The organism is Pseudomonas sp. YNh (assembly GCF_037993085.1).
Classification (GTDB): Bacteria; Pseudomonadota; Gammaproteobacteria; order Pseudomonadales; family Pseudomonadaceae; genus Aquipseudomonas; species Aquipseudomonas putida.
On record NZ_JBBMRJ010000038.1, the window covers coordinates 1 to 47,103 of the forward strand.

The following is a 47,103-nucleotide window of genomic DNA, read 5'->3' on the forward strand; positions in this document are numbered from 1 at the left end:
TGTGAACAGTCAGAATCGGGCATTTAGTCCCACCACCCCTTCAAGTCTAACCATACAAGCGGGTTTACCCGCGAAGGGGCCGGTCCCCTCGCAATGCGGGACGCGCACAGCTCAATGCCTCATGCGCTGGCTGACACTGGTCGCGGTGTACGCACACCCCACAGCCAGTAGCCCAAAGACAGAAGGACCAACCAGCCAACCCCGACATACATGGCGGTGCGGCTGGCCGGGAACCAACCGAGCACGCCAAAGATGAACACCATGAACGCAATCGCGCAAGCTGGCCCTACCGGCCACAGCGGTACCCGATAATCCAGTGCCGCAGCCTCCTCCTTGCTCATGCCTCGCCGCATGGCCACTTGCGACAGCAGGATCATCAACCAGACCCAGACAATGGAGAAAGTGACCACCGCGGCAAGCACCAGGAACAAGTCTTCTGGCACCAGGTAATTCAATACCACGCCCAACAGCAGAGCGACGCCCATCACTGCAACCGTCATCCACGGCACACCGAAACGCGACAGCGATGCAAAGCCGGAAGGCGCTTGGCCGTTTTGAGCCATGCCGTACATCATTCGCCCGGCGCTGAAAATGTCGCTATTGATGGCTGATACCGCAGCGGAAATTACCACGATGTTCAACACGGTTGCCGCTGAGCTGATGCCAAGGCCACTGAAGATCTGAACGAATGGGCTACCGTGGCTGCCAATGCTGGTCCAGGGATAAATGGCCATGAGCACGAACAGGGTAAGGATATAGAACAGCAGAATGCGCAGAGGCACCGAGTTGATGGCCTTAGGCAGCACGCGCTTCGGGTCCTTTGCCTCGCCTGCGGTAATGCCGATCATTTCGACCCCGCCAAAAGCGAACATCACAACGGTGAACGAAGCAATCATCCCACCGATGCCGTTAGGGAAGAACCCGCCGTGGCTCCACAGGTTCGAGATGCCGGCAACAGTGCCTGCCTCGTCGTTCAGCTGGATGCCCAACAGCAGCACGGCCCCGCCTGCCACAATCATGGCAACGATAGCGGTCACCTTCAGCAACGACAGCCAGAACTCCATCTCGCCGAACACTTTCACGCTACACAGGTTCAGCGCCCCGATGAAGAACACTATTCCAAGCACCCAGATCCAGGCGGGTGTTTCAGGGAACCACAGCCCCATGTAGACGCCAAACGCCGTCACGTCTGCCAGGCACACCACCAACATGGAGAACGCGTAGCTCCAACCAGTCAGAAAGCCAAAATAGCGGCCCAGGTATTGACTGGCATAGTGGCCGAACGAGCCTGACACCGGGTTATGAACTGCCATTTCGCCAAGGGCGCGCATCATCATGTAAATGGCTGCACCCCCTATCAAATAGGCGAGCAACACTGATGGCCCTGCCAGTTTTATTGCCGATGCCGAGCCATAGAACAGCCCCGTACCGATAGCAGAACCTAATGCCATGAAGCGAATATGCCGGGTAGAGAGACCCCGCTTCAGCTGTTGTGAAGATTGAGCGCTCATAGATACCTTCTTGATTTTATTATCAGGTCCGCACAACGCAGATGCTGTGCGTTTTAATCAGGCACGCATTTATTCAATCATCAAGCTCTTGGCCACAGCACCGGGAACAACTCATGGTTCATCTGGGCACCGCTGGCCAATTGTTTTTCCAGCCCGGGAAACTGTGGTGAAGTTTTCCACTGGCGCGGTGCGTGAGTAATGTCGTCGCCCAGGAAACGCACCGAGAAGGCACGGCGCCGGCGGTTGCCCCCGACACCTCCAGAAGCGTGCAAGGTCAGCATGTGGAAGAACACGGCGTCGCCTGGGGAAAGCTCCCAGCCGAGGATGTTCCAGGCGCTGCGGTCGGCCTCGATATCCGGCAAGTCGGCCAGGCTGCCTTCCGGGAACCATTGCGCCTGGCTGTCGAGGAAGCTGCGCGGCATCAGCCACGGTCCCAGGTGCGAGCCGCCTACAAACTCCAGGGTGGACTCCCTTGCGACGGGGTCGATAGGCATCCACATGCTGCAGTTCTGGCGCCCATCGATGTTGTAATACGGCTGGTCCTGGTGCCAGGGCGTGCGCTGGCGCGTGTTGGGCTCCTTGACCAGCAGATGATCGTGATAAAGCCGGGCTGTTTCGCTGTTCATGAGTTGAGCGGCAACGCTACCCACCCGGCTCTCGAAGATGAACTGGCGATAGGCCGCGATATCGCCCCAGTTGCAGAAGTCTTCGAAGAACCAACCCGGGTCGTCGGGGCGGCTCGCCACTTTGGCGCGCTCGCTGGGGGTTTTCAGATTCTGTTCGATGCCGGTTTCGAGCAGTGCAACTTCCTCCGGCGTGAACAGATTACGTACGCAGACAGCACCATCACGCTGGAAAGCTTCGATGGTTTCTTCGCTGAGTTGAAATTCGGCGGACTGTTTCATAAAGCACCCTTTGGTCTTTTTATTGGGCAACAGCACCACTGCCAGAAGTTAAGCGGGCCAAGCAGGGTGCACGGCGAGTATTGCGTTTCGGCACCAATAGGAAAAGAATATATTTCCTAATCCGGAGTATAGGAAAAAATGATAGGTTTCTCGTTCCGGCAGTTAGAGTACTTCGTCGCCGTGGCCGAACACGGCAGCATCAGCGCTGCTGCAAGAGCCCGCCACGTATCACAGCCGTCGGTATCGGTCGCTATTGCCCAACTTGAAGAGGCGCTGAATGAGCGGCTATTCCGGCGCCAGGTCAGCCGAGGGCTGGAGCTGACGTCAGCGGGCACGCGATTGCTCGCACAAGCCCGCGATATCATTGGCATGGCCATCGCCATGAATCAGAACGCCGATACAGCGCAAGGCTCGCTTCGCGGCAACCTGTCGCTTATCTGCTTTCAAGACTTAGGCCCTTACTTCGCACCCCGGCTGCTATCGAGCTTTCGCAAGCAGTATCCCGATGTCGAGGTAACGCTGTTCGAAACGGACCTGGCAGGCGTGCACCGCCACCTGAGCGCCGGTAAAGCAGAGCTTGCGCTTACTTACGACATAGGCCTTGATCCCTCGCTGCCGCGCCAGGTACTGGCGGAGTTGAAACCCTACGCGCTCATCGCTACGGACCATCGCCTGGCCCACCTGCCAGCGATACCGCTGCATGAACTGGCCCAGGAATGCCTGATTCTTGAGGACATCGCACAAACGCGTGAATACTTCCTTTCACTATTTTGGGCGCATAACCTGCAACCACGCACGCAGCAATACACCCAAACCTTCGAGATGCAACGTGGCCTGGTCGCGCATGGCTATGGGGTTGCCCTGTCGTGCACCCGCCCCGCCGGCGACCACTGCTATGACGGTACACCGCTGCTGTGCCGGCCATTACTGGAAGAGGTGTCACCACAAAAAGTGGTGCTGGCTCAGTCAGGCGCCATGCACCCGTCGCCGGTAGCGGAGGCGTTCAAGGGTTGGGTTGCGCGGGAGGTTGCAACCGGGGCCAACTGAGCTGGCAAGGCCAGGTTCCACAAGAAGACAGGTGCTCCCACAGGTTTTTATGCTTGTTTCAGCTAGGGCACAATCCTGTGGGGCTATTAATCATGACCTCTGTCCCGATATGTGCCCAGGATCAGCTCCATCGATTGCGACATCAACGCTGAACCCTCGCGCAAAGGCTCCGGTATGCCAACAGGGTGAAAACCGCTTGCCTTGTACAAGCGCATCGCCGGGCTATCGGCGAGTGTCACACCCAAGCGTACACGTTGCGCCCCCTGACCAATAGCCCAGGTCACAGCACGCTCAAGCAAGGCCCGCCCTACTCCAAAGCCGCGCACATCAGGCGCTACCCACATCTGGAAAAGTTCGACCACGTCCACTTCAATGCCCGAGGACTTGCACCACACCAGGCCGCAAACCTCATTGTGCTGCGACGCAAAGAACGCTTGGGCACTGCTGGACGAAGCCATGGCTGAGACGCGGGCCTCCCACTCGCCCTCTTCCCTGGCTGACTCGTGCTCATAGGTACTTGCAAAGGCATCCTGCGACTCACGCAGGGCCCTGAGGCGTAACTCCCTGTATGCTCGCCAATCACTTGTTGTTACAGAATGAACAATCGCCATGGCACTTCCATTTGCGTTGTCTCAGCGCGAGACTAAAGATATCAGCCTAGCAAACCTGCAGAAGAAAATGGAGCACTCTCTCGATAGCCCTTATGCCGGGCGCGAAAATCGTAATGTTAATGCTCGAACGTACGCGGCCAGACTACAAGGCTACGGAGACGCTAAAATCATCACCCCCCAAGTGCCGAACGCTCACTTGATTGCTGACATCCCGCCCATTACCCGTTACAAACTTGTAATGGGACAATAGAAAATCTTCACGATGAACAATGCCTTCATTACGCTGTTTCCCGCCCCAAGCAATCATCAATCCGCCAGCAATTGAAATGAGCCCAGGGTTCAATTGTACGTGTTGGATCAGGGTAAGGCCCGAGAACCGGTCATAATAAATAACTTCAGGACCGAAGATGGCGATACCCATACCCAGCGCCGCAACTACGGAACCAATGAATATGAGCAACCTACCATAAAAAACTTGATCCCCAGCTCGCCCCTCAAGATGAGTCGCGTAAGCCTCGGAAAAACCGGGGACACTGTAGCTCTGCTCAGCCATCTTCAAATCTATCTGCCCTATCAGGCACCCTTCCGCCCCCCTTTGCATGCTCAACTCCCCGAAAAGAGTCGATACTAAGCGAACAATGCTAGCTAAAGTGCAGCTCGATCCAACTTCAGAAATGTCTTACAGCCAAAGTTAACGCGTCCTAAATCATTATATTTGTAACGATTAAGACCTCTTTCAAACATTCTCTCACTCAATGCATAGTCGCCTTGTGAAGGCGATTCAGCGCCTACCGGCAGGCCCTGCCCACGAATCAAAACACCGACCACCCGATCCGCGAACTCAGCAACTCCAGCGCCGCCATGCCCGCGAGGGAGTTGCCCGCAGCATTCAACTCGGGAGACCAGACGCATACGGTAAATTGCCCCGGCACGATTGCCACGATGCCGCCACCCACGCCACTCTTGCCTGGCAACCCCACTCGGTAGGCGAAATTACCGGCTTCGTCATACAACCCGCTGGTGGCCATGATCGAGTTCACCTGTTGGGCCTGGCGACGGGTGAGAATTTGCTCTTCGCTGTGCTTGCAAAACCCGTCGTTGGCCAGGAAGCAGAATGCGCGGGCCAGGTCCAGGCAGTTCATTTGCAGCGCGCAGTAACTGAAGTAACTGCGCAGCACCGGCTCGACCTCGTTATGGAAGTTACCAAAAGACTGCATCAGGTAAGCCATGGCAGCGTTGCGCGCGCGGAACTGATATTCCGAATCGGCGACACGGGCATCGATCGAAATGTGAGGGTTGCCCGAAAGCCGTCGAACAAAATCACGCATCGACAAGGTGGGTGCTGCGAAGCGTGACTGGTTGATATCGCAGATCACCAACGCCCCCGCATTGATAAACGGGTTGCGCGGGCGCCCGCGCTCGAACTCCAGCTGCACCAGCGAATTGAACGGCTGGCCTGAAGGCTCATGGCCAAGCCGCTCCCAAATGGCTTCACCTGAGTGGCCTATTGCCTGAACCAGGCTGAACACCTTGGAAATACTTTGCACCGAAAAAGGCACGCTTGCGTCGCCTGCGCAGTAATGGCTGCCATCGTTGCTATAAACCGCAATGCCCAACTGCTGCGCCGGTACGTCGGCCAGCGCAGGGATGTAGTCAGCCACTTTGCCCTTGCCGATCAAGGGGCGTACTTCTTCAAGAATCTCGTTCAACAGCGTTTGCATGAAAGGCCCTGGCTCAATCCCCTTCAGACGTCGGTAAGGGGTCGCATGCTTGACGAAGACTGGGCGGTATAGATCACACATTTGGCAAGAAACGCATGTGCGCCACACAGCACACTGTGTGAGCAGCGTCACGTTCCGCAAGCCGCTAGCACATGCGTACTATTCTCAGCGCGGCAAGGGCTTGCCGATACTCCCAGCGTTAATCCGTTGCACATATGGAACGCCATTGCCCTCAGGGCTGGCAGCCACTTGCGTGGCATCTAATGGAGTATCTGGAGTCGCTATGAATCCCCTTTTCCGACTATCCCCGCTGACGTTCGCGATCAGCCTCGCCCTGCTGCCCAGCGCTCAAGCAGCTGACTACATCCTCGACAGTGGCGAGGACACCTTCAGCAGTGACCGCGCCTACGATGGCACGGTGTCGCTGCGCCCCGGCAACGGCCTGCCCGCCAGCCTGACCATCAACAATGGCGCCGAACTCACCAGCAAGGGCGGGCGGATCGGTGGCTCGCTCACCAACAACGAAGCCAGTGCGGCCATGGCGACCGTCACGGTCCAGGGCCCTGGTACGCGCTGGGTGGTGCCCCGTACCACTGCCGTGCTGGGTAATACCATCGTGGTCGGCGGCGCCGGCCAGGGCACGCTCAACGTGCTCGACGGCGGCCAGGTATCGGTGCGCGACCTGCAGCTCAGCGACAACGGCAACGCCGGCAATGCGCTGTCCCGGGCGAACCTGCTGGTCAGTGGCCAGGGTGCGAAGGTGGATGCGGTCAACGTGACTTCTGGCGGCGTATTCCTTTACGACTCGCGCATTACCCTGCGCGATGGTGGGCAGCTTGCCAGCGAACGTGTGGCCATCAACTCGATCAGCGACCTGTCCGGCGCCAACACTCGCTGGGACAATACCGGCACCTTCAGGAACCGCAACGACCTCAGCCTGAGCAACGGTGCGGTGCTGACCAGTGACTCGATGGAGCTGGGCTCGGCCAACCTCAACCGCAACACCGTGGTGAGCGTGTCCGGCGAAGGCACGCGCCTGGCCACCCGCGCACTGACCTTGGGCACCACCACCTCCAGCACCAACCTGGTGCTGGCCAACGGCGCCGAGCTGAGCAGCACCGAGGGCATCGACATCAGCGTGCTGACCAGCATCAACTCGGCCGCACGCGGTACCCTCAGCATCGGGGGCGGGGTTGTACGGGACGACAGCCGCACCGATATCGACGCCCTCACGGCCATCGCCGCACAGGCCGCCGGCCGCCTCGACCCGCAAACGGCAATCCGCTTCGGCGCCGGTAGCGGAGCGCTGGCGTTCAACCACACCGACAGCGACTTGCAACTGAGCAACAACATCAGCGGTGCGGGCCGCGTTTACGCCTTCAGCGGCAACACCACCTTGAGTGGCGACCTGACCGGGATGTCCGGCAGCACGGTGGTGCGTGGCGGGCGCCTTGTGCTGGCCGGTGATGTCGACCAGACCAACCCGCGCGGCACCTCGCTGCTGAGCGTCGGCAACGGCACCCTGGTGGTCAACGGCACCGTGGGCCACACCGACGCCTCGGGCAACTACAGCAACCGCGCCCAGGTGCTGGCCGGTGGCGTGCTGGCCGGTAGCGGCCAGGTCGGCACTACCCAAGTCGCTTCGGGCGGTACCCTTTCGCCGGGTGAAGGTGCGCTGGGCACCCTGTCGATCAACGGCGACCTGGACATGGCCGACGGCTCGCGCTACGCCGCAGACATCGCCGGCAATGGCGGCGCCGACCGCGTCAACGTCAGCGGCACCGCGACCCTGCGTGGCACGCGGGTCGATGTCACAACCCTCAACGACGCGCAAAGCTACCAGACCGGGCAAACCTACACGCTGCTGGCCGCCCAGGGGGGTGTCGTGGACGGTGCAGCCGCCGGCACGGCCTATGCCCAGGCGTTCACCAACTCGGCGTTTCTCAACGTCAGCCTGCAACGCACGGCCAACGAACTGAACCTGACCATCGCGCAGAAGACCACTCCCCCTGTTGAGCCACCGGTTGAACCACCTGTTGAACCCCCCGTGGAGCCGCCTGTAGAACCACCGGTGACGCCTCCGGTGGAACCGCCCGTCGAGCCGCCAGTACAACCACCGGTACAGCCCCCGGTCGAGCCGCCCGTACAGCCGCCTGTACAGCCCCCCGTACACCCCCCGGTGCAGCCGCCAGAAACGGGCGGTCCTGGCACCCCCGGCATCTTCCAGACCGTGGCGCAAACCGAAAACCAGTGGCACACCGCAGGCGCACTGAGCGTGCTGCAGCAAAGCGGCGACCCGCTGCGCCTGTACAACAACCTGCTGGTGCTGGATGCCGACAGCGCGCGCAATGCCATCGACCAGCTCTCCGGCGACTACCACGCCAGCACCGGCACCGCGCTTATCGCCAACAGCCAGGTGGTTTCCGGCGTGCTGGGCACCCGCCTGCGCAGCCTGTTCGACAGCACGAGCGTGCGCATGCCGCTGAGTGCATCGAACCTCATGCCAACCACCCCTGAAGCGCAGGGCGGCGCCTGGGCGCAAACCTTCGGCAACTGGTCGAAGCTGGACGGCAACAACGGCGCTGGCGGCCTGCACCAGAGAACCGGCGGTGTGCTGATTGGCGCCGACGGCAGCATCAACCCGGACTGGCGCGCCGGTGTTTACGGTGGCTACAGCCGCACCAAGTTCGATGCCGACGACCGCGATGCCAAGGGCCACAGCGACAACTACCACCTGGGCCTGTACACCGGCGCCCAACTCGATGCCCTGCGCCTGAGCGCAGACGTCGGCTACACCTGGCACAAGCTGGATAGCAAACGCAACGTGGCCTTCGCCGGGTTCAACGACCACCTGAAGGGCGAGCGCGACGCCAACACGTTGCAGGCCAGTGGCGAAGCGGCTTACCGCATCGGCCTGGGTGCGGTGGCGCTGGAGCCGTTCGTGGGCGTGGCCTACGTGAAGTACGACGCCGACAGCTTCCACGAAAAAGGCGGTGCGGCTGCCCTGGACGTGGCCAGTGAAAAGCAGGACACCTGGTTCTCGACCGTGGGCATGCGCGCTTCAACCCGCACCCGCGTGGCTGACCACGACACCCGGTTCTACGGTTCGCTGGGCTGGCGCCGCGCCTACGGCGACCTGGACCCAAGCAGCACCCAGGCCTTTGCCGGTGGCCCGGACTTCGCGGTGCAGGGCATCGCCCAGACGCGCAACGTGGCAATGACCGAAGTGGGTGCGAAAGTGCAGCTGAATCGCCAGACCGAGGTGGGGCTGTCGTATCAGGGGCAATTCGGTTCGGATGCCCGCTTCCACTCAGTGAATGCGGGGGTTACGGTTCGGTTCTGATGCGTAATGGCACGCCTGTAGATTTACAGCGCCTGTCAGATCCGGCGGCGCGCTGTCGCGGGGGACAAAGACTGAGCGCGCGCCGCCAACCCAGTGGGAGCGGGTTCACCCGCGAAGAATCCGACACGGTGTATGGCACCGGCTACGCCGGTGTTCGCGGGTAAACCCGCTCCCACAGGGTGTGGCGGTATGCTCGCGGTCTTTGTACTGAGGTACGAAGACGCTTCATCTACCGGGCATATTTCTTTGCCCCGGCCACACAGATCACAGCCCCCAGCGTCACCACAAGCATCATCCAGCTGACGTGCTCATGCAAAAGCAACGCAGCCAGCCCAAGCCCCATGAACGGCTGAACCAGTTGCAGTTGGCCCACCGCCGCAATGCCACCCTGAACCAGCCCTCGATACCAGAACACAAACCCGATCAGCATGCTGAACAGCGAGACGTAGCCGAAGCTGAACCACGCAGGAGCGCTGACCTTGGCGAAGGCATCAGGCGCGGGGAAATTAGCGATCGTCAGCAACAGCATGAACGGCAACGCCACCAGCAATGCCCAACTGATCACCTGCCAACCACCCAACGTGCGCGACAGACGCGCCCCTTCCGCATACCCCAACCCACACACAACGACCGCAGCCATCATCAGCAGGTCGCCCACCGCCGTCGCCTCTCCCCCATTTATCAACGCATAGCCAACCACCAGCCCCGCACCTGCCATCGAAAACAACCAGAACAGTGGCCGAGGCCGTTCACCGCCCCGCAGCACGGCAAACCCTGCGGTGCAGAGCGGCAGCAGCCCGACAAAAACAATGGAATGAGCAGAGGTGACATGCTGCAGGGCCAGTGCCGTCAGCAGCGGGAAGCCGATAACAACCCCCAGCGCTGTCAAAGCCAATGACGACAAATCACCCCGTGATGGTCGAGGCTGGCGTAGCACGATCAAAAAAAGCGCACCCAACAACGCGGCGATGGTCGCCCTGGCACAGGTCAGAAACGTAGGTTCGAAGGCCGCCACTGCCACACGGGTTGCCGGCAAAGAGCCCGCAAAGATTGCGACGCCTATGAAGCCGTTGATCCACCCGCTTGTTGATTTTTCCATCGGTAAGCCCTCGACAATTCAGGGCTCAGTACATCACTGACAGGCTCACCAAGGCCACGTACAATCCAATACAATTTAACCGAACTGTTATGCATATGAATCCAGCACAGTTGAGGGTGCAATGAAACGCGACGGCACGCGAATTCACACTGTCATGGGTGAAATCCAGTCCAGGATAGCCGCTCGAACCTACCCACCAGGGGCCAGAATTCCTTCGGTCCGCGCAATGGCGCAGACCATGCAAGTTTCGGTTTCTACCGTGCTTGAGGCCTATGAACGGTTAATGGCAGAAGGTGTGCTCAGCTCTCGCCCTGGCTCCGGCTTTTACGTAGCCGGGCCAGCGGCGCCACTGGCACTGACCGAACTCGGCCCCAAACTGGATCGTGTTGTCGACCCGCTGTGGATCTCCCGCCAGTCGCTTGAAACCGCCAGCGATGCCTTGAAACCAGGGTGCGGGTGGCTCCCACCCTCCTGGATGTACGAAGCTGGCATGCGTAAAGCGCTCCGAGTCGTTGCCCGTTCTGACACAGAGAAACTGGCGGAGTACGCATCACCGCTTGGCAGCCCGCCCCTTCGGCAATTCTTGTCGCGGCGGCTGGCTGGCACCGGCACCGAAGCCGCTCTTGAACAGATCATGCTCACCGAATCCAGCACGCACGCCATCGACCTGATTTGCCGATTTCTGCTGGAACCGGGCGACACTGTCCTGGTGGACGACCCCTGCTATTTCAACTTTCACGCATTATTGAAAGCACACAGGGTGAAGATTGTAGGCGTACCCTACACGGCGACGGGCCCGGATATCGATGCCTTCGGCGCTGCCCTGCTCGAACATGCGCCCCGGTTGTACATAACAAATTCCGGCATCCACAACCCCACCGGGGCCACCCTGTCGCCGGTCACAGCGCACAGGCTGCTAAAACTGGCCGACACCTCTAGCCTGGTGATCGTCGAGGACGACATCTTCGGGGATTTCGAGACTAATCCCGCGCCACGGCTGTCTGCCTTCGATGGCCTCTCTCGTGTCATTCAGATAGGCAGCTTTTCCAAAACCATCTCAGCTTCGGTGCGATGCGGCTACATCGCTGCCCGTGGTGAATGGATCGAGAGCCTGGTAGACCTCAAGATTGCCACCACATTCGGGGGTGGACGCCTGGCTGCGGACATTATCCACCACGCTATTACCGATAGCGGCTACCGAAAGCACATGGAGAGTGTGCGCCTTCGGTTAGCCGAGGCAATGGACAAGACGGCAACCAAGCTTCAAGCCATCGGTATCAAGCCCTGGATAATGCCCCAGGCAGGCCTGTACCTCTGGTGCCAGCTGCCTGAAGGCAAGGATGCAGCAACGCTGGCCAGGGCCTGTTTGAATGAAGGTGTAGTGCTGGCGCCCGGGAATGCCTTTAGCCAGTCCATGACTGCGGGGGATTTTCTCCGTTTCAACGTGGGGCAATCAGGTGATCCCAGAATCTATGAAGTGTTGAAACGGGCCCTGGGTGGTTAGTCGCGAGACTAAGTAACGTGCGTCCCGGGCCCGGTAACAGCCTGCGCTACGATCACATCTTTTCCATTGAACGTGAGCGCACGCATGCCATGCTGACGACCTGATCACAACAGCCCCCGTGGTACTGGCAGGGCGTTGTAGCCCGCCGCTCAGTGCGCATGCGCCGGGCTCGCCGATTCGTTGGCCGCGCCCCCGGCGCCTTTGCCATGTTGTTCGATAAAGTCCAGCCCACCGGGTATACCTGCCTCGAAAATCTCGACCAGGCGCATCATCCCGCCGTCCTCATGGGGCAGGATGTGGCAATGCAAGACGAATCGCCCAACGTAGCGCTCATAGTGCGAACGCACTACAACTTCGACGCCGGGCTCCACGATGATCGTGTCCTTGTACACGTCCTTCATACCAAAATACTGCGAAGTCGCATTCCCCGTCATATCCACGCCATCGGCCAACCGCGTTACACGTACCACCTGGAATGGGTTGATATGGATATGGAAGGGGTGGGCGACATCGGCGGTGCGCAGGCGCCACTCATCCGTGTTGCCAAGTTGCAGCGCGATCAGTTCTTCCGCTCGTTCGCTGAAACGGACATCTTCGATCTTTCCCCAAGATGCTTGCGGGGCGGGGTCAGACGCTGCCTCAAAGTTGGCACGTGAAAGCCGAGCATGCCCCAACCCCGCGCCCGAGGGTGCAGAGGCCACGCCTTTCTGCACTGACTTCAGGTTGAAGCGAAGCAGGCGGACGTTGTCCACCCGCAACCAGGCATCTTCCTGCTCCCGCAAGGTTTGCCCTGTCAGCCTGTCGTGTGGAGAGAAATGCTCAAGCTTCAGGCCAGCGTCGAGGTCGGCCAGAATCGCCGGCAGTTTCGAGGTGTCGAGCCCCTGCTTTTGGCGGTCTGCGGCCAGCCGCTTGGCAGCGCTGACCAGCGTGTCATGAATGACCACCTTAGCGTCTGCAATCTGCTGCTGGGCATCGTTGCGCTCGACCCTGACGGTGAAGAGCAGGCGCCGGCTGTCCACCGACCCTTCCACACTGGCCTGCGCCGATAGAGGGGCATCGATGACGCAGTAGTCCTGATGGCGCAGATCGCCGGCAGGCTGAGGGAAGGACACCAGAATGTCACTGCGGTAACCCGGCTGCAGCACACGGCTATCAGCCTCCAAGGCCTGGTATCTGGTCAGCCCATCGGCAGCGATCTCGAACACTTTGAGTGGCGGGCCATCGACCTCGCACTCACGTGCAATGACACGGTCATTGTCAGCGGCGGACGTGTTGCTGAACACCGCCTTCAGCAACGTTGTTTCAGCCTGTGCCGGGCGTGGCTTTGCAGGGAAGATCTGAACCTTGATGCTGTCATTGAAGCCCGCATGGATAAGGCGCCAGCGCTCAGGCTGCCCGGCAATGACCTTTTCCTGGCCAGGTTCGCTGCCAATGCCGAGCATGTCGGTGACGCGGCCGTTGACCGTAGTGAAGCGCCCCGAGGCGGTCCAGTTGGCCGGGCCGCCCAGATCGTTGTAGTCCACGATGGCGCCGATATCGCCTGCGGCGCAATTCCATTTGTCCGCTTTCGGCGTACCGTCCGGCGCAAAGCATTTGTACTGGATCTGCTGCAACATGAAGACCCGGTCGGGGATCGGCTTGCCATCGGGCCTGCTCAACAGCACATCGATGTCGCCACTGCGCAAGCCTTGACCATTCACGCCTGGGACCGGCCACCGATCGCCGTTCACGATCAGCGGCCCGGCCACGCCGCTGGCGACCTGCAAGGCGGTGGAGCCGTGGACGTGTGGGTGATACCAGAAGGTGCCGGCAGGATGATCGGCAGGGATGTTGTATTCGTATTCGTGCGCCACACCCGCACTTGGGTACAGGGTGCGCAGCACGTTGTCGCTGTTGCCCGCCGGGTTCACCCAACTGCCGTGGAAGTGGTTATTGGTGGTATTGAAACAACCCGGGCGGCTGTTGGGAATATTCATCGTGGCAGGGTCATGGGCTGCAGGGTCGCACTGCTGCTGCGGGATCAGCTTTTCGTATACCTCCTTGCCAAGATTCGCCTGGGTATAGCCCTGGCGCAGGCCCGCTGGCAGTTGGTCCCAGGGCAGCAGGTGATTGTAGATATCGAAGCGTACCGTCTGGCCCGGGAACGCCTTGATCAGCGGGGCCGCGACCAGGCCATCGGCGCTGGTGGCGTTGAGGTCGGCATAACCGCGCAACCAGACCTTGTCGTTGCTGCCCTTTTTCGGGTCGTGGATTTCGGCTTGTTTCAGGCGCAGTTCCAGTTGCGCACCGGGGTCTTTCTGGCGGATGACCGTGCGCGAAGTAACGCCGCTGGCTTCAAGCATGGCGTTAGCCGTTGCGGCCCCAGCCCGGTCGATGCCCATGGTCAATGCCGGTGGATTACTGATGCCCTCCTCCTGAGCGGAAAAAGCGCTAGCGACCCAAAAAAGCGATGCCAATGACGCGCCGCATCGAGCCAATCCTTTTGACTGCATGTCAGGTTCCTTCCCAAAAAATTGCCACTGGCTGGCAACAGATACTCAACTGGAAAAGTAGTTTGAGACGATGAAAACGCAAGGAGCTGGCAATGTGGCAATCCCGCCTATACTGAGGCCGGACAGTTTTCTGGAGTGAGAGTTCAACGGGTCTGCAGGCGCGGCCGCCTGCAACTGTCATCAAGGAGAAGATGCTAATGGCAAGGGAAAGACAAGACGTCGCCACACTGGGCTCTGGTTGGGACAACAAGACGCTGCTGCATTACGCCTTGGCGGTTCGCGAACTGGACAAATTACCCATCACCGACCACAACAGCTGGAAATTTCTGGGTGCCATCCACGGTTTCGATCAGGAGTTGTGGATTCAGCGTGAGCTGATCAACCACGACGACCCGGTTCCACAGGCGCTGCTCGACAACACCTATGGCAATCAATGTCAGCACGGCAGCTGGTATTTCGTTTCATGGCACAGAGGCTACCTGTTCTCATTCGAAGCCATCGTAGCTGCGAAGGTGAAGGAGTTGACCGGTGAAGACTGGGCGCTGCCGTACTGGAACTACTTCAACCCCGATGACCCGCAGGCACTCAACCTGCCGGCCGCGTTCCTGCTGGACACCCTGCCGGACGGCTCACCCAACCCGTTGAAAAAATACCCACGCCGGCCCGGCCTGACCAAACTGGAGCCTGGCCCGGCCGATGCGTTCAGCCTGGATGCCATGAAAGAAACCGACTTCACCGTAGACGGCGGCATCGGGTTCGGTGGCGGGGTCTCGGGGGATTTCGTTCAGTTTGGCGGCTGGACAGGCGACCTGGAACGCAACCCGCACAACACCGTGCACCGCCTGATCGGCGGTAACTACGGATTCATGGCTGACCCGCTGCTGGCTGGCCTGGACCCGATCTTCTGGCTGCACCATTGCAATATCGACCGCCTTTGGGAAGCCTGGATGAGCACAGCGGGCAAGCACATGGTACGTGACCCTCAGTGGCTGAACGGCCCGCTCGACCGGGTTTTCATCGTGCCGCAAACAGGCAGCGCTGCATCCGGCATTACATTCACCAGCCGCGATACACTCCCAGAGGGCAGCCTGCACCGCCCCTACGACAACTTGAGCATCGGCACCGGCGTAACACCAGGAGTGCTAGGCGTGGCGCGAGTCAGCATGGGTTCACCCGACCAGCAAAGCGTTGTACCTATTGGCGCCAACGCCTCGGTGGTGACTGTAGGCGCTGCCCCGGTCGTCACCCATGTTGATCTCGACCCCGCAAGCACTCGCGCGGGCGTGGCAGCACTTGGCGCCAGCGTTGCGGGTGAGCAAGTTACCCGGTTGTATCTGCGACTTGAATCAGTACGTGGCAAAGCGCCCTCACCGCTGCTTGATGTGTATGTCAACCTTCCCGCCGGCGCGCCCCCCGAAAACCACCCTGAGCTTCACGCCGGTAGCCTCACGCTGTTCGGCTTGAACGTGGCGTCCAAAACCGACTCTGGCCATGGCGGTAACGGCCTTGGCTATACGCTCGACATTACCGACCTGGCCCAGCGACTGATGGCCAGCGGCACCTTCGACCCGGCACACCTGCAGGTAACCCTGGTACCAGGCGAGCAGATTTCGGCAAACACACCGGTGACGGTCGAGCGGATCAGCGTGGTCAAACGCACGGGCATCGTGAGCTGATCGCGGGCATGGCCAAACCGGGTTCGATACTGCGCGGTTTCACTCGGGCACCCTGGCCGTTGCTGTTCGCAACGGCCGGGGTCGGCCTGGTGTTGTGCATCTACAACAATGGGCATGCTGCTTACGCGGCGTTTTGCATCAGCGCAGAGGGCCTGGACGTAGCGGCGCTGTGGTTCAGCGCCATACGGGCCGAGCTGGTCATGACCCCATTGCATGAGGTGCTGAGCAGTTGGGCACTGATGCTGGTTGCGATGATGCCGCCCCTGCTGGCAATGCCACTCATGCATGTTTGGCGCTCCAGCCTGCCACGTCGGCGTGTGCGCGCGCTGGTTGGTTTTTTGCTGGGCTACAGCACCCTGTGGATGGCCGCCGGGCTGTTGCTCAGCGCAATTGCGCTGCTGCTGTCGCTGGTCTTCCCTGACAGCGCCCTCGGCCTGAGCGTACTGCTGGCCGTACTTTGGTCTGCCAGCCCGTGGCACCGGGCAGCGCTCAACCGGGGGCACCGGCTGCAGCGTATCGGCCTGTTCGGGTGGAAGGCAGACCGGGACTGCCTGGGTTTCGGCCTGAGCCACGGGGTGTGGTGCATCGGCGCATGCTGGGCCTGGATGCTGGTACCGCTGCTGGTCCACCATGGGCACATTCCCGTCATGCTGCTGGCCGGGGCAATCATGCTGGCCGAACGCTTGGCTGCGGGTGACCGGCCAAGCTGGCGTGTGCCGCTGATCGCCAAGGCGCTGGGTATTTGCAGGCTTTCGACCTATGCCGTAGAAGCCCTCAGCAGTAAGCGCCACTGAAACCTGGTAGGTCACCTCAGCTTTTTTCAGGTCATCGCGTCGCATATTTTTCTGTCGCGCCGCCTTCGTGGCCTTGTTTCGGCTATGGATTAGGTATTCTGTGCGGCAACACCGCCCGAGGGGCCGCCCACAATAATAAAACCTGCCGAGCCCAAGGGAGTGCAGCATGGAATTCTGGCCATTACGCGCATCCAAGACCGACTTTCGCCTAAGCATCGAGCAAACAGCCACCCTGCTATCACGCGTAGGGCAAGGCCACGACAAGATGCTAGCGGCCGACATGCTGAAACTGGTCAGCGCCCAAGTCCCCTTGGCCCAATGCACCATCTTCGCCTACAGCCCCAACCGCAGCCCGCAAGTCATCTCGTTCGCCGACCGCGCACGCATGATCGAGCTACCCAGAATCTCCAGCAACTACGCCGAACGCTTCTACAGCATGGATGGCAACCAACAGGCAATGACCGCGCGCCCTGCCCTGTCGACCGCCGACCGCATCATGGTGCAACGCCAGGCCATCGAAGACATCGCCCACCGCGACTACCGACGCATCTGTTACGAGCTACCGCAAATCTCCGAACGCGTCGCCCTGCTGACCCATTGCGAGGGCAACCGCTGGCTGTCGATAAACTTCTACCGAGGCCGCGAGCACGGCCGCTTCTCACCCAACGAGATCAACGTCATCGAAACAGCCGCCCCGCTGATCGTACAAATCTCGCGCCTTCATTACCGGGCCTATCTCGAAGCCAATGAAATGCCGGCACTGCTCAGTGAACGGGTTGTCAGCTTGTACCCGGAACTGACCCGGCGTGACCAGGAGCTGCTGCAACTGATGCTGGCTGGGTGTGAGGTTGAGGACATTAGCGTGAGCATGGGTATTCAGCGTTCGAGTGCGGCTACGTATATCAAGCGGCTGTACCGCAAGCTGGGTATTTCGGGGCAGCGTGAGTTGCTTGCGCTGGCTACCCAGCGCAAGTGGCCTGGCCAGGTTCATTAACGCTAGCCAGCGGCCTTGCAGGCACGCGGCTGAATACCTGATGAAGCTGGCAAGGCAGCCCCGCTTCGGCCACAATCGGTCGCTTGGTACACGCTGGAAAGCACTGCATGCTCACTACCCTCGCCATCGGCAACTACCGCTCGATCAACCACCTGGTACTGCCGCTGGGCCAACTCAACCTGGTGACTGGTGCCAACGGCAGCGGCAAATCCAACCTGTACAAGGCCCTGCGCCTGCTGGCCGAAACCGCCCAGGGCGGCGTGATCGAAGCCCTCGCCCGTGAAGGCGGGCTGGATTCGACCTGGTGGGCCGGCCCGGCAACCAGCGCACGGATGAAGCGCGGCGAAGTGCCCATCCAAGGCCAGCACCCGAGCGAAGCCAGGCGCCTGCGCCTGGGCTTTGCCACCGAGGACTTCGGTTTTGCCATCTCCCTCGGCCTGCCGATTCCCCTGCCGTATCCAACCGCGTTCATGCTCGACCCTGAGATAAAGTGCGAGGCCATCTGGGGCGCTGGTGCCTATCGGCCCGCCTCCTTGCTGGTCGAGCGCAAGAACGCCATGGTGCGGGCCCGCGAAGGCAACGGCTGGGCAGTGCTGGATCAGCATGCTGACAGCGGCGAGAGCTTCTTCAACATCGTCGGCCGGCCCCGCCAGGCGCCGGAGATTGGTGAGCTGCGCGCGTTCATCAACAGCTGGCGGTTCTACGACCACTTTCGCATCGACCGCGACGCGCCTTGTCGACAGCCACAGCTGGGTACCCGGTCGCCAGTGTTGCATCACGACGGCCGCAACCTCGCTTCGGCGCTGCAGACCATTATCGAGATAGGTGATGTCGAAGACCTGGTAGCGGCGCTGGACGACGCGTTTCCCGGCAGCCGCCTGGCGATTGATGCACCGCCGGGCGGGCTGTTCAGCGTGCGGCTACACCAACATGGGCTGCTGCGCCCGTTAGGGGGTGCTGAATTGTCCGATGGCACCTTGAGGTACCTGTTGCTGATGGCAGCGCTGCTGACACCCCGCCCGCCGTCACTGATGGTGCTGAACGAACCGGAAACCAGCCTGCATGCCGACCTGCTACCTGCGCTGGCCCGCCTGATCATCCGCGCCTCGCAACGTAGCCAGGTGTGGGTGGTGTCGCACAGCAAGCCGCTGATCGACGCATTGACCGCGTGCGACGGGTGCAATGTGCTGGAGCTTGAGAAGCACCACGGGCAAACGCAGTTGCGAGGGGTAGGTTTGCTGGACGAGCCACTGTGGCGATGGGTTGACTGACCACGGCTGACCAAGCCTCAGGCCCTAATGCCAAGCCATGCACCGCACCTGTAGGAGCTGGCTTGCCTGCGATGGGCCGCACAGCGGCCCCATTGGCCATAGCTGTCCGACCTCAGGCCCAGCCCCACCCCGGCCCACTTCGGAAATACCCTTAAGGCCTCATCAGCGGCTCAATCCCGATCCATTTCTTCACAGGGTGATAACAGAGCCTCAACGGCGGAATCTCCACCTTGCGGCCCAGCACATCCAGTGCCCCCAGATGAATCGTCCATTTGGAGTCCGCATCAAACTTGTCCGTCTGGAAGATCACATACGCCGAGCCATAGCGCTTGTTGTTGGTCATCCTGGGAATCATCCGGTGCACTTCATCGCTGTTGATGTCGTACGGCGATCGCCGAGCGGTCTTCTCATTCACCAACGGAAAGTCGTAAGTCTCGTTGACGCCCACGTACACCTCGGGCCGTGCATTCAGGCGCGAACCGTCTTCTAAGGTAATGTAAGCCTGACGGCTGTCGTACAGCACCGGTATCGGCGGCTCACCACGCTTGGAATCAGTCGATGGGCGCTGACGGTCTTTGTTGTAGGCGACCATTTGCACATAAAATTCCTGCCGCGAGTACTTCTCGCCCGGGTACTGCACGTACAGGGCTTGCTCGTAGGCCTTTTCGCCCCATAGAGCAGCGTGGTCATAGAGGTAGGTTTCCAGGTAGAGCGTGGTCTCACCCTGCGGCCCTGGCACCTTGAACTGGAACTCGGACTCGCAAAGGTCCGCGTAGGCGGCGCGTTCGCGTTTCCAAGGGACGCAGGCGGTTAACGAGGCTACTGCCAGCAGTAGCATGAGAAAGGTGGTCCGTTTCAGGTTATTCATGACCTGCCCTGGTCGAGATGAGAGTGGATCAGTTTCGAGGGCCGAATGGCGGAAGTCCATGCTGCCCCTTTGCCATTATCGCGCTACAGACAGCAGACCGCGCAGCCGCTGTGGATGTGACCACAAAGCCGCAAACGGATTTGCTAAGATCGCGTCATTTCCGCTGGGTGACCTGCATCCTCACCCAAGCCATTTGCAGCTTGCTGGAAGACCCGATGAACAAATTGATACTGCCTTTCGCCATTTTCGTTAGCGTCATCCTCACTGGGAAAATCGCCGAGCATTACGGCCTGGAGGGCAGCTGGAAAATCGGCCTGCTGTGCCTCGTGGCAGCTGCCGTCCAGATCGCTGTTACCCGTTTTCAGCGCTACCAGCGGCAGAAAGCCCAGCTGTAAAGGGCGCGAGGCCCCGCTAACGTTTCTGGTTGATCACATTCTGGGGATTTTTCTTTCACCCAATTTTCACAGTGGCTTGGGCAGTATCAAGCTATCCCTACGTGATAGTACTTAGCCCGCCTCGGCGGGCTTTCTTTTGCCCGCATGTTTCCTGTCGACGTCTTGAGGAACGGCAGCGGGTCGAAAAATCAGAAATAACCCCTTCCTTGTAGGCCATTTCCCAAAGATACTCCTCGCGCCTGTTTTTCGTTGCACATGGAAATAGTCAGCCCTAGTCTCGATCCGTCGCTGCCAATTCGGCGACCGGTTTTGACGGACCGATGACGCTGTCCTCATGTGCACACTTTTATGGTGGCTGTACGTGCGGGCACCCTGTGGTGCGCCGAGTGCCAACGTCTCGGTCCGTCAACCCGCGTACAGCTACCACCCATTGCTTGACGGCATGGCCGTGGTAGCTCCTCCCTATACGTTGGAGCTTCACCATGCTCAAGATCGTTCCAGATCCACCCCACAAAACTCTCTGCCTCGAAGACACCCTCATCGAAGCCTCGGACTACGCGCTTTGCGCTACGACTGTCGTGCATCAGGCGATGCTGCTACAGCCTAAGTCGCCAGCATCGATTTTGATGATGACCTCGATGCATGAACTGGAGACGCTGCGGGCTTTACTGGAGTCCGCAATAGCCCAGGTGCAGATGCCTACTGAGCCTGGGACTTCGCACTGAAGCCAAATTGATGTGTCGCCCAGGCCCCCAAACGCCTGCAAGCCGAGCCTCCACATGGATCTGAGCCATGTCGCAGATCTTGAAGCCTATGCAGCACTTGTGGGAGCTGGCTTGCCGGCGAGAGGCCAGCCCAGGCACTAGAGATTTCGGGGAGATTGACCAATGTCCACAGAAGAAACCAAATTCACCGTCGGTAAAACCACCTTCTATCAGGGTGAAAACCAGACCCATCCGCTGTTTCGTATTGAAGCCGGTATCCCTTGCCAGAGCGCGCGAGAACAGGCATCGGAGCTGATGGGGTATGCACGGGATATGACCTTGGACGGGTTGATGGAAGACAAGCCACAGCTAATTTGGGCTTCGCACTATCTCTGCGCTTTAGCCAAGGCGCTGATGGATGATGCTGAGCTGGGAATGATGAAGAACCCTTGATGAAGTTTTAGGGCAGGCCCCTTGTGTATGAGTAGGCCTGCCCACGAAGGTCTTCAAACCGGCCCAATCGGTCCAAACATCAGACGGACTGCTTCACCTGATTTCCCGAAATTAAGCGAGCTCTATCTCAAGTGCTCGCGAAAGCTGGCCCTGAAATCCAACGGTTTCAAGTACAGCTGACTCGACAAATCACCACGCAAAATGAAGAGTTTCGGCTCGCCGCTTAGCTGGAAAACCCGGTAAAGATAAAACTGGTCCCCAGCTTCCGCAGAGAACTCCAGCTCGTTGTGGCTAACAACAAACGAGGACGCGATCCCCCCATTCGTCGCCTTTACCTCGATATATCGGTGGAGAACATCGCTTTCGAACGAGAGTATGTCGTAACCAGCACCATCACCTTGAGTATCGGAGATCCACTCCAAATGCTGAAACAGCTCAGGATGGCCCATCTCCGTCAGGCGATGCTGCTCATAGCCAATCACCCAATCCTCTCCCAATCGGCCAAGCTTGCGATTCGCTTCGTCCCGGGCGGCGTAGTCGAGCTTGCGCGGCAGGCGTTGTCGTAAACGGGTCGGTGCAACCAGCTTTTGCCGCTCTTCCATAACCGGAGATTCGACCAGCACTGCCGCGTAGGACTTCTGCGCTGGAGTCTTCACCTCCTCCATCCCATCGACGATCTTACCCACGTCCGTCGAATGCCCAAACACATACTCCTGGACAGCTTTGCGCAATAATAATTGGCTGTTGCCGCGCGGTTTGTAGCCTTGGATAAAGGGTAAGCCCATACCTGCAAGCACAGCACTGATGTTCTGATGCTTAAGCTCTACGGACGCTTTGCTTCGCCCCCTCAGCTGCTTGCGCAAGACCTCGTTGTGCCCCGACTTGTTGAAGGCCACGCCATCTGCTTCCAAGCGGAGCATTTCGAAATAGTCAGCGACCGTGGCTTGGACCTCATCGTCGGTCCAATCCTCCCCAATACGGATAACCTCAAAACCCAAAGCCTGAAGCAGCGGAACCACGGTCATTTCACCGCCAGAGAAATCCTCGGCCCTAAGCACCCCTTGCATTGGAAACTGCTTACCAAAAGCAACACCCACAATCGCCTTGGAATCGTATGGCTCCCCTGTTCGAGGGTTGCGGACCATGTAGTCCCTTGATTTACCGAAGCCATAGCGTTTGAGAAACGCAACCCGCCCCAGATGCGAAAATTCGTCCATTGCCGCCTGTACGGCTGCGGGGCTTTTCAGGAGGGAAAGCTGTGTCACTGACTATGCGTCCTTGCGGTAGTTTTCGACGCAACTTTCAGCTTTTTCCTACACAAAATCAAGCCACACAAGACATGTCAGCCTACTAATGAAGGAGTTTCCGTGTCTCGGGGGCGCTCGTCCCAAACCATCAGGAGCACCCAGGAATCTTCCTACACTCCTTCTCATTTAGTCTGTAGGAAGTATGGAGTCCAGCATCTGCAATGAAGGCGAAACGATGGCTCAAAACCGCTCGGTTCGCCCGCCACCACAGGATGCTCACGTGACTACCCCTGCCGATGCGACCCAACTCGTCGACACCAACCGTCTGGCCGACGCCCTTGAGTAATTCGCCACGGATCGCAACTTGGGCCAGTTCCATTCACCCAAAAGATTGGTCATGGCGCTGCGGGGCGAAGTGGGTGAACTCATAGAGATCTTCCAATGGCTCAGCGAAGACGCTTCCAAGTCCGCTGCTTACCACCCGGAAACGGCACAATCCGTCGAAGAAGAGTTAGCCGACATGCTCATGTATCTGATGCGTCTTGCCTCACTACTGGGCGTTGATCAGCGCGTCACCCTAAGTGCATTGGCAGTAGAGAAGCGATCCGAGCATTCGCTGATGCACAAGGAGCACAAGTTGAGGAACACACTCTCGCCTCCCAGCTTTGCTGCAATGGCTCGGAAAGTTATTTGACCTGGCTGGACGACGTCCTGCAAGTATGTCCGACTGACAAGCGGTACCTGGACATCAGCCTCTATGAGTGCACGGTTTTCAATACTACCGAAGAGCTTAATTCTCAAACACTCAAGCCAGCACCCTAAAGAGCATTTAGATAAAATGCAAAATCAAAACAAGCATAAGAACTCTAGAAACATAAAAGGTGGCAGTTGAAAGCTGCCACCATGATGGAAAGCCAAGACTATCTTTTTTCAACTACCAGGGACTTACGCATCAAGGAAGGGATATTAACAGCAAACCATGCAACGCCCTTAATATCTGCTTTATCCTTCTCCCTTTGCACTACACCAAGATCAAAAAATCTCAACTGCAAAGTAATTCTATCCTTGAAGCAGTAGGCACGATCATTTTTTACATCCGCACTTTGACTGAAGTATTGATTAATAGGAGAGTATCTATCAATACCCTGCGCTACATTCCTTACCCGTCTTGAACGATACCCGCTTTCCAGTTTATTCATCATGAAAATGTCAACTTTTAACGAATCATCTTCAGCCAAGAGTTTTGAAAGCGCGATCAACATTGCACTGTGCTGCTCTGCATCCTTGGCGTCACGAACCTGGACAGACAAAAGAAAATCTTCAAGCACAGAATACAATGGCACAGCCTCAATCACATTATGTGGAGAGGTTAAAACACCCATCACTTCAGCTGCACTTTGAATACCTCCGTGAGCAGCAGCCCACTTATCTACAGTGGTATGCAGCAATATCCTATTAGATTCGATAGCGGTGGCATCTCGATGCATGACCTTGGGAACTAGCCATCCGTCTACTGGAATCTTTCGAATCCCTAAACCAATGACATTAGCGCGCGTAGGCTTAAGCAGCTGAGTTAAAATAAAATCGCGACGCCACTGAGACAAAGGTTTACCACGATTTGAAATTAGAGCTTCACGAACACATTCTTCATGCTCTATATATTCAGAAAACGCATCTTTAACAGAAGACTGGAGAAACACCCGACACTGATTCAGATAGGGTAGCTTATACCCAAAAAAGCGCGCTCTTTGCTGCAAATTATCGGCTGCAGGTGCTGTTCCCAATGGCCGCGGCATGTAGGTGATGCAAAGGCCCTCAACAGTATAACCTCGATCAAGTTTAGCACCACCTACCAGAATCCAATAAGGGGAGGACCTCCAAGATACCTTTTCTTCGGCATCTTTCGTACCATTAATCTCTACAACATTTAGTTCAACAAAAACCTCTTCTGCAATTTCAACTAGAAGATCTTCCAACGGCGACAAATCGTGGCAAGTGGCTTTTAACGAGTCATACTCCTCTTGAAACAGATTGACAATTGCGGCTTGCGGCTTCACCCCGTTTAAGGGCATCATGCCCCTTAAGGTTCTGAGTGAGTTATCAATCCAACCTTTGTATAGCTTATGCGAACTCGTTGAAATGGCAGGATGCACCATCATAGAGCGATTACGATCCTTCGCTCCTCTTCCTTTTGCTCGTGTTAACGAATGATGCGACGCCACTAACAAAAATGTTCTTAGTGCCTTCAACAAGCTTTTCGGCGGTGCTTTCAGCACATTGTTTTTGGACGGAATTTCCTGAGAAGGAATAATCTCAACCAAACCCTTCTGCTCTATGAAAAATGACTTCCCCCCTGTATAGGCATCACCCGGAGTAACTAGCTCAGCAAAATTTGGATTAAGAAAATCTGTTTGAGCTAGAAGCAGGTTCGCTTGCGGGGTAGCGGTATACTGTAGATACGAGTGATGCGGAAGCACATCTCTAAGTTTCAGAATAGATTTATAAGTCGTACTAACATCAGTTACCGCTGCTAAGCCAGCCTGTATTCTGGCAGCCTTCGTATTTAAGCTTGCCTGATCGCTCTCATCATCAATAATCAAACACGGAACACTAACAAGATCCAACTTTGAAAAAACTGTCGCTAACTTTTCTAAATGCCCACCATGTTTCAACACGGTTATTAACAGTGATTTTTTTGAAGGCCTTCTCTTCCAGGCGTCAAGACGACTCTCAATCTGATCCTTGACGGACATAGATGGGTTTGATAAATGATACCAGTCTTCACTACCCTCTATCTCAAAATCTTTCTTAAGCCTATCTTCGGATTGATCTCTCAAATTATTTTTTGTGCCCGCCAGCACTATTATTACGCCATAACCATTATCACGCGCCAGCGCAATAACTGTTTCAAAGGATAATGTTTTGCCACTTTGGACATAACCAACTACTAGCCCAGTTTCTGGAGCAGCCGATAATGAAGGTGGCAGACAACGACCGAGAATACGCCTAGCTTCTTGCAGAATCGAATACTCACCTTGAGTAAGATCCTCGAAACTCGGGCCGTTAGCATCTTTAGATTTACCATCCAAAAATTGCGTCGTAAAATCGCCTAGCTCCGGCTCCCATTTGAGCGGAGGGGAAATTAAAGAATCTTTATTATTCAACTGCAAGCTCTCCATTGCTCAATACACCACGCAACAATTTGTTAAGGTGGTACAGGGTCGTTTCCGGAGGATTACCCGTCACATCTTCCGCAAGCACTAACGCAATACTAACCACAACTGCAAAACGCAATAGCAACTCTATATTTTCATTATTAACGCCCAAGAACTCAGACGTAAATGGATGAACCAGCGATAATTCCACGGTTAATTTTCTACAAGTATCTCCGGAAATTCTCAAATCCTGAGACTTAGCAACGGAAACCCAGTCTTCACGCGAATAGTCAACAGAGGTCCTTAAATTAATTAACCACTGCCATACACCGTCATCTACCAATATGATCTTTTCGGATGCCTGTAACTTACTTACTTCCAATTCTTCCGGAATGGCATCTCCGAAATGGGAAGCCGGATCAGAGCTTATCTCTTTTAAAACAGGCACCAAGTTACTTTCGACATACTCACCAACCAATCTAGTAGCATGTTCTGCTTTCGCCTGAATAGATTTCTTGCTCGGCAGCGCGCGATAGTTATCAGCCTGGGCAAGAATATTTTTATCGCCAGATTCTAGTTCTTGTTTTAGGCAATCGAGAAACTCTTCTTCAAACTCCTCCCAGCGGAACCCATTCTTGGTGTGACTTACCTCAAAACCCTCAGCATGCAGTTCGCCAAACAGGCGTTGATAACGATAACTGTTTGTTTGCTTAAATATGAAGTCAGGCCTATAAGTCTCATCGTGACTTCCCTCGATCAGCCTATTCCTTCGAAAAATCGAAAAGCCAGCCAAATTAGTTGATCCAACTTCTCTCAAAGCAGCAAATCCGGTAATGCGCTGCCCCTGCCCGAAGTCAAAGTCTATTGACTTTTTCCAAAGTACCAATTGGCTCTCTCCAGCTTCAACTGGAACGCCAGGTGCCTTATACTCTAAGCTGCGAAGAATAGGCACCTCAGAATACCTCAGCAACTCATCCCCAAAAAATAATTGCATCTGGCCGTCGCGTATGAATACCCTATATATGCTAGCGAGATGCTCTTTAATTTTTCCTACAGTACGCCCTTGGGGTACGTGATGAAGTCCATTCAACACAACAACCGTATAGCTACCTTTAGTTGAACCTGAGTCTCTTTCACTTACATCGAGGGACTCTACATTATTTTCTACGATATCTTTAATATCGAACTCAATTTTGCGCTCGACACTACTATCAACTGCTTTTGTTCGGACACTCCAATTTCCCGAGAACCAACAGGCAGCACTTTTCATACCCATCCCGAATTCAGACAGCCCGGCTCTATCTGTAGGAACCTGTGCAGCCCTGAATGCTCGAGGAAAATCATCTACCGAAATACCAGCTGCATTATCAGAGATAACAATTCGGCCAGGTGGACTTGTTTCGATTTTTACACTCACTCGAAACTTATAGTTCTCACCATTAACAGCATGCAGCTGCTCCCGATTCGCCAAATAACTCTGCAGAGAATTGTCGATAAACTCAGCCAGAGCGAACCAGGGTTTGTAATTAAGGTGACGCAAAACAGACAACATTGTAACTTGCGGACGAATTCCTACTGGCTTAGACGATCCATGTTTTGGCTCCTGCGGCATAAGCACTTCCTAAAAACTGCCCATCAGACATTCAGTCGACTTTAACGAATCAACTTTCTCGCAACCATCTCGACTACACTTGAGTTCACCGCGTTACCAAGTGCGGAGAACGCGTGTGTGGTAAACTTTGGAAGTTCCTTCAAACCTTCCAAACTCTGAAGGCGGGCACACTCACGAGGAGTCATATACCTTTTTTGCCAACCGATGATCGGAACTTGCGTATCGGTCATCGCAATTAAACTAGGCGCCGTAGTCGGCCGTTTAACCCTGACTCCCGAAGCCCTGAACTGCAAGACGTACTCCCATATATTCCGATCACCACCTTTCACATTCCACTCAAGTTTTTGCAGACTAGATGGAAACTCTAAAACCCTCGGAAGCCACGGATCTATCCACTCTTTATTTGACTGATAAAACTCGCGATTCTTCCTAATGAAATTTTGCTTCCACTTTGGGAAAAGCATTTGTGGTGTTCTTGCATGGCTGGGCAAAGCCTCCCAACGGTGCTCAACTAGCGCCATAGATGTCAAATCTACTCCATGACTCCCCTTATACCCTTTGAGAGCCTTTTCACCATTCATAGTCTTATCTGCGAACGGTGTCTCATCTTCATAAGGATAAGTGGCCCCCCACTCCATGGACCACAATGGAAACCAAGGAAGCTCTACATTTTCAGGGCATCGCTCAATAAAGTCCTGCCAAACTTCGAGACAATCTGAAGCCCGCCTCGATAGCTGTTTCGCATCCGACGGCGAATCTTCAAGTATAGAATTAATTGAAGTCTCTTGTGAGCTTATAGCCGGCCATTCAAAATTTTCTAAACTTTCGATTGACCCTACGATATATATCCGCTCTCTGATCTGAGGAATACCGAAATTATGCGGAGAAAGCTTTGCCGTTTTAACTTCGTAACCTAGCCCTCCATCACCTAGTTCGTCCAAAATCCTCTTCCATGTCCTACCCTGATCATGCTTAAGCAAATTTGGAACATTCTCAAGGATAAAATAGCGGGGTTTTTTTATAGATAGAATATTGAGCACTTCAAAGAACAACCCACCCTGCTCTGTGCACTCAAAACCCAACTGTTCCCCAGCTTTTGAAAAAGGTTGGCACGGAAAGCCAGCCGTCAGAACATCGTGATCAGGAACATCGTTAGGAAGGACGCTTCTAATGTCACCAGCAGGAAGCAACCCAAAGTTTGCTTGATATAAGTTGCGGAGGTGCTCTTTCCACTCTGCGGCGAAAACGCAAGAGCCGCCCATCCTTGCGAGCGCGAGATGAAAGCCTCCCAAGCCTGCGAAAAGATCGACAAACTTAAAACTATCTTCATTTTCCCTAATAATATCTGGCCCCGAGTTGCTAGGCTCCTCAGCCACCCCTTCCCCAAACGACATAATTAACCCATCAACAATTGAAAGAACCAGTGAGCACTGAACTGCCAAGTCACTGAACAAATATCCAGTACTATACCTCTCTCGCAGTACAGGTGGAAGCGCCAACCGATATCAGGACAACCATTACATAGCATCATTAAGCCATTATACGACCCCATAAATCAAGCACGCAAAAAAGCCAGATCATTTCTGATCTGGCTTTTAAAAATGGTCGGGACGGAGTGATTCGAACACTCGACCCCTTGCACCCCATGCAAGTGCGCTACCGGGCTGCGCTACGCCCCGACTGGGCTTGAAGCATGTTCTCAATCTTGCCGAGAACGTTGAAGAATGTACCCTAACCCTCTGATAAATGAAAGCTTTTTCTCAAAAAAATTTCCACCCATCAGAAAAATCCCAGCTCACTTCTTCAAAACCACCAGCACATCCTCCAACTCAACAATCATCTGCCGAATCAGCTGCTTGTACTGGCTGGATTCATCCTTAGCCTCATCACTGGAAAGCCTCAATCGAGCCCCGCCAATGGTGAACCCCTGGTCATAAAGCAGCGCACGAATCTGGCGGATCATCAGCACATCCTGCCGCTGGTAATACCGCCGGTTCCCCCGCCGCTTCACAGGGTTAAGCTGGTCGAACTCCTGCTCCCAATACCGCAGCACGTGCGGCTTTACGGCACACAACTCACTCACTTCACCAATGGTGAAGTAGCGTTTGCCCGGTATGGGGGGCAGTTCGTCGTTATGGCTTGGTTCCAGCATAGGCCTCAACCCGGGCCTTCAACTTCTGCCCTGGACGAAAGGTGACGACGCGCCGTGCGGTGATCGGGATCTCTTCCCCTGTCTTGGGGTTGCGGCCCGGCCGCTGGCGTTTGTCGCGAAGGTCGAAGTTGCCGAAACCGGACAGCTTGACCTGCTCGTTCTCTTCAAGTGCGTGCCGAATTTCTTCGAAAAACAGCTCGACCAGCTCCTTGGCCTCACGCTTGTTAAGCCCCAGCTCCTCGTACAGCCTTTCGGCCATCTCAGCTTTCGTCAGAGCACCCATGCCGTTATTTCCTTAACGTGGTGTTCAACCTTTGTTCGAGCGAGGTGAGGATGTTTTGCAGGGTAGTGTTCACCTCATCGTCGTTAAGAGTGCGCGATGGATGCTGCCAGGTCAAGCCAACGGCAAGGCTTTTTCTATCAGGATCAATGCCTTTACCTTGGTAGACATCAAACAGCCTGAGGTCTGTGAGCCATTCGCCTGCATTGTCACGAATTAATTCAAGCACCGCGCTAGAAGCTACATCACGTCCTGCAATCAAAGCCAGGTCACGACGGGTTTCCGGGAACTTGGACAGCTCGCTGAATTTCGGCAGGCGGCCTTCGACCACGTCGCCCAGCACCAGCTCGAACAGGAACACCGGGCGGTCCAGGCCCAGGGCTTTGGCAAGCTCTGGGTGGATGGCGCCGAGGTAGCCGACCAGTTTGCCGTCGCGCTCGATGGCGGCGGTCTGGCCTGGGTGCAGGGCTGGGTGCTTGCCGGCGCTGAAGGTGAAGTCGCTCAGGGCGCCGGAGTAGCCCAGCAGGGCTTCGACGTCGGCTTTCACGTCGAAGAAGTCGACGCCGTCGCGGCCGTTGGCCCAGCCTTCTGGCAGGCGGCTGCCGGTGATAACGCCGGCAATCATTGGCTGCTGCTGCAGGTCACCCAGTTGGCCGACGAAGCGCAGGCCGCTTTCGAACAGGCGCACGCGGTCTTGCTGGCGGTTCAGGTTGTGCTGCAGTGCCTTGACCAGGCCCGGCCACAGCGAGGCGCGCATGGCGGCCATGTCGCTAGAGATGGGGTTGGCCAGCAACAGCGGCTCTACGCCCGGGCTGAACAGTTCGAACAGTTTTGGGTCGATGAAGCTGTAGGTGATGGCTTCCTGGTAGCCGCGGGCAACCAGCAGGCGGCGCAGGGTTGGCAGGTCACCGCGGGTTTCCGGCTTGCCCTGTGGGGCCAGGCGGGCTTGCGGGTAGCGAACCGGCAGGTTGTTGTAGCCGTACAGGCGGGCCAGCTCTTCGATCAGGTCCACTTCCAGGCTGATGTCGAAGCGGTGGCTTGGGACGGTTACGGTCCACTGCCCTTCCCCATCACGGGTCGTGGTCAGCTCCAGGGCGTTGAGCAGTTGCTCTACCTGGGCTGGGTCCATCTGCATGCCGAGCATCTGGGTGATGCGTTCGTCACGCAGGGTGACCGGGGCCACGTTCGGCAGGTGCTGTTCGCTGACGGCTTCAACCACCGGGCCGGCTTCGCCGCCGACGATGTCCAGCAGCAGCTGGGTGGCGCGCTCGATGGCTTCGCGGGCCAGCTGCGAGTCGACGCCCCGCTCGTAGCGGTGCGAGGCATCGGTGTGCAGGCCGTAGGAACGGGCTTTACCGGCAACGGAAATCGGCTCGAAGAAGGCGCTTTCCAGGAACAGGTCGCGGGTTTTTTCGGTGTTCACACCGCTGTGCTCGCCACCCATCACGCCGGCGATGGCCAGGGCGCGGGTGTGGTCGGCGATGACCAGGGTGTCGGCGCGCAGGGCAACTTCCTGGCCGTCGAGCAGGACGAGCTTTTCGCCCTCTTCGGCCATGCGTACGCGGATGCCGCCGTTGATTTCTGCCAGGTCGAAGGCGTGCATCGGCTGGCCGAGTTCGAGCATCACATAGTTGGTGATGTCGACGGCGGCGTCGATGCTGCGCACGTCGCTGCGGCGCAGGCGTTCGACCATCCACAGTGGGGTCGGCTTGCTGAGGTCGACGTTACGGATAACGCGGCCCAGGTAGCGTGGGCAGGCCGCGGGGGCGCTGACTTCGACCGGGCGCACTTCGTCGTGGGCAGGCGCTACGGCAGGCACCACCGGGCGGGTGACCGGGGTGTCGTACAGGGCGCTGACGTCACGGGCCAGGCCGGCGATGGACAGGCAGTCACCGCGGTTCGGCGTCAGGCCGATTTCGATGCTGGCGTCGTCCAGGCTCAGGTAGGTGCGAATGTTTTCGCCAACCGGGGCATCAGCCGCCAGTTCCAGCAGGCCGTCGTTCTCTTCGCTGATTTCCAGCTCGGCCGCCGAGCACAGCATGCCGAAGGACTCGACGCCGCGCAGCTTGGCCTTTTTGATCTTGAAGTCGCCAGACAGCTCGGCACCGATCATGGCGAACGGGACCTTGATGCCTGGGCGGGCATTAGGCGCGCCGCACACGACCTGGAAGGTTTCCTGGCCGTTGGTCACCTGGCATACGCGCAGCTTGTCGGCGTCCGGGTGTTGTTCGGTGGCGAGGATTTCGCCCACGACAATGCCGCTGAACTGGCCGGCAGCGGGGGTAACGCTGTCGACTTCGAGGCCGGCCATGGACAGGCGGGCGACCAGTTCGTCACGGGAGACTTGCGGGTTTACCCAACCGCGCAGCCACTGTTCACTGAATTTCATGCTGTTCTCCTAGAATGTGCGTCGATTGGGCCTAGCGGAATTGGGCAAGGAACCGCAGGTCGTTATCGAAGAACAGACGCAAATCGTTGACGCCATAGCGCAGCATGGCCAGGCGCTCGGCGCCCATGCCGAAGGCGAAGCCCTGGAACTCTTCAGGGTCGATGCCGGACATGCGCAGCACGCTTGGGTGCACCATGCCGCAGCCCATCACTTCCAGCCAGCCGGTCTGCTTGCACACGCGGCAGCCGTTGCCGGAACACATCACGCACTGGATGTCGACTTCGGCGGACGGCTCGGTGAAGGGGAAGAACGATGGGCGGAAACGCACCGCCAGTTCTTTCTCGAAGAATACGCGCAGGAATTCTTCGATGGTGCCCTTGAGGTCGGCGAAGTTGATATCGCGATCGATCAGCAGGCCTTCGACCTGGTGGAACATCGGCGAGTGGGTGATATCCGAGTCGCAGCGATATACGCGGCCCGGGCACACAATGCGAATGGGCGGCTGGGTGGACTCCATGGTCCGCACCTGCACCGGCGAGGTGTGGGTACGCAGCAGCATGTTGGCATTGAAGTAGAAGGTGTCGTGCATCGCCCGGGCCGGGTGGTGGCCGGGGATGTTGAGCGCTTCGAAGTTGTGGTAGTCGTCTTCGACCTCTGGGCCTTCGGCAATGCCGTAGCCGATGTGGGTGAAGAACTGCTCGATGCGCTCGAGTGTACGGGTGATCGGGTGCAAGCCACCGGTGGCCTGGCCGCGGCCTGGCAGGGTGACGTCAATGCATTCGGCAGCCAGGCGAGCGCTGAGCTCGGCTTCTTCAAAGGCGGCCTTGCGGGCATTGAGCACAACGGTGACGCGCTCTTTGGCGTCGTTGATCAGCGCGCCGACTTTCGGCCGCTCTTCGGCTGGCAGGTTGCCCAGGGTCTTCATCACCTGGGTCAGCTCGCCCTTCTTGCCGAGATAATTAACCCGGATCTGTTCCAGGGCATTGATGTCTTCAGCGCGCTCCACGGCCTCTAGGGCTTGGGAGACCAGCGCATCCAGGTTTTCCATGTACAGACTCCAGATACGAAAATAGGGGAAGAGCTTTGAAGGCTCTTCCCCTATCGATGACGTTCAATGCCCGACGGCGCTAGCGCCGCCGGGTGATTGTCGCGGGTACTTAAGCCAGAACGGCTTTAGCTTTCTCGACAATCGCAGCAAACGCCGCTTTTTCGTTCACTGCCAGATCGGCCAGAACCTTACGGTCGATTTCGATCGAAGCCTTTTTCAGGCCAGCAATCAGACGGCTGTAGGACAGACCGTTGTTGCGAGCACCGGCGTTGATACGAGCGATCCACAGTGCGCGGAACTGACGCTTCTTCTGGCGACGGTCGCGGTAGGCGTATTGGCCTGCCTTGATGACCGCTTGCTTGGCTACGCGGAATACGCGCGAGCGTGCACCGTAGTAACCTTTAGCCAGTTTCAGAATTTTCTTGTGACGCTTACGAGCGATGACGCCACGCTTAACACGAGCCATGAGTAACTTCCTCTATCTTAACCAGAATTAACGAACGCGCAGCATGCGCTCGACTTTTGCCACGTCAGACGGGTGCAGCAAGCTGGCACCGCGCAGTTGACGCTTACGCTTGGTCGACATTTTGGTCAGGATGTGGCTCTTGAAAGCGTGCTTGTGCTTGAAGCCCGAAGCTGTCTTCAGGAAGCGCTTCGCAGCACCGCTCTTGGTTTTCATTTTTGGCATGTTGAACTCCGCATTCGAAAAAAATTACACAATAATCATCAGGCCTGCCGTGCCCGGGAGATTACTTCTTCTTTTTGGGGGCGATGACCATCATAAGCTGGCGTCCTTCCATCTTCGGATGCTGCTCAACGGTGCCGTATTCAAGCAGGTCAGCTTCAACCCGCTTCAACAGCTCCATGCCCAGCTCCTGGTGGGCCATCTCACGACCACGGAATCTCAGAGAGATCTTGGCCTTGTCCCCATCGGTAAGGAAACGTACCAGGTTGCGTAGTTTTACCTGGTAATCCCCATCCTCCGTCCCTGGACGAAACTTGATTTCTTTGATCTGGATCTGCTTCTGGTTTTTCTTGGCTTCGTTGGCCTGCTTCTTCTTCTCGAAGAGGTGCTTGCCGTAGTCCATGACCTTGCAGACCGGTGGTACCGCGTCTGCAGAGATTTCTACCAGATCCAGCTTCGCTTCATCAGCGATACGCAGCGCTTCATCAATCGAGACGATGCCAACCTGCTCGCCGTCTGCGCCAATTAACCGAACCTCGCGGGCCGAGATATTCTCGTTGATCGGGGCCTTCGGTACAGCACGCTTATCGTTTCTCATTTCACGCTTAATAGTCATTACTCCGATTCTTGGCGACCACGCCGGGAAACCGCTTGTGTCAGAAGCTCAGCGAATTGGGCGACGGGCATGGAGCCCAGGTCTGCGCCTTCGCGAGTACGCACTGCAACGGTCTGCGTTTCGACTTCGCGATCCCCTATAACCAAAAGGTACGGGACCTTGAGCAAAGTATGCTCGCGGATTTTAAAGCCGATCTTCTCATTTCTCAAGTCCGACTTGGCACGGAAACCGCTACCGTTCAGAGATTTCTCAACCTCTAGGGCGAAATCGGCCTGTTTGTCGGTGATATTCATGATCACCGCCTGGGTCGGTGCCAGCCACGCCGGGAACACGCCAGCGTAGTGCTCGATCAGCATGCCGATGAAGCGCTCGAACGAACCGAGGATGGCACGGTGCAGCATGACCGGGCGAACACGGCTGTTGTCTTCGGCGATGTAGCTGGCGTCCAGACGCTCTGGCAGGTTCGGGTCGTACTGCAGGGTACCACACTGCCAGTTACGGCCGAGGCAGTCGCGCAGGGTAAACTCGATTTTCGGGCCGTAGAAGGCGCCCTCGCCTGGCTGGTATTCCCACTCAAGGCCCGATTCGTTCAGGGCGTCGGCCAGTGCGCTTTCGGCACGATCCCACAGCTCTTCGGAACCAACACGCTTGGCCGGACGAGTGGACAGCTTCATGGCGATGTCGCTGAAGCCGAAGTCCTTGTACACGTCCAGGGTCAGCTTGATGAAGTCGGCGGCTTCTTTCTTCACCTGTTCTTCGGTGCAGAAGATGTGCGCGTCATCCTGTACGAAGCCACGCACACGCATGATGCCATGCAGGGCGCCGGACGGCTCGTTACGGTGGCAGGCACCGAACTCGGCCAGGCGCAGCGGCAGGTCGCGGTAGCTTTTCAGGCCCTGGTTGAACACCTGCACGTGGCACGGGCAGTTCATCGGTTTTACCGCGTAGTCACGGCTTTCCGACGAAGTGGTGAACATGTTCTCGGCGTAGTTGGACCAGTGGCCGGAACGCTCCCAGAGAATGCGGTCGACAACCTGCGGGGTCTTGATTTCCAGGTAGCCGTTGGCGCGTTGAACCTGACGCATGTACTGCTCGAGTACCTGGTACACGGTCCAGCCGTTGGCGTGCCAGAACACCATGCCCGGGGCTTCTTCCTGCAGGTGGAACAGGTCGAGCTGCTTGCCGATCTTGCGGTGGTCGCGTTTTTCGGCTTCTTCGATGCGCTGAACGTAGGCAGCCAGCTGCTTCTTGTCGGCCCAGGCAGTGCCGTACACGCGCTGCAGCTGCTCGTTCTTGGCATCACCGCGCCAGTAGGCACCGGACAGCTTGGTCAGCTTGAATGCCTTGAGGAAGCGGGTGTTCGGCACGTGCGGGCCGCGGCACATGTCGACGTATTCTTCGTGGTAGTACAGGCCCATGGCCTGCTCATCCGGCATGTCTTCGACCAGGCGCAGCTTGTAGTCTTCGCCACGGGCCTTGAACACGTCGATGACTTCGGCGCGCGGGGTCACTTTCTTGACCACGTCGTAGTCTTTCTCGATCAGCTCCATCATGCGCTTTTCGATGGCGGCCATGTCTTCAGGGGTGAAGGGGCGCTCGTAGGCGATGTCGTAATAGAAGCCTTCGTCGATAACCGGGCCGATCACCATCTTGGCGGTCGGGTACAGCTGCTTCACCGCGTGGCCGACCAGGTGGGCGCACGAGTGACGGATGATCTCCAGTCCCTCTTCATCTTTAGGGGTGATGATCTGCAGGGTGGCGTCGTGACTGATCAGGTCGCAAGCATCGACCAGTTTGCCGTCGACCTTGCCGGCGACGGTGGCCTTGGCCAGGCCGGCGCCGATGGAAGCGGCAACGTCGGCTACGGATACGGCGTGATCAAACGAACGTTGACTGCCATCGGGAAGAGTAATAGTGGGCATGGCGCCTCCTCTCCTAGTGGTGACCCCTACCAAAGGTCACGTGGGTTGGGATGAGCCAGTACAAGATCCGACCTGCCCTCCTTTATAAGGAAGCCTGCCTCACAGTGGCAGAAGCCTTTCGGCTTGCAAGGGACGAACCAGAGTGACTGGAAAGAAAAAAGATAGCTGCAGCCGGCACAGCGCGACCACAAGCCGAGCATGCTAGCACGCGGGTTGCACCCCAGGCAGAAATATTTGGAAATTGCACCGCAGCGGTGAACTAACGCGGAAAAATACCGCTCAGACTTTGGGAAGCAACCTACTCTTGATGAGACCTTAACCCAAGGAGTAACTGGTTATGCGAGTTCCGTCTCTTCTGGCCCTGGCGGCCGCTGGCGCCCTGCTGCTGCCCGTGGCTGCGAACGCCGGCAACTTCCCAGCCGGGAAGGAGGCCGCCTACACCGCCCAGTGCACGCAAGTGGCCGGCAGCCAGGGCGTTGACGCTGCCACCGCGAAAAAACACTGCGACTGCGGCGCACAAGCGATCAAAAAGAATTTTACCGACGCCGAGATTGCCGACCTGGACAGCAAGGATGGCGTTGACGCCAAGCTGATGCAGAAGGCCCAGACCGTGGTACAACAGGCCTGCGCACCGAAGCGCTGAAACCTTAAAGCCGGTGGTGGCTGACGATTATTTTGCGCTGGATCAACATCCGGTGAAGGTAAAAGGCGCTAGTTCCGCAGAATTAGACTATGATGTCATCTGTGCCAGACAGCTCAGGCGTCTAGGCACTTCGAAAAATTTCAAGTTTCTGGAGATTCATCCCATGTCCAATCGCCAAACCGGCACCGTCAAATGGTTCAATGATGAGAAAGGCTTCGGCTTCATCACCCCACAAGGCGGCGGCGACGACCTGTTCGTTCACTTCAAGGCCATCGAATCCGACGGCTTCAAGAGCCTGAAAGAAGGTCAGCAAGTTTCCTTCGTCGCCGAGCGCGGTCAGAAGGGCATGCAGGCTGCACAGGTTCGTCCGGAGTAATTCGGAAGCTGTGAAAAAACCCGCCCTTGTGGCGGGTTTTTTTATGGGCGCTTACCAGGCGGTATACGCTGCTCTTTGCGGCCCTTTCGCGGCACGAGGCCGCTGCTACAGGGGCCGCATGGGCCTTTGGAGCTGCATCAACCGCAGTTGACGCGGGTTACCTTGCCTTGCTCGTCCACGTTCAGGTTCAGGCGGTCGGAGCGGTATTCCAGGGTTACTACATCGTGCGGCTTGAGGATGCGTGCTGTCTGCGAGCCACTGCCCTTGCGCGCCTGCTCCAGCAGCTCGGCGCTGCCTGGTTTGCCAATGGCAAAATCGGCGCCGCTGGCTTCGCAGCGGCCATCGTTGCCAGCCGATGCGGCCGGCGCATCGCCACCAGCGTTGCCACCTGTGCTGCAACCAGCCAGGACAGCAGCCACCGCCAGGGTTGCCAGGTAAGCACGGGTACGGAACATGAAGCCTCCTAAATGGGTCCGGGAACTGTCTGTTCCGACAGCTCCGCTCAGTATTCGTTGCAAAACCGGTCAAGTCTGCCTGAACTCTAGCACCGAGGCGAAAAGCAATCGTGACCGGATTTTGCACAACCCCCTGCGTTTGCCATATGCTTAGCGCGCACGGTCACTGGCGCAAAGCCATGATTTGCTGCAAGAAGTGGAGCGCATCCCGCCTCCATCGAGCACCAGGGTCAGGTGCTCCCCCTTCGTTCCGGGCCCCCAGCGAGAGCTTTTCATGAGTACCCACAGCATCGATGCCGACATCAAGGTCAAATGGGCCGAGGGCCAGAGCGCGTACAGCCCTGGCACACCGGAAGAATTGCTGTTGATCGCCATCGACCTGTTGGTACGGGACAACGGCGCCGAGGCTGCACGCAGCTTCATCGACCAGGTGTTCGAGCGCTACGCGCCGCATGCGGCTATTCCAATCGCGCCAGACGTGCGCTGAGCAGGTCGAACAGCCCCTGGGCATCGCCCTGCTCCACCCACAGCACATTCGCCGGCTGCTTGAGTACGCCGTACCAGTCGGCAATGGTCTGGCCGAAGGTCGGGCCTTCACGGCTGTCGATGCTCATATGGATGCGTCGGCCGCTGAACAGCTCAGGCTTCAACAGGTAGGCAATGACGCTGGCGTCATGCACCGGGCCCCCGGGCATGCCGTACAGGTCCATGTCGTGGGTGATGTAGGCATTGAGGATATCGACCACGCGCTTGCTGGCCTGATTGTTCACGGCTGCCAGTTGTTTCAGGCGGGCGTCGCTGGTCAGCAGCTTGTGGGTGACGTCCAGCGGCAGGTAGGTGGGTGGTACACCGCTGGCCAGGACCACTTCGGCGGCGTGCGGGTCTGCGTAGAGGTTGAATTCTGCTGCCGGGGTGATGTTGCCGCCATTGAAGTGGGCGCCGCCCATGACCACCACCTCCCTGATGCCCTGGGCGATGCCCGGGCGCTGGATCAATGCCAGGGCCAGATTGGTCTGCGGGCCGAGCATGGCGACGGTGATGCTGTGCGGTTTGGCTGCGCCGAGGGTATCGACCAGGTATTGCACGGCATTACCCTGGGCCAGGGCCGCTTTCGGCTCGTGCACCTGCACACCGGTAAGGCCTTCTTCGCCATGAACGTCGGCGGCGTAGATCGGTGTACGCACCAGTGGGCGGCCGGCGCCGGCATACACAGGAATGTCTTCGCGGCCCGCCCATTCGCGGGCCAGGCGGGCGTTGCGCGAGGTTTTATCCAGACGCACGTTGCCGGCCACGGTGGTGATGGCACGGATATTGAGCTCGTCAGGCGAGGCCATGGCCAGGAACAGCGCGACCACGTCGTCGGCGCCGGGGTCGGTGTCTATGATCAAGTCGATGGGGGCCGCCTGGAGGGTGGTGGCTGTGGCCATGAAGGCGATTCCTTGTAGCAGGGGTTTGAGCATAGGGGCACTCCTGTTGCCTGGGTAGAGGGTTCCGGGGCCGCGCTGCTGCCCAATCGCCGGCAAGCCAGCTCCCACAGGTACAGCGCGGCACCCCTGTGGGAGCTGGCATGCCGGCGATCGGGGGCAAAGCCCCGCGTTCAGAAAGTGACGCCGGAGATGAGGGCGATGTTGCTGTAGGGCTGGCACTCACCGGTACGCACCACCGCGCGGGCACTGCGCGACAGCACCTTGAAATCTTCATGGCTCAGCCATTCGCGCTTGCCCAGCTTGCCCTTCAACCGCTCGATCTCTACCAGCGCCGGCGGCACCACTTTCTGCATTTCTTCAGCCAGCACATGCCGCTCTACCTGCAACTCGCTCAGCACTACCCGCAACACACTGGCGAAATCCGGCAGACCGGGCGTGATGGCAAGGTCGATCATTTCCACGCCCGGCGGCACCGGCAGCCCGGCATCGCCGATCACCAGGATATCGCCATGCCCCATGCCGGCAATGACCCGCGACAGGGCAACGTTCAGCAAGGGGGTTTTCTTCATGGTGTCAGCTCCGCCAGGTAGGGAATGGACGGCTGGGCACCGGCACGGGTAACCGACAAGGCCGCGGCACGCTGGCCAAAGGCAATGGCCTCGCCCTCCTCCAGCCCCCGAACCAGCCCGGCAGCAAAGCCGCCAATGAAGGTATCGCCAGCAGCAGTGGTGTCCAGCGGTTGCACCACAGGCGCCGGGAAGTGCTGGTGGCCCTTGGCAGTCACCAGCAAGGCCCCTTGCGCGCCCAAGGTGATGATCACTTTGCCCGCCCCCAGCTGCAGCAGGCGCTCACCGGCGCGCCGGGCGCTGTCCTGGTCGGTCACCGGGACCCCGGTCAGGGCTTCGGCCTCGCTTTCGTTAGGCGTGAGGTAATCGATGCGCGCAAACCAGTCCGCCGGCAAGGGGCCGGTGGCCGGCGCCGGGTTCAGGATCACCTGTTTGCCCAGTTCATGCGCCCTCGTCAGGGTCCAGGCCACGGTGTCGGCCGGTACTTCCAGCTGGCAGATGACCACCTCGGCCGCCTGCAGCAACGCATCAAAGCGCTGTACCGACTGCGGCGTCAGCAGGCCGTTGCCGCCAGGAATGATGACGATGCAGTTCTGGCTGGCAGCATCCACGGTAATCAGTGCCACACCGCTGGACACCCCTGGGCAGGTGCTGACGCCCTGGCAGTCGATGCCCTCGACATACAGGGCCCGGTGCAGTTGCCGACCATAGTCATCGTCACCCACGTTGCCGATCATCGCCACGCTGCCGCCGAGCCGCGCCACCGCCACGGCCTGGTTGGCGCCTTTGCCGCCCGGCACGGTGAAAAAGCTTTCGCCGGGGAGTGTTTCGCCGGCCCGGGGCAGGCGCTGGGCGCGGGCCACCAGGTCCATATTGAGGCTGCCGACCACCACAACCTTGGCATTCATGACGTTTCCTTAGCGTTAGCGGTAATCGTTGAACAAGTCCGGGCGCGGCCCGGTGGACTCACGCAGCACGATGCGCGGGGCCACAATGCGTTGCTCCGCCGCGCCTTGCCGGGGTGTTCCTATACGTGTCAGCAACAGTGAGGCGGCGCTCTCGCCCAGCTCGCGAATCGACTGGCCCACGGTGGTCAACGGCGGATACACGTAGCGGCTCAGCTCGATGTCGTCGAAGCCGATCACCGACAGCTCGCCGGGCACGCTGATATTGCGTTCGGCCGCAGCACGCAGCACGCCGAAACCGATCATGTCGTTGCCGGCAAAAATCGCCGTGGGCCGTTTACCCTCCAGCACCTGCGCCGCTGCTGCGTGCCCACCCGGGCTGGTGAAGTCGCAGTGCAGCACACGGCTGCCCAGCACCGGCACGCCGGCTTCGGCCATGGCGCGGCGGAAGCCGTTCAGACGCAACTGGGTAACCCCGGTTTCTGCCGGGCCGCCAATGTAGGCGACATCGCGGTGGCCAAGCTCCAGCAGATGCTGAGTGGCCAGGTAGGCGCCGTGTTCGTGGTCGATGCGCACCAGGTCGGCATCCACGCCTTCCAGTTCACGGTCGACGATAACCATCGGCGTGCGCACGCAGGCCAGGCTTTGCAGCAGGTCGCTGTCCTGGCCCACCGAGGCCACCACCAGGCCGTCGATGCGCTTTTCCAGCAGCACGCGCAGGTAACTGCGCTGCTTCTGTGGGTTGTCATCGGAGTTGCACAAAATCACACAGTAGCCGTTGCGCTCACACGCGTCTTCAATGCCCCGCGCCAGCTCGGCGAAGTACGGGTTGACGCTGTTGGGCACCAACAGGCCGATGGTGGCCGTGCTGCGCGCCTTCAGTGAACGCGCCACCGCGCTGGGCACGTAGTCCAGCTCGATAATGGCGGCTTCAACCTTCTGCCGCACGTGTTCGCTCACCGGTCGGGTCTTGTTCAGTACATGGGACACGGTGGTGTAGGAAATGCCTGCCAGTGCCGCGACGTCTTTGATGGTTGCCATATGGTCAGTTCCGCCGGGCTGCACGCCGGCTGCGGTAAGTGTCGAGCACCACGGCGATGACGATCACCGCCCCGGTGATGATGCGTTTGGTCGGCTCGCTGGCGCCAATCTGCGCCAGCCCGGCGGCCAGTACCGAGATGATCAGTACGCCAAAGAAGGTGCTGATGACCGAGCCACGCCCGCCCATCAGGCTGGTGCCGCCGATCACCACGGCGGCGATCACCTGCAGCTCCAGGCCGGAGCCGGCATTGGGGTCGGCCGCCTCCAGGCGCGATATCTGAAAAAGCGCGGCCAGGCCTGCCAGCAGCCCCATCAGGGCGAACACCAGCACTTTGTACGGGCGCGGGTCGATACCTGCCAGGCGCACCGCCTCTTCATTGGTACCGATGCCGATCAGGTAGCGGCCGAACACCGTGCGGGTCAGCACCAGATGGGCCAGTACGATCACCAGCAAGGCAATGATGAACGCTGGCGAAATACCAAAGGCAACCGGGTTGGAAAACCACGCATAGGCATCGCCGATATAGGCAGTGCGCGAGTCGGTGAACTGGTAGGCCAGGCCGCGGGCCATTTCCAGCACGCCAAGCGAGACGATGAACGACGGAATACGCCAGGCCACCGTAACGCCGCCGGTAATGCTGCCGGCCAGTGCGGCCACGGCCATGCCCAACAGCGCCGACGGCAGCGGGTCCCAGCCCCAGCCGAGGATGGCCACACTCACGGCAGAAGCCGCCAGGGCCAGCACCGAGCCCACCGACAGGTCGATGCCGCCAATGATCAGCACAAAGGTCATGCCCACCGCCAGCACCATCAGGTCGGGGATCTGGTTGGCCAAGGTACTGAAGGTGTTGTAAGACCAGAAGTGGCTGCTGAGGAACGAGAACAACACAATCATCGCCAGCAAGGCGCCAGCCAGGCCCAGGTAGGTGCCCGGGCCAAAGTAGGTGCCACTGCGGCGCACAGGGGCGGCGCCTTGGCTATCGAGCGGGGTGGTTTTCATGCGTCCATCCTGGGGGCTGCATCGTGCAGCAGTGCGTCACGTTTCTGATAACCGGCAAAGGCTGCGGCCAGCAGCTGGTCCTGGCTCCAATGATCACGCTCGAAGGTGTCGATCAGGCGACCGGCCGACAGCACGGCGATGCGGTCGCAGATCAGCATCAGCTCGCGCAGGTCGCTGGACACCACCACCAGCGCCTTGCCCTGGCGCGCCAGTTCGGCCAGCAGGCCATAGATGTCGAACTTGGCACCCACGTCGATGCCTCGGGTGGGCTCGTCGAACAGCAGCACCTGGCAGTCGCGCTCCAGCCAGCGGCCAATCACCACCTTCTGCTGGTTGCCGCCAGACAGCTCGCCCACAACCTGGTGGGCGCCGGCACTGCGAATGCGCATGGCCTGGATCTGGCGCTCGGCCAAGGCCTGCTCTGCCTGGCCGTCAAGCACGCCAGCGCGTGACACCGCGCCCAGGTTGCCCAAGGCGATGTTGGCGCTGATCGACTGCGTCAACAGCAGGCCCTCGCCTTTGCGGTCTTCGGTAATCAGCGCGATACCCGCCTTTACGGCAGCCTTGGGCGAGTCGATGGTGACGGTTTGTAGTGGTTGGCCGAGCGCGATGCTGCCACTGTCGGCACGGTCGGCGCCGTAGATCAGCCGCAACAGCTCGGTACGGCCGGCACCAATCAGGCCGGAAATGCCGAAGATCTCCCCTGCCCTGACCTCAAACGACACCTCGCGCACCTTGTCAGCACGGCTGAGCTTGTCGACCTTGAGCAACGGCGCGCCGATCTGCCGGCGGCGCAGGTCGATATGCTCGCCCAGCTCGCGGCCGACCATCAGGTTGACCAGTTCGGCACTGCTGTAGCGCTGGATTGGCTCGTCGCACACCAGCTTGCCGTCGCGCAGCACGACGATGCGCTGTGCAACACGCTGCAGTTCTTCCAGGCGGTGGGAAATGTAGACGATGGCCACGCCACGCTTGCGCAGGCGCTCGATCTGGGTGAACAGCAGCTCCACCTCACGCGCGGTGAGCATCGCGGTGGGCTCATCGAAGATCAGCACATGGCAGTCGCCGATCAGGTTGCGGGCAATCTCGACCATCTGCTGATGGCCAATGCCCAGTTCGCCCACCGGGGTATCCGGGTCGATGGCATCGAGCCCTACCTGCGCCATGGCGGCGGTGGCCAGCTGGCGCAGGCGCTTGTGGCTGATCCAGCCGAAACGGCTGGGCAGGTTGTCGAGAAACAGGTTTTCCGCCACGGTCAGCGTCGGCAGCAGGTTCAGCTCCTGCATGACCATGCGCACACCCAGGCGCTCGGCCTCGCTGCGGCTGGCAGGCGCATAGGCTTGGCCGCGGTAGGTCATGCGCCCGCTGGTGGGCACCTCCAGGCCGCTAATGAGCTTGGACAGCGTACTCTTGCCCGCGCCGTTCTCGCCGGTCAGGGCCAGCACTTCGCCGGCCCGCAGGCTCAGGCTGACCTCGCCGAGCACGGGCTGGGCGTAGGTCTTGCCCAGCCCGCTGGCGGACAGCACCACTTCATGGGCCGATGCAGCCATGGCCGTTTCTCCTGGCAGCGTCAGGGCTTCTTGGTGATGAGTTCGACCGGGGTCTGGATGACGTTGTCGGCATCCACGTCAGGCTTCTCGCCCTTGACCATTTTCAGCGCAGCCTGGATGCCGTACACCGCCTGCTGGCTGGCGGCCTGATCGAGGGTGGCAAGCACGCGACCATCGGCAAGCATCGGCTTGATGGCGTTGATGTTGTCATAACCCACCACTTGCACCTGGCCGGTCTTGCCGGCGGCGCGCACGGCAGACACGGCGCCCAGCGCCATGCTGTCGTTGCCGGCCAGCAAGGCTTTCAGCTCGGGGTATTCGTTGAGCATGGCGGCGGCGACGGCGTTGCCTTTGTCGATTTCCCAATTGCCGCTTTGTACCGAGACGATTTTCATCTGCGCGGCATCCATGGCGTCCTTGAAGCCGGCGGTGCGCTGCTGGGCGTTGGTGGTGGTCGGCACCCCTTCGATGATGCCCACCTGGTCGCCGGCCTTGAGCTTCTCGTTGGCCAGGTAGTCGCCCACCAGGCGCGCGCCCTTGCGGTTGTCGGGGCCAACGAACGGCACGCTGATGCCTTTGCTCTTGAGCAGATCAGGGTCCAGGCGGTTGTCGATGTTGATCACCACCACGCCCTGGTCCATGGCCTTCTTCACTACCGACACCAGCGCCTTGGAATCAGCCGGGGCAATCACCAGCGCCTTGGCGCCGGAATTGACCATCTGCTCGACGATGCGGATCTGTTCGCCAGTGTCGGTCTCGTTCTTGATGCCGTTGGCGACCAGGTCGAATTCGTTGGCGTGGGTTTTCTGGTAGTCCTTGGCGCCGTCTTCCATGGTGCGGAAGAATTCGTTGGCCAGTGACTTCATCACCAGGGCGACCTTGGGCTTGTCTTCGGCATGGGCGGCAGACAATGGCAGGGCGAGGGAAAGGGAGGAAACGACAGCGAGGGCCAGCAGACGACCGGGGAACGGCAGTTTCATGGACGATGACTCCGAATCTTGTGTTTTTTATCGGATCGCAAACGTTTGCGTTGACTAACTATGGAAACAGGACCGGGGTTTGTCAAATCCGTTTGATTTCGGAGGTCAAAGCACTGCTGTGCCGATTATCCAGATTTTTCCGGAAAACCGAACACCTTTTCCTATGCTTGTTCGGAATTACGAATGAAAGGATGCCCTTTGCAGCAGCGGCCCTGTGTCGCGATGGTCTGCGCAGCAGCCCCGGCAATGTGTGCTGAACACAGCATTCCGGGGCCGCTGCGCACCCCATCGCAACGCAAGGCCGCTCCCACACAAAGAGCCTCCGCGCAAGCTGGTACGAAACATGCCTGAAGCCCTGCGCGACTCAATAACTATCTCACTAGGAAGAGAGAGAACAATAACGATGAATGCCGCACTTAAAACCTTCGCCCCCAGCGCACTCGCCCTGCTGCTGATCCTGCCAACCACCGCCTCTGCCAAAGAAGCCGAAAACCAGCAGAAGCTGGCCAACGTGGTCATCCTCGCCACTGGCGGCACCATTGCCGGCGCAGGCGCCAGCGCGGCCAACAGCGCCACCTACCAGGCTGCCAAGCTGGGCATCGACAAGCTGATTGCCGGCGTGCCGGAACTGGCCGACATCGCCAACGTACGCGGCGAGCAAGTGATGCAGATCGCCTCTGAAAGTATCACCAACGAGGACTTGCTCAAGCTCGGCAAGCGGGTTGCCGAACTGGCCGAGAGCAAGGACGTCGACGGCATCGTCATTACCCACGGCACCGACACCCTCGAAGAAACCGCCTACTTCCTCAACCTGGTGGAAAAGACCGACAAGCCAATCGTGGTGGTCGGCTCTATGCGCCCGGGCACCGCCATGTCTGCCGACGGCATGCTCAACCTGTACAACGCCGTGGCCGTGGCCGGCGACAAGCAGTCGCGCGGCAAGGGCGTGCTGGTGACCATGAACGACGAGATCCAGTCGGGCCGTGACGTGAGCAAGTCGGTCAACATCAAGACCGAAGCCTTCAAGAGCGCCTGGGGCCCGATGGGCATGGTGGTGGAAGGCAAATCCTACTGGTTCCGCCTGCCGGCCAAGCGCCACACGGTCAATTCCGAGTTCGACATCAAGCAGATCAGCAGCCTGCCACAGGTGGACATTGCCTATGGCTATGGCAACGTGACCGACACCGCCTACAAGGCGCTGGCGCAGAACGGTGCCAAGGCGCTGATCCATGCCGGTACCGGCAACGGTTCGGTGTCGTCGCGGGTGGTGCCGGCGTTGCAGGAACTGCGCAAGAACGGCGTGCAGATCATCCGCTCGTCGCACGTCAACCAGGGTGGTTTCGTGCTGCGCAACGCCGAACAGCCGGATGACAAGAACGACTGGGTCGTGGCCCACGACCTGAACCCGCAGAAGGCGCGGATTCTGGCGATGGTCGCCATGACCAAGACCCAGGACAGCAAAGAGCTGCAGCGGATTTTCTGGGAGTACTGATTAACTCGCCGCGCCCCCCTGTAGGAGCGGCCTTGCGCCGCGAATGGGCGGCGTAGCGGCCCCAGGATTTGAGCTTCACCGCAGAAATCGCCGGGCTGCTGCGCAGCCCATTCGCGGCACAAGGCCGCTCCTATGTATGGACTCGCCTACATTGTCTAGCTGCTTTGAACATAG

44 protein-coding genes, 1 tRNA gene and 1 pseudogene are annotated in these 47,103 nt (G+C 58.6%); 17 read left to right on the forward strand and 29 right to left on the reverse strand.

The features are described 5' to 3' along the window. Positions 1-119 precede the first annotated feature (119 nt). Positions 120-1,511 carry an amino acid permease gene (locus tag WF331_RS26300; protein WP_049277737.1) on the reverse strand — a complete coding sequence of 464 codons (1,392 nt, stop codon included), beginning with the start codon at positions 1,509-1,511 and terminating at the stop codon, positions 120-122. 80 nt (positions 1,512-1,591) lie between these two features. Next, the gene (locus tag WF331_RS26305) at positions 1,592-2,416 is read right to left on the reverse strand and encodes a phytanoyl-CoA dioxygenase family protein (RefSeq protein ID WP_229608778.1); all 825 of its coding nucleotides are present in this window, start codon (positions 2,414-2,416) and stop codon (positions 1,592-1,594) included. 138 nt (positions 2,417-2,554) lie between these two features. On the opposite strand from WF331_RS26305, the pseudogene WF331_RS26310 reads away from it, so the two are divergent. Together WF331_RS26310 and WF331_RS26315 are read left to right on the forward strand one after the other, a co-directional pair. Next, positions 2,555-2,737: pseudogene (locus tag WF331_RS26310) on the forward strand (helix-turn-helix domain-containing protein); the annotation flags it as partial. A gap of 48 nt (positions 2,738-2,785) precedes the next feature. Continuing rightward, positions 2,786-3,463: a LysR substrate-binding domain-containing protein gene (locus WF331_RS26315; RefSeq protein ID WP_340623469.1), complete on the forward strand. Its 678-nt coding sequence runs from the start codon at positions 2,786-2,788 to the stop codon at positions 3,461-3,463. Positions 3,464-3,549: 86 nt separating this feature from the next. Here WF331_RS26315 and WF331_RS26320 read toward each other — a convergent pair whose 3' ends face one another. From WF331_RS26320 to glsB, 3 genes are all read right to left on the reverse strand, one after another. Continuing rightward, positions 3,550-4,074 (reverse strand): GNAT family N-acetyltransferase, encoded by a 525-nt coding sequence (locus WF331_RS26320; RefSeq protein WP_016499034.1) that lies wholly within the window; start codon positions 4,072-4,074, stop codon positions 3,550-3,552. 142 nt (positions 4,075-4,216) lie between these two features. Continuing rightward, on the reverse strand, positions 4,217-4,627 hold the full coding sequence (locus tag WF331_RS26325; RefSeq protein ID WP_156859473.1) for a hypothetical protein: 411 nt from the start codon (positions 4,625-4,627) through the stop codon (positions 4,217-4,219). A 259-nt stretch (positions 4,628-4,886) separates the two neighbouring features. Then, complete coding sequence (gene glsB, locus WF331_RS26330) at positions 4,887-5,795, reverse strand: glutaminase B (protein WP_016499031.1); 909 nt, start codon at positions 5,793-5,795, stop codon at positions 4,887-4,889. 283 nt (positions 5,796-6,078) lie between these two features. Between glsB and WF331_RS26335 the strand changes: the two genes are divergently transcribed. Continuing rightward, a complete protein-coding gene (locus WF331_RS26335) occupies positions 6,079-9,138 on the forward strand; it encodes an autotransporter domain-containing protein (RefSeq protein WP_340623458.1) in 3,060 nt (1,019 codons plus the stop codon). A gap of 229 nt (positions 9,139-9,367) precedes the next feature. Here the strand turns inward: WF331_RS26335 and WF331_RS26340 are convergent, their stop codons facing one another. Then, positions 9,368-10,237, reverse strand: a complete 870-nt coding sequence (locus WF331_RS26340) for a DMT family transporter (RefSeq protein ID WP_284363107.1) — start codon at positions 10,235-10,237, stop codon at positions 9,368-9,370. 121 nt (positions 10,238-10,358) lie between these two features. Here WF331_RS26340 and WF331_RS26345 point away from each other — a divergent pair, with 121 nt between their 5' ends. Beyond that, entirely contained in the window at positions 10,359-11,741 is a 1,383-nt protein-coding gene (locus WF331_RS26345) for an aminotransferase-like domain-containing protein (RefSeq protein WP_340623459.1), read from the forward strand. A 149-nt stretch (positions 11,742-11,890) separates the two neighbouring features. Here the strand turns inward: WF331_RS26345 and WF331_RS26350 are convergent, their stop codons facing one another. Then, positions 11,891-14,083 (reverse strand): multicopper oxidase family protein, encoded by a 2,193-nt coding sequence (locus WF331_RS26350; protein WP_340623460.1) that lies wholly within the window; start codon positions 14,081-14,083, stop codon positions 11,891-11,893. 347 nt (positions 14,084-14,430) lie between these two features. Between WF331_RS26350 and WF331_RS26355 the strand changes: the two genes are divergently transcribed. The 4 genes from WF331_RS26355 (at position 14,431) to WF331_RS26370 (ending at position 18,968) form a co-directional block, all read left to right on the forward strand. Next, entirely contained in the window at positions 14,431-15,909 is a 1,479-nt protein-coding gene (locus tag WF331_RS26355) for a tyrosinase family protein (RefSeq protein ID WP_284400438.1), read from the forward strand. A gap of 8 nt (positions 15,910-15,917) precedes the next feature. Continuing rightward, positions 15,918-16,703: a copper chaperone gene (locus WF331_RS26360; protein WP_016499025.1), complete on the forward strand. Its 786-nt coding sequence runs from the start codon at positions 15,918-15,920 to the stop codon at positions 16,701-16,703. Between the two features lie 166 nt (positions 16,704-16,869). Further along, positions 16,870-17,697 carry a helix-turn-helix transcriptional regulator gene (locus WF331_RS26365; protein ID WP_016499024.1) on the forward strand — a complete coding sequence of 276 codons (828 nt, stop codon included), beginning with the start codon at positions 16,870-16,872 and terminating at the stop codon, positions 17,695-17,697. Between the two features lie 107 nt (positions 17,698-17,804). After that, positions 17,805-18,968 carry an AAA family ATPase gene (locus tag WF331_RS26370; RefSeq protein WP_338744457.1) on the forward strand — a complete coding sequence of 388 codons (1,164 nt, stop codon included), beginning with the start codon at positions 17,805-17,807 and terminating at the stop codon, positions 18,966-18,968. A 151-nt stretch (positions 18,969-19,119) separates the two neighbouring features. On the opposite strand, the gene WF331_RS26375 is transcribed toward WF331_RS26370, so the two are convergent. Continuing rightward, entirely contained in the window at positions 19,120-19,836 is a 717-nt protein-coding gene (locus WF331_RS26375; protein WP_340623461.1) for a hypothetical protein, read from the reverse strand. Between the two features lie 215 nt (positions 19,837-20,051). Between WF331_RS26375 and WF331_RS26380 the strand changes: the two genes are divergently transcribed. The 3 genes from WF331_RS26380 to WF331_RS26390 all read left to right on the forward strand — a co-directional run bounded on the left by WF331_RS26380 (position 20,052) and on the right by WF331_RS26390 (position 21,388). Beyond that, entirely contained in the window at positions 20,052-20,231 is a 180-nt protein-coding gene (locus WF331_RS26380; protein WP_174370177.1) for a hypothetical protein, read from the forward strand. Between the two features lie 482 nt (positions 20,232-20,713). Further along, entirely contained in the window at positions 20,714-20,956 is a 243-nt protein-coding gene (locus WF331_RS26385) for a hypothetical protein (protein ID WP_016499020.1), read from the forward strand. A 162-nt stretch (positions 20,957-21,118) separates the two neighbouring features. Continuing rightward, complete coding sequence (locus tag WF331_RS26390; protein ID WP_085600479.1) at positions 21,119-21,388, forward strand: DUF3077 domain-containing protein; 270 nt, start codon at positions 21,119-21,121, stop codon at positions 21,386-21,388. Positions 21,389-21,510: 122 nt separating this feature from the next. Here WF331_RS26390 and WF331_RS26395 read toward each other — a convergent pair whose 3' ends face one another. Next, complete coding sequence (locus WF331_RS26395) at positions 21,511-22,653, reverse strand: DUF3883 domain-containing protein (protein WP_340623462.1); 1,143 nt, start codon at positions 22,651-22,653, stop codon at positions 21,511-21,513. Positions 22,654-22,999: 346 nt separating this feature from the next. On the opposite strand from WF331_RS26395, the gene WF331_RS29420 reads away from it, so the two are divergent. Continuing rightward, entirely contained in the window at positions 23,000-23,329 is a 330-nt protein-coding gene (locus WF331_RS29420) for a MazG-like family protein (RefSeq protein ID WP_445325291.1), read from the forward strand. Next, a complete protein-coding gene (locus WF331_RS26405; RefSeq protein ID WP_340623470.1) occupies positions 23,239-23,457 on the forward strand; it encodes a DNA/RNA helicase domain-containing protein in 219 nt (72 codons plus the stop codon). The genes WF331_RS29420 and WF331_RS26405 overlap by 91 nt, the downstream gene beginning before the upstream one ends. A gap of 98 nt (positions 23,458-23,555) precedes the next feature. Here the strand turns inward: WF331_RS26405 and WF331_RS26410 are convergent, their stop codons facing one another. The 12 genes from WF331_RS26410 to thrS all read right to left on the reverse strand — a co-directional run bounded on the left by WF331_RS26410 (position 23,556) and on the right by thrS (position 36,494). Further along, complete coding sequence (locus WF331_RS26410; RefSeq protein WP_340623463.1) at positions 23,556-25,814, reverse strand: Z1 domain-containing protein; 2,259 nt, start codon at positions 25,812-25,814, stop codon at positions 23,556-23,558. Next, complete coding sequence (locus tag WF331_RS26415; RefSeq protein ID WP_340623464.1) at positions 25,792-27,402, reverse strand: ATP-binding protein; 1,611 nt, start codon at positions 27,400-27,402, stop codon at positions 25,792-25,794. The genes WF331_RS26410 and WF331_RS26415 overlap by 23 nt, the downstream gene beginning before the upstream one ends. Positions 27,403-27,443: 41 nt before the next feature. Continuing rightward, positions 27,444-28,796, reverse strand: coding sequence for a DNA cytosine methyltransferase (locus WF331_RS26420; RefSeq protein WP_340623465.1), 1,353 nt, complete (start codon positions 28,794-28,796; stop codon positions 27,444-27,446). A 208-nt stretch (positions 28,797-29,004) separates the two neighbouring features. Then, positions 29,005-29,081 (reverse strand) — tRNA-Pro (locus WF331_RS26425). A gap of 116 nt (positions 29,082-29,197) precedes the next feature. Beyond that, on the reverse strand, positions 29,198-29,554 hold the full coding sequence (locus WF331_RS26430) for a MerR family transcriptional regulator (RefSeq protein ID WP_003250681.1): 357 nt from the start codon (positions 29,552-29,554) through the stop codon (positions 29,198-29,200). After that, a complete protein-coding gene (gene ihfA / locus WF331_RS26435; protein ID WP_003250679.1) occupies positions 29,535-29,837 on the reverse strand; it encodes an integration host factor subunit alpha in 303 nt (100 codons plus the stop codon). The genes WF331_RS26430 and ihfA overlap by 20 nt, the downstream gene beginning before the upstream one ends. 4 nt (positions 29,838-29,841) lie before the next feature. Next, positions 29,842-32,223, reverse strand: a complete 2,382-nt coding sequence (gene pheT, locus WF331_RS26440; protein WP_061203965.1) for a phenylalanine--tRNA ligase subunit beta — start codon at positions 32,221-32,223, stop codon at positions 29,842-29,844. Positions 32,224-32,254: 31 nt separating this feature from the next. Continuing rightward, a complete protein-coding gene (gene pheS / locus WF331_RS26445; protein ID WP_016487883.1) occupies positions 32,255-33,271 on the reverse strand; it encodes a phenylalanine--tRNA ligase subunit alpha in 1,017 nt (338 codons plus the stop codon). Between the two features lie 109 nt (positions 33,272-33,380). Next, positions 33,381-33,737, reverse strand: a complete 357-nt coding sequence (gene rplT, locus WF331_RS26450; RefSeq protein WP_009394046.1) for a 50S ribosomal protein L20 — start codon at positions 33,735-33,737, stop codon at positions 33,381-33,383. 27 nt (positions 33,738-33,764) lie between these two features. Continuing rightward, positions 33,765-33,959 (reverse strand): 50S ribosomal protein L35, encoded by a 195-nt coding sequence (gene rpmI / locus WF331_RS26455; RefSeq protein WP_003250667.1) that lies wholly within the window; start codon positions 33,957-33,959, stop codon positions 33,765-33,767. A 61-nt stretch (positions 33,960-34,020) separates the two neighbouring features. After that, positions 34,021-34,572, reverse strand: coding sequence for a translation initiation factor IF-3 (gene infC / locus WF331_RS26460; RefSeq protein ID WP_016499016.1), 552 nt, complete (start codon positions 34,570-34,572; stop codon positions 34,021-34,023). Further along, positions 34,572-36,494 carry a threonine--tRNA ligase gene (gene thrS / locus WF331_RS26465; RefSeq protein WP_016499015.1) on the reverse strand — a complete coding sequence of 641 codons (1,923 nt, stop codon included), beginning with the start codon at positions 36,492-36,494 and terminating at the stop codon, positions 34,572-34,574. Before thrS ends, infC begins: the two co-directional genes overlap by 1 nt. A gap of 337 nt (positions 36,495-36,831) precedes the next feature. Between thrS and WF331_RS26470 the strand changes: the two genes are divergently transcribed. Continuing rightward, positions 36,832-37,137 (forward strand): hypothetical protein, encoded by a 306-nt coding sequence (locus WF331_RS26470; RefSeq protein WP_016499014.1) that lies wholly within the window; start codon positions 36,832-36,834, stop codon positions 37,135-37,137. A 163-nt stretch (positions 37,138-37,300) separates the two neighbouring features. After that, positions 37,301-37,513: a cold-shock protein gene (locus WF331_RS26475; RefSeq protein WP_016499013.1), complete on the forward strand. Its 213-nt coding sequence runs from the start codon at positions 37,301-37,303 to the stop codon at positions 37,511-37,513. Between the two features lie 137 nt (positions 37,514-37,650). Here WF331_RS26475 and WF331_RS26480 read toward each other — a convergent pair whose 3' ends face one another. Next, on the reverse strand, positions 37,651-37,968 hold the full coding sequence (locus WF331_RS26480; protein ID WP_016499012.1) for an I78 family peptidase inhibitor: 318 nt from the start codon (positions 37,966-37,968) through the stop codon (positions 37,651-37,653). Between the two features lie 274 nt (positions 37,969-38,242). Here WF331_RS26480 and WF331_RS26485 point away from each other — a divergent pair, with 274 nt between their 5' ends. Further along, on the forward strand, positions 38,243-38,455 hold the full coding sequence (locus tag WF331_RS26485; RefSeq protein ID WP_016499011.1) for a hypothetical protein: 213 nt from the start codon (positions 38,243-38,245) through the stop codon (positions 38,453-38,455). Here WF331_RS26485 and WF331_RS26490 read toward each other — a convergent pair. The 7 genes from WF331_RS26490 to WF331_RS26520 form a co-directional block, all read right to left on the reverse strand. Then, positions 38,427-39,428, reverse strand: a complete 1,002-nt coding sequence (locus WF331_RS26490; protein ID WP_340623466.1) for a nucleoside hydrolase — start codon at positions 39,426-39,428, stop codon at positions 38,427-38,429. The genes WF331_RS26485 and WF331_RS26490 overlap by 29 nt on opposite strands. 137 nt (positions 39,429-39,565) lie before the next feature. Next, on the reverse strand, positions 39,566-39,964 hold the full coding sequence (rbsD, locus tag WF331_RS26495) for a D-ribose pyranase (protein ID WP_043199736.1): 399 nt from the start codon (positions 39,962-39,964) through the stop codon (positions 39,566-39,568). Then, positions 39,961-40,869: a ribokinase gene (gene rbsK, locus WF331_RS26500; protein WP_049274716.1), complete on the reverse strand. Its 909-nt coding sequence runs from the start codon at positions 40,867-40,869 to the stop codon at positions 39,961-39,963. The genes rbsD and rbsK overlap by 4 nt, the downstream gene beginning before the upstream one ends. A gap of 15 nt (positions 40,870-40,884) precedes the next feature. After that, entirely contained in the window at positions 40,885-41,907 is a 1,023-nt protein-coding gene (locus tag WF331_RS26505; RefSeq protein ID WP_016499007.1) for a LacI family DNA-binding transcriptional regulator, read from the reverse strand. A gap of 4 nt (positions 41,908-41,911) precedes the next feature. Further along, entirely contained in the window at positions 41,912-42,907 is a 996-nt protein-coding gene (locus tag WF331_RS26510) for an ABC transporter permease (RefSeq protein ID WP_340623467.1), read from the reverse strand. Next, positions 42,904-44,457 (reverse strand): sugar ABC transporter ATP-binding protein, encoded by a 1,554-nt coding sequence (locus WF331_RS26515; protein ID WP_340623468.1) that lies wholly within the window; start codon positions 44,455-44,457, stop codon positions 42,904-42,906. The genes WF331_RS26510 and WF331_RS26515 overlap by 4 nt, the downstream gene beginning before the upstream one ends. 20 nt (positions 44,458-44,477) lie before the next feature. Beyond that, on the reverse strand, positions 44,478-45,437 hold the full coding sequence (locus WF331_RS26520; protein WP_016499004.1) for a sugar ABC transporter substrate-binding protein: 960 nt from the start codon (positions 45,435-45,437) through the stop codon (positions 44,478-44,480). 403 nt (positions 45,438-45,840) lie between these two features. Here WF331_RS26520 and WF331_RS26525 point away from each other — a divergent pair, with 403 nt between their 5' ends. Next, positions 45,841-46,929, forward strand: a complete 1,089-nt coding sequence (locus WF331_RS26525) for an asparaginase (protein ID WP_016499003.1) — start codon at positions 45,841-45,843, stop codon at positions 46,927-46,929. Positions 46,930-47,103 lie beyond the last annotated feature (174 nt).

Excerpts from the sequence above, each read along its gene's own strand:
- WF331_RS26300 (WP_049277737.1), bottom strand. The coding sequence starts at position 1,511 with ATGAGCGCTCAATCTTCACAACAGCTGAAGCGGGGTCTCTCTACCCGG.
- WF331_RS26305 (WP_229608778.1), bottom strand. The coding sequence starts at position 2,416 with ATGAAACAGTCCGCCGAATTTCAACTCAGCGAAGAAACCATCGAAGCT.
- WF331_RS26315 (WP_340623469.1), top strand. The coding sequence starts at position 2,786 with ATGGCCATCGCCATGAATCAGAACGCCGATACAGCGCAAGGCTCGCTT.
- WF331_RS26320 (WP_016499034.1), bottom strand. The coding sequence starts at position 4,074 with ATGGCGATTGTTCATTCTGTAACAACAAGTGATTGGCGAGCATACAGG.
- WF331_RS26325 (WP_156859473.1), bottom strand. The coding sequence starts at position 4,627 with ATGGCTGAGCAGAGCTACAGTGTCCCCGGTTTTTCCGAGGCTTACGCG.
- glsB (WP_016499031.1), bottom strand. The coding sequence starts at position 5,795 with ATGCAAACGCTGTTGAACGAGATTCTTGAAGAAGTACGCCCCTTGATC.
- WF331_RS26335 (WP_340623458.1), top strand. The coding sequence starts at position 6,079 with ATGAATCCCCTTTTCCGACTATCCCCGCTGACGTTCGCGATCAGCCTC.
- WF331_RS26340 (WP_284363107.1), bottom strand. The coding sequence starts at position 10,237 with ATGGAAAAATCAACAAGCGGGTGGATCAACGGCTTCATAGGCGTCGCA.
- WF331_RS26345 (WP_340623459.1), top strand. The coding sequence starts at position 10,359 with ATGAAACGCGACGGCACGCGAATTCACACTGTCATGGGTGAAATCCAG.
- WF331_RS26350 (WP_340623460.1), bottom strand. The coding sequence starts at position 14,083 with ATGCTTGAAGCCAGCGGCGTTACTTCGCGCACGGTCATCCGCCAGAAA.
- WF331_RS26355 (WP_284400438.1), top strand. The coding sequence starts at position 14,431 with ATGGCAAGGGAAAGACAAGACGTCGCCACACTGGGCTCTGGTTGGGAC.
- WF331_RS26360 (WP_016499025.1), top strand. The coding sequence starts at position 15,918 with ATGGCCAAACCGGGTTCGATACTGCGCGGTTTCACTCGGGCACCCTGG.
- WF331_RS26365 (WP_016499024.1), top strand. The coding sequence starts at position 16,870 with ATGGAATTCTGGCCATTACGCGCATCCAAGACCGACTTTCGCCTAAGC.
- WF331_RS26370 (WP_338744457.1), top strand. The coding sequence starts at position 17,805 with ATGCTCACTACCCTCGCCATCGGCAACTACCGCTCGATCAACCACCTG.
- WF331_RS26375 (WP_340623461.1), bottom strand. The coding sequence starts at position 19,836 with ATGAATAACCTGAAACGGACCACCTTTCTCATGCTACTGCTGGCAGTA.
- WF331_RS26380 (WP_174370177.1), top strand. The coding sequence starts at position 20,052 with ATGAACAAATTGATACTGCCTTTCGCCATTTTCGTTAGCGTCATCCTC.
- WF331_RS26385 (WP_016499020.1), top strand. The coding sequence starts at position 20,714 with ATGCTCAAGATCGTTCCAGATCCACCCCACAAAACTCTCTGCCTCGAA.
- WF331_RS26390 (WP_085600479.1), top strand. The coding sequence starts at position 21,119 with ATGTCCACAGAAGAAACCAAATTCACCGTCGGTAAAACCACCTTCTAT.
- WF331_RS26410 (WP_340623463.1), bottom strand. The coding sequence starts at position 25,814 with ATGGAGAGCTTGCAGTTGAATAATAAAGATTCTTTAATTTCCCCTCCG.
- WF331_RS26415 (WP_340623464.1), bottom strand. The coding sequence starts at position 27,402 with ATGCCGCAGGAGCCAAAACATGGATCGTCTAAGCCAGTAGGAATTCGT.
- WF331_RS26420 (WP_340623465.1), bottom strand. The coding sequence starts at position 28,796 with ATGTCGTTTGGGGAAGGGGTGGCTGAGGAGCCTAGCAACTCGGGGCCA.
- WF331_RS26430 (WP_003250681.1), bottom strand. The coding sequence starts at position 29,554 with ATGCTGGAACCAAGCCATAACGACGAACTGCCCCCCATACCGGGCAAA.
- ihfA (WP_003250679.1), bottom strand. The coding sequence starts at position 29,837 with ATGGGTGCTCTGACGAAAGCTGAGATGGCCGAAAGGCTGTACGAGGAG.
- pheT (WP_061203965.1), bottom strand. The coding sequence starts at position 32,223 with ATGAAATTCAGTGAACAGTGGCTGCGCGGTTGGGTAAACCCGCAAGTC.
- pheS (WP_016487883.1), bottom strand. The coding sequence starts at position 33,271 with ATGGAAAACCTGGATGCGCTGGTCTCCCAAGCCCTAGAGGCCGTGGAG.
- rplT (WP_009394046.1), bottom strand. The coding sequence starts at position 33,737 with ATGGCTCGTGTTAAGCGTGGCGTCATCGCTCGTAAGCGTCACAAGAAA.
- rpmI (WP_003250667.1), bottom strand. The coding sequence starts at position 33,959 with ATGCCAAAAATGAAAACCAAGAGCGGTGCTGCGAAGCGCTTCCTGAAG.
- infC (WP_016499016.1), bottom strand. The coding sequence starts at position 34,572 with ATGACTATTAAGCGTGAAATGAGAAACGATAAGCGTGCTGTACCGAAG.
- thrS (WP_016499015.1), bottom strand. The coding sequence starts at position 36,494 with ATGCCCACTATTACTCTTCCCGATGGCAGTCAACGTTCGTTTGATCAC.
- WF331_RS26470 (WP_016499014.1), top strand. The coding sequence starts at position 36,832 with ATGCGAGTTCCGTCTCTTCTGGCCCTGGCGGCCGCTGGCGCCCTGCTG.
- WF331_RS26475 (WP_016499013.1), top strand. The coding sequence starts at position 37,301 with ATGTCCAATCGCCAAACCGGCACCGTCAAATGGTTCAATGATGAGAAA.
- WF331_RS26480 (WP_016499012.1), bottom strand. The coding sequence starts at position 37,968 with ATGTTCCGTACCCGTGCTTACCTGGCAACCCTGGCGGTGGCTGCTGTC.
- WF331_RS26485 (WP_016499011.1), top strand. The coding sequence starts at position 38,243 with ATGAGTACCCACAGCATCGATGCCGACATCAAGGTCAAATGGGCCGAG.
- WF331_RS26490 (WP_340623466.1), bottom strand. The coding sequence starts at position 39,428 with ATGCTCAAACCCCTGCTACAAGGAATCGCCTTCATGGCCACAGCCACC.
- rbsD (WP_043199736.1), bottom strand. The coding sequence starts at position 39,964 with ATGAAGAAAACCCCCTTGCTGAACGTTGCCCTGTCGCGGGTCATTGCC.
- rbsK (WP_049274716.1), bottom strand. The coding sequence starts at position 40,869 with ATGAATGCCAAGGTTGTGGTGGTCGGCAGCCTCAATATGGACCTGGTG.
- WF331_RS26505 (WP_016499007.1), bottom strand. The coding sequence starts at position 41,907 with ATGGCAACCATCAAAGACGTCGCGGCACTGGCAGGCATTTCCTACACC.
- WF331_RS26510 (WP_340623467.1), bottom strand. The coding sequence starts at position 42,907 with ATGAAAACCACCCCGCTCGATAGCCAAGGCGCCGCCCCTGTGCGCCGC.
- WF331_RS26515 (WP_340623468.1), bottom strand. The coding sequence starts at position 44,457 with ATGGCTGCATCGGCCCATGAAGTGGTGCTGTCCGCCAGCGGGCTGGGC.
- WF331_RS26520 (WP_016499004.1), bottom strand. The coding sequence starts at position 45,437 with ATGAAACTGCCGTTCCCCGGTCGTCTGCTGGCCCTCGCTGTCGTTTCC.
- WF331_RS26525 (WP_016499003.1), top strand. The coding sequence starts at position 45,841 with ATGAATGCCGCACTTAAAACCTTCGCCCCCAGCGCACTCGCCCTGCTG.